This is a genomic window from Pedobacter sp. NJ-S-72, assembly GCF_053890575.1.
In genome coordinates, this window is sequence record NZ_CM132681.1 from 2,799,661 (window position 1) to 2,856,570 (window position 56,910).

At 38.0% G+C, this 56,910-nt stretch carries 64 protein-coding genes, 2 tRNA genes and 8 pseudogenes (1 of these 74 only partly in view); 26 read left to right on the top strand and 48 right to left on the bottom strand.

Annotation, left to right across the window (positions count from 1 at the left end; all coding sequences use genetic code 11):
• The first annotated feature begins 12 nt into the window (after window positions 1-12).
• Genes ACWYN3_RS18765 through ACWYN3_RS18790 form a run of 6 tightly spaced genes read left to right on the top strand, consistent with a single transcriptional unit; the run spans window position 13 to window position 3,913 of the window.
• Window positions 13-1,716 carry a SusC/RagA family TonB-linked outer membrane protein gene (locus ACWYN3_RS18765; protein WP_456223074.1) on the top strand — a complete coding sequence of 568 codons (1,704 nt, stop codon included), beginning with the start codon at window positions 13-15 and terminating at the stop codon, window positions 1,714-1,716.
• Between the two features lie 29 nt (window positions 1,717-1,745).
• Window positions 1,746-2,456, top strand: coding sequence for a hypothetical protein (locus tag ACWYN3_RS18770; RefSeq protein ID WP_456222488.1), 711 nt, complete (start codon window positions 1,746-1,748; stop codon window positions 2,454-2,456).
• 3 nt (window positions 2,457-2,459) lie between these two features.
• Window positions 2,460-3,200 (top strand): RagB/SusD family nutrient uptake outer membrane protein, encoded by a 741-nt coding sequence (locus ACWYN3_RS18775; protein WP_456222489.1) that lies wholly within the window; start codon window positions 2,460-2,462, stop codon window positions 3,198-3,200.
• Window positions 3,197-3,601 (top strand): hypothetical protein, encoded by a 405-nt coding sequence (locus tag ACWYN3_RS18780; protein ID WP_456222490.1) that lies wholly within the window; start codon window positions 3,197-3,199, stop codon window positions 3,599-3,601. Before ACWYN3_RS18775 ends, ACWYN3_RS18780 begins: the two co-directional genes overlap by 4 nt.
• Window positions 3,583-3,747 (top strand): RagB/SusD family nutrient uptake outer membrane protein, encoded by a 165-nt coding sequence (locus ACWYN3_RS18785; RefSeq protein WP_456222491.1) that lies wholly within the window; start codon window positions 3,583-3,585, stop codon window positions 3,745-3,747. Before ACWYN3_RS18780 ends, ACWYN3_RS18785 begins: the two co-directional genes overlap by 19 nt.
• Window positions 3,686-3,913: a RagB/SusD family nutrient uptake outer membrane protein gene (locus ACWYN3_RS18790; protein ID WP_456223075.1), complete on the top strand. Its 228-nt coding sequence runs from the start codon at window positions 3,686-3,688 to the stop codon at window positions 3,911-3,913. Before ACWYN3_RS18785 ends, ACWYN3_RS18790 begins: the two co-directional genes overlap by 62 nt.
• A gap of 208 nt (window positions 3,914-4,121) precedes the next feature.
• Here ACWYN3_RS18790 and ACWYN3_RS18795 read toward each other — a convergent pair whose 3' ends face one another.
• The 11 genes from ACWYN3_RS18795 to ACWYN3_RS18845 form a co-directional block, all read right to left on the bottom strand.
• Window positions 4,122-4,418 (bottom strand): hypothetical protein, encoded by a 297-nt coding sequence (locus ACWYN3_RS18795; RefSeq protein ID WP_456222492.1) that lies wholly within the window; start codon window positions 4,416-4,418, stop codon window positions 4,122-4,124.
• 59 nt (window positions 4,419-4,477) lie between these two features.
• Window positions 4,478-5,485, bottom strand: a complete 1,008-nt coding sequence (locus tag ACWYN3_RS18800) for a hypothetical protein (RefSeq protein WP_456222493.1) — start codon at window positions 5,483-5,485, stop codon at window positions 4,478-4,480.
• A gap of 91 nt (window positions 5,486-5,576) precedes the next feature.
• Window positions 5,577-6,299, bottom strand: coding sequence for an SMI1/KNR4 family protein (locus tag ACWYN3_RS18805; protein ID WP_456222494.1), 723 nt, complete (start codon window positions 6,297-6,299; stop codon window positions 5,577-5,579).
• 23 nt (window positions 6,300-6,322) lie between these two features.
• Complete coding sequence (locus tag ACWYN3_RS18810; protein WP_456222495.1) at window positions 6,323-7,915, bottom strand: ABC-F family ATP-binding cassette domain-containing protein; 1,593 nt, start codon at window positions 7,913-7,915, stop codon at window positions 6,323-6,325.
• Between the two features lie 127 nt (window positions 7,916-8,042).
• On the bottom strand, window positions 8,043-8,273 hold the full coding sequence (locus ACWYN3_RS18815; protein ID WP_456223076.1) for a gliding motility protein GldB-related protein: 231 nt from the start codon (window positions 8,271-8,273) through the stop codon (window positions 8,043-8,045).
• Window positions 8,164-8,796: a hypothetical protein gene (locus tag ACWYN3_RS18820; RefSeq protein ID WP_456223362.1), complete on the bottom strand. Its 633-nt coding sequence runs from the start codon at window positions 8,794-8,796 to the stop codon at window positions 8,164-8,166. The genes ACWYN3_RS18815 and ACWYN3_RS18820 overlap by 110 nt, the downstream gene beginning before the upstream one ends.
• 321 nt (window positions 8,797-9,117) lie before the next feature.
• Complete coding sequence (locus ACWYN3_RS18825) at window positions 9,118-10,035, bottom strand: carbohydrate kinase family protein (protein WP_456222496.1); 918 nt, start codon at window positions 10,033-10,035, stop codon at window positions 9,118-9,120.
• A 128-nt stretch (window positions 10,036-10,163) separates the two neighbouring features.
• Window positions 10,164-10,829: a hypothetical protein gene (locus ACWYN3_RS18830; protein WP_456222497.1), complete on the bottom strand. Its 666-nt coding sequence runs from the start codon at window positions 10,827-10,829 to the stop codon at window positions 10,164-10,166.
• A gap of 11 nt (window positions 10,830-10,840) precedes the next feature.
• On the bottom strand, window positions 10,841-11,017 hold the full coding sequence (locus tag ACWYN3_RS18835) for a hypothetical protein (protein ID WP_456222498.1): 177 nt from the start codon (window positions 11,015-11,017) through the stop codon (window positions 10,841-10,843).
• A gap of 52 nt (window positions 11,018-11,069) precedes the next feature.
• Entirely contained in the window at window positions 11,070-12,197 is a 1,128-nt protein-coding gene (locus ACWYN3_RS18840) for an MFS transporter (protein WP_456222499.1), read from the bottom strand.
• Window positions 12,198-12,228: 31 nt separating this feature from the next.
• Window positions 12,229-13,665, bottom strand: coding sequence for a mannitol dehydrogenase family protein (locus tag ACWYN3_RS18845; protein ID WP_456222500.1), 1,437 nt, complete (start codon window positions 13,663-13,665; stop codon window positions 12,229-12,231).
• A 150-nt stretch (window positions 13,666-13,815) separates the two neighbouring features.
• Here ACWYN3_RS18845 and ACWYN3_RS18850 point away from each other — a divergent pair, with 150 nt between their 5' ends.
• The 3 genes from ACWYN3_RS18850 (at window position 13,816) to ACWYN3_RS18860 (ending at window position 16,260) form a co-directional block, all read left to right on the top strand.
• The gene (locus tag ACWYN3_RS18850; protein WP_456222501.1) at window positions 13,816-14,736 is read left to right on the top strand and encodes a LacI family DNA-binding transcriptional regulator; all 921 of its coding nucleotides are present in this window, start codon (window positions 13,816-13,818) and stop codon (window positions 14,734-14,736) included.
• Between the two features lie 443 nt (window positions 14,737-15,179).
• On the top strand, window positions 15,180-15,740 hold the full coding sequence (locus tag ACWYN3_RS18855) for an alpha/beta hydrolase (protein ID WP_456222502.1): 561 nt from the start codon (window positions 15,180-15,182) through the stop codon (window positions 15,738-15,740).
• A gap of 16 nt (window positions 15,741-15,756) precedes the next feature.
• The gene (locus tag ACWYN3_RS18860) at window positions 15,757-16,260 is read left to right on the top strand and encodes a tetratricopeptide repeat protein (protein WP_456222503.1); all 504 of its coding nucleotides are present in this window, start codon (window positions 15,757-15,759) and stop codon (window positions 16,258-16,260) included.
• A gap of 70 nt (window positions 16,261-16,330) precedes the next feature.
• Here the strand turns inward: ACWYN3_RS18860 and ACWYN3_RS18865 are convergent.
• The 6 genes and pseudogenes from ACWYN3_RS18865 to pyrF form a co-directional block, all read right to left on the bottom strand.
• A tRNA-Leu gene (locus ACWYN3_RS18865) sits at window positions 16,331-16,414 on the bottom strand.
• A gap of 57 nt (window positions 16,415-16,471) precedes the next feature.
• Window positions 16,472-17,233, bottom strand: coding sequence for an MBL fold metallo-hydrolase (locus tag ACWYN3_RS18870; RefSeq protein WP_456222504.1), 762 nt, complete (start codon window positions 17,231-17,233; stop codon window positions 16,472-16,474).
• A gap of 115 nt (window positions 17,234-17,348) precedes the next feature.
• Window positions 17,349-17,999, bottom strand: a complete 651-nt coding sequence (locus ACWYN3_RS18875) for a LolA family protein (RefSeq protein WP_456222505.1) — start codon at window positions 17,997-17,999, stop codon at window positions 17,349-17,351.
• Window positions 18,000-18,011: 12 nt separating this feature from the next.
• A pseudogene (locus ACWYN3_RS18880) lies at window positions 18,012-20,640 on the bottom strand (DNA translocase FtsK 4TM domain-containing protein).
• 87 nt (window positions 20,641-20,727) lie between these two features.
• Window positions 20,728-20,949 (bottom strand): PspC domain-containing protein, encoded by a 222-nt coding sequence (locus tag ACWYN3_RS18885; RefSeq protein ID WP_111635784.1) that lies wholly within the window; start codon window positions 20,947-20,949, stop codon window positions 20,728-20,730.
• A gap of 137 nt (window positions 20,950-21,086) precedes the next feature.
• A complete protein-coding gene (pyrF, locus tag ACWYN3_RS18890; RefSeq protein ID WP_456222506.1) occupies window positions 21,087-21,926 on the bottom strand; it encodes an orotidine-5'-phosphate decarboxylase in 840 nt (279 codons plus the stop codon).
• 270 nt (window positions 21,927-22,196) lie between these two features.
• Between pyrF and rho the strand changes: the two are divergent.
• Window positions 22,197-23,952, top strand: a pseudogene (rho, locus tag ACWYN3_RS18895) (transcription termination factor Rho).
• Window positions 23,953-23,958: 6 nt separating this feature from the next.
• Complete coding sequence (gene pssA / locus ACWYN3_RS18900) at window positions 23,959-24,642, top strand: CDP-diacylglycerol--serine O-phosphatidyltransferase (RefSeq protein ID WP_456222507.1); 684 nt, start codon at window positions 23,959-23,961, stop codon at window positions 24,640-24,642.
• Window positions 24,643-24,804: 162 nt separating this feature from the next.
• On the opposite strand, the gene ACWYN3_RS18905 is transcribed toward pssA, so the two are convergent.
• Window positions 24,805-25,182: an Hpt domain-containing protein gene (locus ACWYN3_RS18905; protein WP_456222508.1), complete on the bottom strand. Its 378-nt coding sequence runs from the start codon at window positions 25,180-25,182 to the stop codon at window positions 24,805-24,807.
• 20 nt (window positions 25,183-25,202) lie between these two features.
• The gene (folK, locus tag ACWYN3_RS18910) at window positions 25,203-25,700 is read right to left on the bottom strand and encodes a 2-amino-4-hydroxy-6-hydroxymethyldihydropteridine diphosphokinase (RefSeq protein WP_456222509.1); all 498 of its coding nucleotides are present in this window, start codon (window positions 25,698-25,700) and stop codon (window positions 25,203-25,205) included.
• Between the two features lie 95 nt (window positions 25,701-25,795).
• Here folK and ACWYN3_RS18915 point away from each other — a divergent pair, with 95 nt between their 5' ends.
• Complete coding sequence (locus ACWYN3_RS18915; protein ID WP_456222510.1) at window positions 25,796-26,248, top strand: hypothetical protein; 453 nt, start codon at window positions 25,796-25,798, stop codon at window positions 26,246-26,248.
• 14 nt (window positions 26,249-26,262) lie between these two features.
• On the top strand, window positions 26,263-27,567 hold the full coding sequence (gene sppA / locus ACWYN3_RS18920) for a signal peptide peptidase SppA (protein WP_456223077.1): 1,305 nt from the start codon (window positions 26,263-26,265) through the stop codon (window positions 27,565-27,567).
• A gap of 92 nt (window positions 27,568-27,659) precedes the next feature.
• Here sppA and ACWYN3_RS18925 read toward each other — a convergent pair whose 3' ends face one another.
• Together ACWYN3_RS18925 and ACWYN3_RS18930 are read right to left on the bottom strand one after the other, a co-directional pair.
• Window positions 27,660-29,006, bottom strand: a complete 1,347-nt coding sequence (locus tag ACWYN3_RS18925; RefSeq protein WP_456222511.1) for a hypothetical protein — start codon at window positions 29,004-29,006, stop codon at window positions 27,660-27,662.
• A 170-nt stretch (window positions 29,007-29,176) separates the two neighbouring features.
• Window positions 29,177-29,473: a hypothetical protein gene (locus tag ACWYN3_RS18930; RefSeq protein WP_456222512.1), complete on the bottom strand. Its 297-nt coding sequence runs from the start codon at window positions 29,471-29,473 to the stop codon at window positions 29,177-29,179.
• 286 nt (window positions 29,474-29,759) lie between these two features.
• Between ACWYN3_RS18930 and ACWYN3_RS18935 the strand changes: the two are divergent.
• The 10 genes and pseudogenes from ACWYN3_RS18935 (at window position 29,760) to ACWYN3_RS18980 (ending at window position 35,038) form a co-directional block, all read left to right on the top strand.
• Window positions 29,760-31,428 (top strand): annotated as a pseudogene (locus ACWYN3_RS18935) (helix-hairpin-helix domain-containing protein).
• A gap of 50 nt (window positions 31,429-31,478) precedes the next feature.
• Complete coding sequence (locus ACWYN3_RS18940; RefSeq protein ID WP_456222513.1) at window positions 31,479-31,760, top strand: PfkB family carbohydrate kinase; 282 nt, start codon at window positions 31,479-31,481, stop codon at window positions 31,758-31,760.
• The gene (locus ACWYN3_RS18945; protein ID WP_456222514.1) at window positions 31,726-32,322 is read left to right on the top strand and encodes a bifunctional heptose 7-phosphate kinase/heptose 1-phosphate adenyltransferase; all 597 of its coding nucleotides are present in this window, start codon (window positions 31,726-31,728) and stop codon (window positions 32,320-32,322) included. Before ACWYN3_RS18940 ends, ACWYN3_RS18945 begins: the two co-directional genes overlap by 35 nt.
• A complete protein-coding gene (locus tag ACWYN3_RS18950; RefSeq protein ID WP_456222515.1) occupies window positions 32,265-32,462 on the top strand; it encodes a PfkB family carbohydrate kinase in 198 nt (65 codons plus the stop codon). The genes ACWYN3_RS18945 and ACWYN3_RS18950 overlap by 58 nt, the downstream gene beginning before the upstream one ends.
• Window positions 32,462-32,815 carry an SIS domain-containing protein gene (locus tag ACWYN3_RS18955; RefSeq protein WP_456222516.1) on the top strand — a complete coding sequence of 118 codons (354 nt, stop codon included), beginning with the start codon at window positions 32,462-32,464 and terminating at the stop codon, window positions 32,813-32,815. Before ACWYN3_RS18950 ends, ACWYN3_RS18955 begins: the two co-directional genes overlap by 1 nt.
• Entirely contained in the window at window positions 32,799-33,017 is a 219-nt protein-coding gene (locus ACWYN3_RS18960; protein ID WP_456223078.1) for a hypothetical protein, read from the top strand. The genes ACWYN3_RS18955 and ACWYN3_RS18960 overlap by 17 nt, the downstream gene beginning before the upstream one ends.
• 10 nt (window positions 33,018-33,027) lie before the next feature.
• The gene (locus ACWYN3_RS18965) at window positions 33,028-33,273 is read left to right on the top strand and encodes an adenylyltransferase/cytidyltransferase family protein (RefSeq protein ID WP_456222517.1); all 246 of its coding nucleotides are present in this window, start codon (window positions 33,028-33,030) and stop codon (window positions 33,271-33,273) included.
• 28 nt (window positions 33,274-33,301) lie between these two features.
• A complete protein-coding gene (locus ACWYN3_RS18970) occupies window positions 33,302-33,520 on the top strand; it encodes a hypothetical protein (RefSeq protein ID WP_456222518.1) in 219 nt (72 codons plus the stop codon).
• A gap of 17 nt (window positions 33,521-33,537) precedes the next feature.
• The gene (locus tag ACWYN3_RS18975; RefSeq protein ID WP_456222519.1) at window positions 33,538-34,368 is read left to right on the top strand and encodes a glycosyltransferase family 9 protein; all 831 of its coding nucleotides are present in this window, start codon (window positions 33,538-33,540) and stop codon (window positions 34,366-34,368) included.
• Between the two features lie 166 nt (window positions 34,369-34,534).
• A complete protein-coding gene (locus tag ACWYN3_RS18980) occupies window positions 34,535-35,038 on the top strand; it encodes a SixA phosphatase family protein (RefSeq protein ID WP_456222520.1) in 504 nt (167 codons plus the stop codon).
• Between the two features lie 21 nt (window positions 35,039-35,059).
• Here the strand turns inward: ACWYN3_RS18980 and ACWYN3_RS18985 are convergent.
• From ACWYN3_RS18985 to ACWYN3_RS19115, 27 genes and pseudogenes are all read right to left on the bottom strand, one after another.
• Window positions 35,060-35,925: pseudogene (locus tag ACWYN3_RS18985) on the bottom strand (AMP nucleosidase).
• Between the two features lie 128 nt (window positions 35,926-36,053).
• Window positions 36,054-37,296, bottom strand: a pseudogene (clpX, locus tag ACWYN3_RS18990) (ATP-dependent Clp protease ATP-binding subunit ClpX).
• 3 nt (window positions 37,297-37,299) lie between these two features.
• Window positions 37,300-37,991, bottom strand: a pseudogene (gene clpP, locus ACWYN3_RS18995) (ATP-dependent Clp endopeptidase proteolytic subunit ClpP).
• Between the two features lie 437 nt (window positions 37,992-38,428).
• Window positions 38,429-39,784 (bottom strand): trigger factor, encoded by a 1,356-nt coding sequence (tig, locus tag ACWYN3_RS19000; protein WP_456222521.1) that lies wholly within the window; start codon window positions 39,782-39,784, stop codon window positions 38,429-38,431.
• Window positions 39,785-40,260: 476 nt separating this feature from the next.
• A complete protein-coding gene (locus ACWYN3_RS19005; RefSeq protein WP_456223079.1) occupies window positions 40,261-40,758 on the bottom strand; it encodes a Fic family protein in 498 nt (165 codons plus the stop codon).
• A complete protein-coding gene (locus ACWYN3_RS19010; protein ID WP_456222522.1) occupies window positions 40,752-41,069 on the bottom strand; it encodes a hypothetical protein in 318 nt (105 codons plus the stop codon). The genes ACWYN3_RS19005 and ACWYN3_RS19010 overlap by 7 nt, the downstream gene beginning before the upstream one ends.
• Window positions 41,070-41,182: 113 nt before the next feature.
• Window positions 41,183-41,264: transfer RNA gene (locus ACWYN3_RS19015), tRNA-Leu, on the bottom strand.
• Window positions 41,265-41,380: 116 nt separating this feature from the next.
• Window positions 41,381-42,181: an ABC transporter substrate-binding protein gene (locus ACWYN3_RS19020; protein ID WP_456222523.1), complete on the bottom strand. Its 801-nt coding sequence runs from the start codon at window positions 42,179-42,181 to the stop codon at window positions 41,381-41,383.
• 76 nt (window positions 42,182-42,257) lie between these two features.
• Entirely contained in the window at window positions 42,258-42,914 is a 657-nt protein-coding gene (locus ACWYN3_RS19025; RefSeq protein ID WP_456222524.1) for an ABC transporter ATP-binding protein, read from the bottom strand.
• A 41-nt stretch (window positions 42,915-42,955) separates the two neighbouring features.
• Window positions 42,956-43,261, bottom strand: coding sequence for an ABC transporter permease (locus ACWYN3_RS19030; RefSeq protein WP_456222525.1), 306 nt, complete (start codon window positions 43,259-43,261; stop codon window positions 42,956-42,958).
• The gene (locus ACWYN3_RS19035) at window positions 43,242-44,759 is read right to left on the bottom strand and encodes an FtsX-like permease family protein (protein ID WP_456222526.1); all 1,518 of its coding nucleotides are present in this window, start codon (window positions 44,757-44,759) and stop codon (window positions 43,242-43,244) included. Before ACWYN3_RS19035 ends, ACWYN3_RS19030 begins: the two co-directional genes overlap by 20 nt.
• On the bottom strand, window positions 44,726-45,274 hold the full coding sequence (locus ACWYN3_RS19040; RefSeq protein ID WP_456222527.1) for an ABC transporter permease: 549 nt from the start codon (window positions 45,272-45,274) through the stop codon (window positions 44,726-44,728). Before ACWYN3_RS19040 ends, ACWYN3_RS19035 begins: the two co-directional genes overlap by 34 nt.
• A gap of 104 nt (window positions 45,275-45,378) precedes the next feature.
• Window positions 45,379-45,798, bottom strand: a complete 420-nt coding sequence (locus tag ACWYN3_RS19045) for an ABC transporter permease (RefSeq protein WP_456223080.1) — start codon at window positions 45,796-45,798, stop codon at window positions 45,379-45,381.
• 112 nt (window positions 45,799-45,910) lie between these two features.
• Window positions 45,911-46,570 (bottom strand): annotated as a pseudogene (locus tag ACWYN3_RS19050) (ABC transporter permease); the annotation flags it as partial.
• The gene (locus ACWYN3_RS19055) at window positions 46,567-46,773 is read right to left on the bottom strand and encodes a hypothetical protein (protein WP_456222528.1); all 207 of its coding nucleotides are present in this window, start codon (window positions 46,771-46,773) and stop codon (window positions 46,567-46,569) included. The gene ACWYN3_RS19055 and the pseudogene ACWYN3_RS19050, both read right to left, overlap by 4 nt.
• Window positions 46,770-47,225 carry an ABC transporter permease gene (locus ACWYN3_RS19060; RefSeq protein ID WP_456222529.1) on the bottom strand — a complete coding sequence of 152 codons (456 nt, stop codon included), beginning with the start codon at window positions 47,223-47,225 and terminating at the stop codon, window positions 46,770-46,772. Before ACWYN3_RS19060 ends, ACWYN3_RS19055 begins: the two co-directional genes overlap by 4 nt.
• Entirely contained in the window at window positions 47,222-47,773 is a 552-nt protein-coding gene (locus ACWYN3_RS19065; protein ID WP_456222530.1) for an ABC transporter permease, read from the bottom strand. The genes ACWYN3_RS19060 and ACWYN3_RS19065 overlap by 4 nt, the downstream gene beginning before the upstream one ends.
• Before the next feature lie 11 nt (window positions 47,774-47,784).
• Window positions 47,785-48,225 (bottom strand): ABC transporter permease, encoded by a 441-nt coding sequence (locus ACWYN3_RS19070; RefSeq protein ID WP_456222531.1) that lies wholly within the window; start codon window positions 48,223-48,225, stop codon window positions 47,785-47,787.
• Between the two features lie 38 nt (window positions 48,226-48,263).
• Complete coding sequence (locus tag ACWYN3_RS19075) at window positions 48,264-48,767, bottom strand: ABC transporter permease (RefSeq protein WP_456222532.1); 504 nt, start codon at window positions 48,765-48,767, stop codon at window positions 48,264-48,266.
• Window positions 48,725-49,252, bottom strand: a complete 528-nt coding sequence (locus ACWYN3_RS19080) for an ABC transporter permease (protein ID WP_456222533.1) — start codon at window positions 49,250-49,252, stop codon at window positions 48,725-48,727. The genes ACWYN3_RS19075 and ACWYN3_RS19080 overlap by 43 nt, the downstream gene beginning before the upstream one ends.
• Window positions 49,221-50,162 (bottom strand): ABC transporter permease, encoded by a 942-nt coding sequence (locus tag ACWYN3_RS19085; protein WP_456222534.1) that lies wholly within the window; start codon window positions 50,160-50,162, stop codon window positions 49,221-49,223. Before ACWYN3_RS19085 ends, ACWYN3_RS19080 begins: the two co-directional genes overlap by 32 nt.
• 31 nt (window positions 50,163-50,193) lie before the next feature.
• On the bottom strand, window positions 50,194-50,718 hold the full coding sequence (locus tag ACWYN3_RS19090; RefSeq protein ID WP_456222535.1) for an ABC transporter permease: 525 nt from the start codon (window positions 50,716-50,718) through the stop codon (window positions 50,194-50,196).
• Between the two features lie 38 nt (window positions 50,719-50,756).
• Window positions 50,757-51,725 (bottom strand): ABC transporter permease, encoded by a 969-nt coding sequence (locus ACWYN3_RS19095; protein ID WP_456222536.1) that lies wholly within the window; start codon window positions 51,723-51,725, stop codon window positions 50,757-50,759.
• Between the two features lie 74 nt (window positions 51,726-51,799).
• Entirely contained in the window at window positions 51,800-52,294 is a 495-nt protein-coding gene (locus tag ACWYN3_RS19100; RefSeq protein WP_456222537.1) for an ABC transporter permease, read from the bottom strand.
• Complete coding sequence (locus tag ACWYN3_RS19105; protein ID WP_456222538.1) at window positions 52,275-52,583, bottom strand: hypothetical protein; 309 nt, start codon at window positions 52,581-52,583, stop codon at window positions 52,275-52,277. The genes ACWYN3_RS19100 and ACWYN3_RS19105 overlap by 20 nt, the downstream gene beginning before the upstream one ends.
• 85 nt (window positions 52,584-52,668) lie before the next feature.
• Window positions 52,669-53,369 (bottom strand): annotated as a pseudogene (locus tag ACWYN3_RS19110) (ABC transporter ATP-binding protein).
• Between the two features lie 77 nt (window positions 53,370-53,446).
• The gene (locus ACWYN3_RS19115) at window positions 53,447-54,694 is read right to left on the bottom strand and encodes an efflux RND transporter periplasmic adaptor subunit (protein ID WP_456222539.1); all 1,248 of its coding nucleotides are present in this window, start codon (window positions 54,692-54,694) and stop codon (window positions 53,447-53,449) included.
• 226 nt (window positions 54,695-54,920) lie between these two features.
• On the opposite strand from ACWYN3_RS19115, the gene ACWYN3_RS19120 reads away from it, so the two are divergent.
• The 3 genes in view from ACWYN3_RS19120 to ACWYN3_RS19130 are tightly spaced (at most 52 nt apart) and all read left to right on the top strand, a layout consistent with a single transcriptional unit that may run on beyond the window.
• On the top strand, window positions 54,921-55,367 hold the full coding sequence (locus ACWYN3_RS19120; RefSeq protein WP_456222540.1) for a response regulator: 447 nt from the start codon (window positions 54,921-54,923) through the stop codon (window positions 55,365-55,367).
• Window positions 55,368-55,419: 52 nt separating this feature from the next.
• Entirely contained in the window at window positions 55,420-56,301 is an 882-nt protein-coding gene (locus ACWYN3_RS19125; RefSeq protein WP_456222541.1) for a sigma-54 interaction domain-containing protein, read from the top strand.
• A gap of 6 nt (window positions 56,302-56,307) precedes the next feature.
• Window positions 56,308-56,910, top strand: partial view of a sensor histidine kinase gene (locus ACWYN3_RS19130; protein WP_456222542.1) — the 5' end (the start) only. It continues 750 nt past the right edge of the window; the window shows 603 of its 1,353 coding nt (coding positions 1-603); its start codon is at window positions 56,308-56,310; its stop codon lies off the right edge, out of view.

Sequence of the window (56,910 nt, forward strand, 5' to 3'; positions counted from 1 at the left end):
GATATTGAATCCATTTCTGTATTAAAGGATGCCGCATCAACTGCAATCTATGGATCGAGAGGTGCAAATGGAGTTATTCTAATAAATACTAAACGGGCAAAGATCGGACAGTCACTAGTGACTATAAATACATTTACAGGAATTCAATCTAATCTGAAAAAAAGTACAATTCATATGATGAATGCTGCTGAATTTGCCCAGTTTAGAATTGAGGCAGCAGACGATCTTGCAAAATTTAATGGAAATGAATTTGATCCTTCAACTATTCCAAAAGAATACAAAAACCCTTCTTCGCTTGGTGAAGGTACCAATTGGTATAATGAAATTACCCATCCGGCATTGATGCAAAATTATAATCTAACAATTGCAAATGGTACTTCTAAGATGCGTTCACTATTTTCTATTGGTTTTTTTGATCAGAGAGGCATCATTTTAAACACTGGTTTTAAGCGCTATTCTGTAAGAGCTAACTTGGATTTTAGTATTACAAAGAACTTAACCTTCGGCTTAAATATTAGCCCATCCTATAGTTCCAGAGATAAACAGGAAACTGACGGTCACTTTGAAAATGGGATATTAACCCAGGCACTTCTAAATAGTCCAATTCCGCCAGTCAGATTACCAGACGGGTCATTTAATCCAAGAATTACATCTTCCGGAATGTTTATCAATAGTAATCCAATAAATGCCGTAACCAATACAATTAATAAACAAACCGACTTCCATACGCTGGCAAATATTTATGCAAACTGGGTTGTAGTAAAGGGTTTGAGCATTAAAACAAGTTTTGGAACAGATTACAGCCACAACAATGGAGACACTTTTAAGCCTTCCTTTGTTGGCGGTTTCCGTGCGGCTCCACCTCAGCTATCAACAGGTTCTACCTATTCAAGTAATTCTCTGAACTGGTTAAATGAAAACACTATCAATTATAATCATGATTGGGGTAATCACTCTTTATCGTTTTTAGGAGGTTTCACTGTTCAAAATGAAGTCAGTAATTATAGAGTTACTTATGGAACTGGATATGCTGATGATATTATCTATACAATAAATGGAGCAAACAGTGTTACTGCAGGTGCAGATAGAGGAGAATGGAAACTTTTATCAGTGATCAGCAGAGTGAATTATAGTTACAAGGACAGATACTTATTTGCAGGATCCCTTAGAAGGGATGGTTCATCCAGGTTTGCACCTGGCCATCAATGGGGTACTTTTCCGTCTATTTCAGCCGGATGGCGAATCTCCAATGAACCATTTTTCCCTAAAACTAAATTAATTGACCACCTTAAATTCACAATGAGCTATGGATTGGCAGGTAATAACAACATTGGTAATTATGCCTATATACCAATTATCGATAAAAGTAACTATGTTTTTGATGATGTTCTGTCCCCAGGTAACAACTTAAAAATGTTGGGAAACAAAAACCTTGGTTGGGAAACTACCAGGCAATTTAATGCTGGCATAGATCTTTCATCCTGGAACGGGCGTATTAATCTTATAGCTGAATATTATAATAGATATACGAAAGATATGCTTAGCGAGATTGACCTTCCTATTGCATCCGGGTTCAATTCTACTTTTACAAATGTCGGAAACGTGAGAAACAGAGGATGGGAGTTTACATTAACTACCAAAAATATCAATCAAAAGAATTTTAGCTGGACTTCTGATTTTAATATTTCATTAACAGGAATAAGGTACTCAGTTTAGGGAGTGCTAAAAGAATATTAGACGCCCCGATGTATGAAAATACAACAAGTATAACTCTTGTCGGCTCTCCATTGGGGATGTTTTATGGTTATGTCTTTGAAGGTATTTTTCAAAATCAACATGAAATTGATACAAGCCCACATTCTGAAGGGCAAGTTCCAGGAACCATAAAGTATAAAGATATCAACGGTGATGGTGTGATAGATGGCGCAGATAGGACAATAATTGGAAATCCACATCCGAATTTCACCTTTGGATTTAATAACAGAATTGTCTATAAAAAATTTGACCTTAATGTAGTAATGGCAGGATCAGAAGGAGGCCATGTGTTCGACCTGTATAAGCAGTTTACAACCAACCTCGATGGAGTTTTTAATGTAGAGAAGGAAGTGGCAAACCGGTGGAGGTCAGAGGCAAATCCAGGTGCCGGATTTTTACCAACAACTAATGCAAATACTAATCTCGCCCGAGACCTTTACCCCTCTTATTGGGTCAAAAGCAACTCTTACATTGCTTTCAAAGATATCACGCTGGGTTACACATTCAAGACTAGTTTCAGTCAGAATTTCAAAATCTATATAAGCGCACAAAATGCCCTGCTATTAACAGGGTATACAGGAGGCAATCCTGAGGTTTCCATGAATACGGAAAGAGAAAACCCCTCATTAGCCCCCGGTATTAACTTCACAGGCTATCCGGTTTCAGCAGTTTATACAATGGGTATTAATTTAACACTTTAAATAATGCGAAGATTCACTACTATAATATTAATTACTGTTTTAGGATTGGGAGGATGTACAAAAAACTATTTGGCTGTAGAACCTGAGACAAACCAAAATGGAGCAAACTATTTCAAAACTAAAGATCAGTTCATTAAAGGTCTAAATGGAGCTTATAGTCCTTTGCAAGAATTATTTAACGGACCGTTTTGGGCTATGGCAGAAATGCGATCAGATAATACTTCCTATCAATTAAATACTGATGACCGGTCTGGTAATCTCCGGGAAGAATTAGATGAGTTTAGAGAATTAAATCTTAATGATGAGGTGCAGAATTTTTTTCAACTAAGTTACATAGGAATTGGCCGGTGTAATGTTATTTTAAGTCGATTGGAAAAAGTGAATATCAATGATGGTATAGCAACTAAAGAAATAGCCGGACAAGCAAGTTTTCTACGTGCATATTATTATTTCAATCTGGTCAGGCTGTTTGGTGATGTTCCTCTGATATTAGAAGAAATCACTAATATTAATGACGCTTTTAAGGTAAACAGCAGAAAACCAGTAATAGATATTTATGCTTCAATTATTACAGATGCTACTTCTGCAATAAATAAATTGCCAGAGCAATATTCAGATAACTTGAAAGGCAGAGCGGGAAAAGGAGCAGCAAGAATACTCCTGGCTGATGTTTATTTGACTACAAAAAAATATGATCTGGCCATTCAGCAGTTGAGACCATTAGTCAATTCGATTATCAGTTGAATTCAAATTATGCAGATAATTTTGATGTCAAGAAAAAAAATGGGGCAGAGTCAATTTTTGAGATCCAATATATGGAAGGTCCAAATAACTTACACAGCCTTTTAGCAGATAGATTTGCCCCGTGGGATTCACCCGATGGATTGATAACTGGTTTTGAAATTGACCACGATGCTGGTAACGGCTGGAACATTCCTACTGATGATTTTATGTCATCCTATGAGAATGGTGACTTAAGAAGGGCCGCATCCGTGGGCGAAGATTATAAATCAGTTGTAACGGGCGAGACTGTTCCTTATGTAAAAAAAAATACAATAGTCCCCATGCGATACGAGGGATTTCAGGAAATAATTTCCCTGTTTATCGATATTCGAATGTTTTACTTATGCTTGCAGAGTGCCTGAATGAAATCGGATCGCATGGAGAATCACTGCAATTCCTTAACCAGGTACGCAGAAGGTCAGGCCTGAAAGACTATACCATTATTAATCAAGAGAACAGAACTAAGAAATGTGATTCAGCACGAAAGAAGGATCGAATTCGCTTTTGAAAATCAAAGATGGTTTGATCTTTTAAGAACAGGGACAGCTTTACAAGTTATGTCTACCCATGCTATCAGAGAAAGGTCAAATAAAAAACATCTGGGTTCCGGAGCATATTCCAATATTCATTTGCTGTTTAACTATCCTGAAAGAGAAATGAATCTGCAATTATAATACAAGACAATAGCATTAAGGCCCGGTTAGAGGAACGAGAATCAGGACTTTGCCAATTACACCGGATAAAATCCTGGGATAGATTAAGAGGTACTGATTTAGCTCCCTTAATCATAAACTAAAGATTAATTACCTGATAGTTCGCAACCCACTACGCCCTGAGTTTTACGAGGTGATACACCGTATGCATTTACAGCTTCAACGCCAATTAAACCATATGATCCGCAGTTAATTTGTATACCTGTGCGATTAATTGTTGTTGTATATAAGAACACCCCGTTAAATACCAATTATTATAGCTTGTTGTATTAGAATTTCCAGAAGCGCTAACCAGTGTAACGCCCTTTCCATTATAACCAAGTATGGTAAGAGAAGGAGTAGCCGGGACATCGAAATACGAGGCCAATGCTGTAGCATTTTGAGTTTCTTTAGATTTTCCTCCGAATGAAGATAATGTGCTTACAGCTACTATAGCCACTAAACAAATGAATAAATATTTTTTCATAAAATTTAATTAGTTCACATAAATGTACCAAAAAAAAATAATAAAGGTTAAAACAATTATTATCTATTTTTTTTCTTGAAGTATAAGTCTGCTCCCCACATTACAAGGCCATAAAAGAGCCAGAATATAGGTAATGTAAAAATGACCAGAAATATGTACCCATGATTACTTTGCCTGCCTGAACCAATTGTCCAGTCAATGAGCGGATAGGATGAGAAATAAACAACGTAGTAAAGAACTGGTACCAGGAACGTACCAATGGCAAGTTTCCAATTATAGCCTGAAGCAGCAGTTTGTCTGTGTTTACGGATAGCCACAAAATGTAAATAAGTAAATATCACCCAGGCAATAATAGCAAGTCCAAATGGTTCAATAAAAAGCAACACCTTTGAAACGTTAGATATTCCAGGTGACAATATAATTTTCAGGTCTTCTGCTGGCAGTTGGTTTAAAGTCCAGGAATAGGAATTTTCCTTCACCAAAACCGGGTTACCAATGGACGCGCTTTTAAACGTGAAATCCGGAAGGGTTTCAAGATCAATTTTAATCGGGCCAAATGACTTCCAGTATTTCGATGGGAATAAAGAATATTCCAGATCAAAATCACTGATAAAACCATATCTGCTATTTCCTAAACTACCAACATATTCAACAGTAATTACGTTATATCCCTTTTTTAAATTGCCATTAAAATAGACAAGATTCTCAATACGAACAGGTTTAGATACATCTTTTTCATAATAGACATCAAGGTTGACAGAATCACTTTGAGAGGGCTTAATGAAACCATATGCCTTTAGTTCTTCCGCAGTATTATTCTTAAGGCCCGATACTTTAATTGTTTCGCCATTAACCTTTACTACCGGATTATCATACAGGCCAAGAGCAATAAATAAAAGAGGTAAAGACATAGCTCTTTCGGTGTTTAACTCATATCTGATCTGATACCTGGCCGTATAACCATGATCATTGATGATTTTAATTCCAATATGTTCATTCAAAACATCGATAGATTTACTTGAGAACAAATTGGAAAGACTGCTTCCTGCTCTATAGGGCTGGGCCATATTAGCATAAGCAGGAACACAGCAGAAAAAAAGAAAAATGATAAACAGGTATTTCGTCATAAAGCAATGATAACATCTTAGAAAATTCAGATTAATCAGCTACAAATTCGGCTGTCGCCCCAAGCTCTTTTAAATAGTTAACTGAATCCTTAAGATGCACAAGGTAGCCTTTATAAACTTCAATATCCTTTTGCTTAACTACTGCTAAAGCCTCTCGGAGAGTTAGATTTAGCTCAGTTTTCAGAAAATGTACAATTTTCATTTTATGCTGACCAATATCCCTGACAACTACTTTTCCTTTAATCCATTCTGACATGTCCGTATCTCCCTCTTCACTATCATCATCCTGCTCTTCGTCAATTGATGCATATACTTCTTTCCACAGCTCTATAGTAAGGTCAAAATCAGTCTCTAACAGATTCTTAAATTTATCTGCATCCTGCTCAACCTTTTGTATACTTAAAAGCTTTGCCGCAAAATCGTTCAGATCCTCCGCCACTTTAACAGGTTCCCAGTTACCTGAACCATGCCATGAAAAATAGACAGGGAAATTTCGATCCTGCTCAGATAAATCCACATAAAAAGGGTCATTATAATCATTGGAACAGATTACATACCAGTTTTCTTTAAAGTGTCCAGGCTTTGTTCCGTCTAAAATTTCACCAGTCACTCCATTATATTTATAACCTTCCTGAAACTTCTCAAAAGTTTCAACTGCCGGATAGTTCTGTGGAATGAAAAGGCAAACAAGCGAAATTTGCTTCTCTATAAAATGTTTAATTTCCTGATGTAGCTCCATATCACAATCTAACATCTTTTTTTATTTATACAAAAAAATTATCCAACCTCGATTGAACGTTCAATGTTGATCTGTTTCAGAAAATATTCATCATGAGACACGACAAGGATTGTCCCCTTATATTCATTAATCGCAGCCGTTAAAATCTCAAGATTCTGAATATCAAGATTGTTCGTCGGTTCATCCAATATCATCATATCCGGTGACTGGCTGCCTATAGTTAAAGAACAAAGCATCAGCCTCATCTTCTCTCCCCCGCTAAGCGTCTCACAAGGTTTATCCCAATGTTCTTTGGTAAACAAAAACCGGTTTAAGCGAATCTTTATCTCATGCTCCAGCAATACACCCGAATTATACGCTTGAGCCTGCTCGTAAACGCTAAGTTTATTGTTAATCAATGAATAGTCCTGATCAATATAAATAAATTGAATAGTCGCTCTTTCAATGGTTCCTCTACGAGGTTCAAATCCAGCCAGAATCATTTTGATTAAGGTTGTCTTCCCAGAACCGTTTAGTCCTTTCACAACAATACGCTCGCCACTGCAAATTTGAAAATTCAGGTCCAGTTTCCAAATCAGTTGATCATCGTATCCAAAGTTAACATCCTTTGCAGTAATCAATACCTTACCTTTATGAAGCACAGAATTATCAAAATCAATCTTCATTTTATCTGTACCTGATAATCCCGTGCGCAATTGATTTAGCTCCTGTGAGATAATCCCCACTTTTTCAGCATGAATATCCTTTATCCGTGAAGTACTTTTCTCCGCGTTACTTCTCAATGTATTCATAAAAATGGTTGGAACTCCAGCCTTTTCCTGTTTCTTTTTTCCCCGGGCATCCAGTTTTTGCTGTCGTTCCAGGGACTCCTTTTCCGTTTCCTTTGCTTTACGCAACAACTTTTCCTTACTTTTTAAATCCTGTCTGTCTAAAGCATCCTTTTCAACTAGCTTTTGTTCTGCATAGAAATCATAATTACCACCGTAAACCGTTATACCACTTATGCTTAATTCATAAACTGAGTTCAACAGATTCAGTAAACCTCTATCGTGGCTTACCAGCACGAGGGTATTTTTAGTTGACCTGACATAATCATACAACATGTTTCTGCTAAGGGTATCCAGGTGATTGCTTGGTTCATCCAATAAAACTATTTCAGGACGGTGAATTTTTATTCCCGCAAGAAAAACCCTTGTTTTTTGTCCACCGCTAAGTGTTTCCATTTTTTGAGTCAGATCCAGTTCATCTAGTTTCCAATGGGCCATTGCCTCTTTGCAACGCTCCTCAATTGCCCAGTCATCATCAAGCAAAGTAAGGTTTTCTTCTGTCGCATTGCCTTCAAGGATTTCTCTGAGTGCAATTAGCTTATCCTCAACCTGAAGAGCCTGAGCAACACTATAGTCATTAAACTGACCGAATAACTGTGGCACATAATAAGGTTTTGAGTCTGTTTTTAAAATCCCTTTTGAAGGATGTAAAACTCCAGCAAGGATTTTTAAAATCGTAGATTTTCCTGTACCGTTATTGCCAATCAATGCAATTTTATCATGTTTATTTATAACGAGATTTATATCAGAAAATAATAAATCTCTATTGGGGTGCGTATAAGTAACGCCTTGAAGAATAATCATAATTCCTTTCTTTTAAAGAGTGAATAATTACAGCAGCCCATTATTCTGGCCCCGTTATTTTTCTGAAAGAAATTATATCCTACATAAATTTATGTTTTTGATTACAAAAGCAAAGATAAGAAAATGTTCAATTGAATTTTTCTTCATATTTACTCTTTTCTAAAAATGACTTGAAATCTTTCACATTCAAGATCTCATTAATGGCCTCTTTTTTATACTTACTATTTTGATAATAAGATTGAGTGATTTTAAACCCGATATAATAACCCAGATCTGCGGGACGTTCGTTCAGTAGTCGTCGCTTTATAATAAAACCACTTAAATACATCTTTGCTATATAGATCTTTCTTAAATTCATTCCATAGTGCCTTCTCGTGCTGTTCACCATATTTATGAAGTAATTCACTGGTACTGACGCCTGTTGTTAATTTACAGATAAAATCAGCACTTCCTTCTATAATAGCCCTGCTTAATACATTTTTGCTGCTATCGCTATAATTTTGCTGATAATGGACGAGCTCATGAGCAACCATCACCTGAATATTTGATAGCGTCATTGATTTTAAAACTTTAACAAACTGAGGACTAATATTTGTAAAATTGGAGCTTGAATCAGCACAGTTTACATCAGCACCAATAAATAGCCCTTCTTTAAGTGACCTTCCGCCAGACTTCAAATTTCCCATTTCAATATAAACATCGGGAAATACAGCTTTTGGATATAGCTGTTTTAACTTGATTAGCGAATTAAGCATCTCTGGTTTCAGCTGCTCTATTTTCAATGTATTTGCTCTGATAGATTCATAATATAATTTGTATTTTTCAATGATTTTAACGAAGTCTTCTGTACTTCCGATAACAGAAACTTTAAATATTTTCAAGCCTGGCGCCCCTTTACCGAAATATAGCCGGTTGTATATTTCCACACTATTTTCCGGGGATAATTTACAAGCATCATAAGCGGCCCAAAAGTTAGGTATATCACTGGTTACAAACTGAGCCTTGTTTGGATCTGTGTTTTTTGATAGTGGCTGCTGACCATAACAAGGAACTAAAGAAAATAAATAAAAAAAGTAAAATGATTATATTTTTCATAATCACAAGACATCTTATAAAATGAAACGTGGCAAAAACCACCAGATTATTTGCAAGTATTTAGCTGCTAATTAAATTAATTATCAAGGATTTAAAAGAAAAACAACCTATAAGGCAGCAACTTGATTGCTATTTCTAAATGTAATGAAGTCTTCAAATGAATACTCAGGACAGGCACCCTCACGTGCAGTAATGAAAGCACCCAATGAAATTGCCTGAAGCATAATTTGATGAGCAGAAGTTCCTTTTTCCAATCGTTTCGATAAAAATCCTGCTAGAAACGAATCGCCACTACCAACAGTATCTTTTACCTCAATGGGTATCGTAGGGTATAAATAAAACTTATCATTATGGGCATAAAGTGCTCCTTTACTACCTTTAGAAATAATGATTTCATGCATACCAAATGTATCTTGCAAATACCTGATGCTATCTTTTTCACTACTATATGTCTTGCCCAAAAAGTTTATTATCATTCGTAATTCTGCTTTATTAAACTTTGCTAATTGCGTTTTATGCAATAAATCTTTGATGATCCTTACATCATAATATGGTGCCCGTAAATTGATATCAAAGACATTGTAAACGCTGGCCTCAATTAATTCGAATAATGTATTTTTCGACTTTTCATTACGGGTAGCCAAACTTCCGAAAACCAGTGCATCAGATGTAGTCAGTATTTGTAGGTCTTGTGGGGTCACTTCGATGAAATCCCAGGCTACATTTTGCAAGATATCATAATGTGCTTCATTATTTTCGTCTATTGAAGCGACAACGGTACTGGTAGGTTCTGTATTGCTAACCTGAATACCATCAATTGAAATATTCCAGCTTTTAATCTTCTGCAATAATTCGCACCCAAGCTGATCATTACCGACTCTACTGATCATGTTCACATCAATTCCCATTTTGAAAAGGTGATAAGCAACGTTAAATGGTGCTCCTCCGGCCATCCTTTGCTCTCCAGGAAATATATCCCACAATACCTCTCCAAAACAGGCCACTTTAATTTTCTTTTCTTCCATTGTAATTTTAGTTATTAAATGAATTTTCAAATATTTAATCAAATTTATTTACTGCTAGAACGAGTATACTTGTACTGAAAACTGGAGGAATGCATGATTATCGATGGGATTCCACATGGCCCATAAGCCTAAAGGGATTGGATAACCTCCAATTTCCAAACGTTTTGAAAGTATAAGGCTAATCTCATCTCATTAAATCCTGCTTTGTGGGCAAAGAAATTACTTTTTTCCACTTCACTATTGTTTAGTATAAAGCTATACCCTACCCTTCCCCTTACTTCTAAATTTTCTTTCTTATAAAGAGGATATTCACCGAATACAAAACTAGAATATTTGTTTTGAGTATTACTGCTATTTCTATCTCTACCAAAAACGACTGTATTCCAGCTTAATTGTAAAGGAACATGATCACTGATGGTATAATAAGACCTGAAATCCCAAAAACGTCCGGTTTCTCTGGCTTTATAATTAAAATATTCATCATTGTTATAAGTCGCCTTTGGGGAAAAATTATAAATATCCCATAATTCTAAAATAAGGCGTTTATTTTTATATCCCGCATAATTATTAAATTCTTTATAAGAACCATCTGCTGTACCGCCCGCCCAAAAACCACCGTAAAAGTTTTTAAAATCCAGGTGCAGATCTCCGGTGTATACTAAACCGGCTGCTACTTCACTCCCTCTCCACAAATGGCTATTCCGAAGTTGCAGAGATGAATGTAATTCCTGACTATATAACAATGAGTTTCCAATAGTCATTAGGAAAAGCAGCAATAATTTAAGTTTAAGCATTGTTGATTGATCTATAACTTGAAATCAATATTGACATTGACGACCTTATTGATCAAATCTTTCTCTCTTATACGAGATCCAAATAAAGCATAGGATAGCATCAACAGCTCACAAACAACAGTGAGAGACCAGGTCCATCTCCATGACCCAAGAATATCTGCCAAACCTCCCTGAACAAGTGTAAACACAGCTCCGCCAAATACTGCAGAGATAAATACGCCAGAAGCTTTTGATGTATATTTATTTAACCCTTTTATAGAGAGGGAATAAATACAGCTCCACATCGTAGAATGTAAAAGTCCAATGGCAACTAGGAACCAGAGATTTTGTGTAATCATGGCTATAATAGCAAGTATTGCAGCCAGTATAGTTGTAGTAGCTAATTGTGTTTTTTGCAGAAATTTTACTAAAGAAACTTGAGATGCCTCTTCCTACGAGAAATCCTCCCCAGTACAAAGTGGATAACAGCGCATGTATTCCCAAATCCACTCCTCCAATAATGATATCTGTCTGACCAAAGAAGCTCATTGGATGGCCCGAATCCATCAGTTCAAAAGCATGCAGATTGATATTGGCGCCAATGGCTACTTCTGTTCCTACATAAAAGAAAATCGTCATGACCCCCAGAGCAAAATGCCTGAAAGACCAAATGCTTCTTTCCAGTTTTTCTCCGGCAACAGCTCTTGTATTGGCAATATCCGGTAAATGAAGTTTTCTAGTGATCAAAGTAACCACAACGACACAAGCAATCAATAAAATAAGTGGTAACAGCAGCTGTTTGATTTCTACCTTCTCTATTGAAATGCCGCTAAACATCACTACCGTTACAAAAAAGGGCGCTGAGGTAGTTCCTATTGAATTAATAGCCGTAGTAATATTTAAACGTTGTACTACTGGTTGCGTACCGGGCAATTCATAAGATGCCACGTATGGATTTACCACTACCTGGATCACAGCGGCAGAAGTTCCCATTAAATAAGATCCGAGGATAAAAATAATAAAACCATATGGTAGAACCACATTCCCAAAACGAAGCGCCAGGTGCGGATACTGATCACCAAACCAGGAAGAACATAAATACATCAGCAAGCCTGAGATCATAAATAGGAGGCCACGTATAATGGTGTTTTTATAACCAATGGCGTTTACCCATTTACTGGCTAAAGTACCGTTCAACAAGTAGCCTAAAAAGAAAAAGAAAGAGATTAAAGTGGTGAATGTATTTTTTAAATTCCCGGCTTCAGCCAAAAACGTAAATTTTAAAGGAGCCTGTAATTGTTCATTTACTGTAGTCAAAAAACCTACGATGAAGTAGATAAAAGTAACAATTGCAAATGGCAGTATGCCATTACGAAGTTTTGTTTCCATAATTTTACCGATTGATAATTAAGTAATAGCCTTAAGCCACAATAGATTGCAGTACAGTTTTGGCTCCTTTTTCCTTAATGAAGTTTACAAATAGCACATACAATTCGACAAAATCAGTAGCAGCTTTCAAGTCGGTACTTTTAAACGCAGATAAGCCTAAAAAATCAATAGGATCGTTGCTGGCAATATGTTTTTCATCATCTGGTGTTAGCCAGGGTTCGGATATCTCATAGGACAAACCATTATCATCCGCTTTATATTTTAAATAATGCCTGTAAGCTGCAATCAGAAATACCACACGCTTAAGATCCCGACCATCTTTGATCATTTTAGCCAGGTTTAGCATTATATATACCGGAAATTTTGAAACACCGTCAAAACATAACCTGCTGAGCTGATCACTGACTGAACGGTTCGCAAATCTTTCTATAAGCGTCTGTTTATATTCATCTAAATCTGTACCCTCAGGTGCCGGAACATAAGGTGAACTGTCGATATCCATAAAATCACGTACATATTTAACGATGTCCTCATCATGCATAGCCTGATCGACTTTACGGTAGCCGCTAAGAAAAGACGGGTAGGACAACAAGGTATGAGCAGCATTTAAAAGACTCAGCTTCATATTCTCAAAAGCAGTTACATCATTTGTAAATTCAACTCCAACTCTTTCCCAGGCTGGTCTTCCGGCAATAAAATTATCTTCTATTACCCATTGGATAAAATCTTCGCAATAGACAGGAGCAGCATCAGCTATTCCGCTTTTCTTGTTCAGTCTTTCTACGTCTTCAGCTGTTGTTGCCGGAGTAATCCGGTCTACCATACTATTGGGGAATGTAACATTCGTTTTAACCCATTCTGCCAGATCACTATCCTGAGCAGCTATAAACGTGGTAAAGGCATTTTTAGCAGTGTTCCCATTATGTTGCAGATTATCACAGGAAAGAATGGTAACTGGGCCATTCTCTTTTGTCCGGCGCCGGCGAAGTCCTTCGGCTATAAAACCAAACACAGTGACCGGATGGTTTGGATTTCCCAGGTCGTGCTTTATTTTTTCATCTTCCAGGATAAACCCGTTTGTTGCTTTATCTAAATTGTACCCGCCTTCTGTAATGGTCAGTGTAATGATTTTAATTGCAGTCTCCGCAATTTTATCCAGCACCGCCTGTGGACTCTCTACCGCCCATAGCAGTTCTTGTAACGAACCAATATGATAAATTTCGTCCCGACCATCTCTTCCGCATACTGTCAGGGTGTAATCCAGATTTTGCGCTCTTAAATTCCTGACGATCTTTTCATCGGATGGCAACAAACACACGCCACAAATGCCCCATTTGTTTTGGTCTTCATCGTTCAATAACTGGTCTGTATAAAATGCCTGGTGTGCGCGGTGAAAATTGCCCACTCCAATATGTAAAATCCCCGACTGGATAGTCTTACGTTCATAACCATAGCTCTTCATATTCATGATATTTGGTTAATCAAACTTATGTCAATAGGCTAGTGGTTATAGCATCTGTGTTAAGAATTAGTCATGGGAACGTTACCAAAATTCGGGGAACGTTCCCATTTGGGTTTGTTTTCCTTAGTTTTGATAAATACCTACCCTTCTGGTTCTATGAAACGTATCACCATTAAAGATCTGGCCAAACATTTATTACTATCAACCTCAACCATCTCCAGGGCTTTGGTGAATGATAAACATATCCATCCTGATACCAAACAGAAGGTATTAGATGCGGCTGAAAAACTGGGATACAAACCCAACCCTACAGCATTAAATTTGAAATATGGCCAATCAAAAAACATCGGCCTTGTAGTTCCAGAAATGATCACCCCTTTTACTTCCAAGGTACTTCGTGGCATCCAAAACATTTTATACCCGCTGGGGTATAGAATAATCATCACAGAATCAGACGAAGATCCATCGATAGAAAGAAAAAACCTCCTTCTTCTGGAAGAATTTAATGTGGATGGTATTATCATTAACTTATGTCATGAAACATATAATAAGGATTTATACCAGCAAATTATGGCTCGTGGAATTCCTCTTGTTTTTTTTGACAGGATTCCCGATAAATCGTTAGATGCATCAAAGGTAATTGTTAACGATAATATCAAAGCGTCCTTAATGATAGAACACTTAATTCATACCGGACGAAAAAGAATTGTCCACATTATGGGGCCATCAACGATCCGTAATTCTACTGAAAGAGCGATAGGATATAAGCGGATATTGACCAAGCATGGTATTTTTGATCCGGATTTGATGATACAAACCGAAGGCCTGACTTTTGAACACGGAAGAAATGCTACCATACAGCTATTGAACAAAAAAATAGAATTCGATAGTATTTTCGCCTTCACTGACACTCTGGCTATTGGTGCAATGAACTATCTTCATGAGCAACATATCAAAATACCTGAACAAGTAGCTATTGCGAGTTTCTCAGGAACAGAATTAGCAACCATTGTACATCCTCAACTAACCAGCGTAGAGCAGCCTCTGGTTCAAATGGGTGAAGTGCTGCAGGGTTGATTTTAGAAAAGATAAAAGACAGCACAGCTTTAAGCCGAACGGTTGTGATGGATTCAGAATTAATCTACAGGGCCTCTACCGGGTAATACATAAATACCAAAAGATCTATTGAGTATTTTCCCTTAAAATTACCTTGACCGGTTTAGAATTGAACTGAAAAACTCGACATTATCAGAAAACCAACTTTTCTTAATGATACTATTATAAAAATTAGCTCAACGGATATTTAAATTTAGTATGTTGTGCAACACTCCAGTTTAAAACCTGTCTTTTCGTAAGACACTAAATAAGCAAAATGAAGAAAATACTTTTATTATTATTTTTCCTGATACCGGTAATTACCTATTCGCAGAAAAATAATGACATTTCAATAGGTAAAACCTACACAACCTATTCAAAGATACTCGGCGAAGAAAGGCCATACTTTATATATCTTCCTAAAAGTGCATCCAGCACAATGTATAGCAAACAAAAATATCCGGTTCATTTGTGTGTTAGACGGCGAGGAACATTTTCAAGGACTTGCAGCAATGATGGAGAACATGGGCTCACTCAGGGTATTTCAAGAATCTATCATTGTAGCTATACCAAACGTCGACCGGATAAGAGACTTTACCCCTACACACATCACTTCGGGATTATATTTAGATAGTATTTCAGCCAAATCATCAGGTGGAGGGGAAAAGTTTACGCTTTTTCTGCAGAACGAACTGATTCCTGAAATTGAATCTAAATATCCAACTGCACCATACCGTATGTTAATAGGGCATTCTTTAGGCGGACTTTTTGTTATTAACACACTATTGAAGCATACCGAATTATTTAATTCGTATATTTCAATAGATCCTGCTTTATGGTACGATAATTCTAAGCTTTCAAAGGAAGCAGAGAATATACTATCAGATCATAAGTTTAATAATAAAACCCTATTTATCTCTGTTGCTAACGGCTTCAAAAAAAAGCTTGATACAGCAAAAGTGAGAAAAAACCATAACTCCTTTTAATGATGCTGCACTCGCTATGGACAGACTAAAGAGTGCCTTACAGCGGAATATTAATAAAACTTTGTTTTGGAAAATTAAATATTACGAGCTGGAGGGTCATAACATGGCCCCATTTATCAGTGAATACGATGGACTTCATTATATTTTTCGAGACTATAATTTCCTGTCTGTTGACAATTACGATTTATTTAACACTTCTGTTAACGACAAAACGATTCTGGATTCTCTCAAATCCGGATACAGGCAAATATCTAACTCAATGGGTTATGAAATACTTCCCCCGGAACAAATTATTAACAATTTGGGCTATGCTTTTTTGAGATCAAACAAATTTGAGTCTGCTTATCATTTCTTTGAGATGAATGAAAAAAATTACCCACTTAGTTTCAATGTGTACGATGCAATGGGCGATTATCATTCTGCTAAGGGAAGAAAAGAAGAGGCTAAAAAGTATTACATCAAGGCTTTATCGATTCTAGATTACCCTCCTACTGTTGATAAGCTCAAAACTTTGAAGTAACATAATTTGAAGAATCTTAAAGCTGGAAGTTCGTAAAAAAACCGGAATCGATATGTTCGATTCCGGTTAGTACCCGGAAGCAGATTCGAACTGCCACGCCTTTTCAAGCGCCACCCCCTCAAGGTGGTGCGTCTGCCAATTTCGCCACCCGGGTATTTTCTGAGCTGCAAATATATATTTATTCGCAACAATCAAGCACATATTTTAAAAATTATAGATTTAAAACCAGACCATCATATCCCAGCCTGATGTTAACAGGTAAATCCCGCTCCACATCCTCATGTTTTCCCATATTATGGCTGATATGCGTAAAGTAAGTCATCTCCGCACCAATATCCTGCGCAAAAGCAACTGCTTCCGCTACAGTAAAATGTGAAATATGATCTTCCATTTGTAAAGCATTAACCACCAAAACTTTAGCACCTCTTATTTTATCAATAGTAGACTGAGGTACAGTCTTCGCATCGGTTATATACGTAAAGTCATCAATCCTGAAACCAAGAATCGGTAACTTATAATGCATAATAGGTAAAGGGATCAACTCCGTTTTTCCAATATAAAAATTCTCAGTTGCAATGGTATGCACATTAATCTGTGGGATACCAGGATAAACTTTTTCTGCAAAAATATAAGAGAACTCTCTTTTTAAAGCATCCTGAACTCTTTCAGTTGCATAAATATCAATGTTCTTTTGCAGCAAATAATTAAATGGCCGGATATCGTCCAGTCCTGCAACATGATCCTTATGCTCATGTGTATATACAATGGCATCCAGATCCTTTACACCGGCACGTAACATCTGATACCTGAAATCAGGTCCACTGTCTATTACAATCGTCTTGTCCCCCGTTTCTATCAATACAGATACCCGCAGGCGATTATTTCTTGGATCGTCAGACTGGCAAACTTCACAATTGCAGCAAATCACAGGAATTCCCTGGGAAGTGCCAGTACCTAAAAATGTAACTTTCAAAAGCAGCTGGTTTATATGAGTCTGTTTAAACAGCCTCTATGGTTGAATCAAAAATAAAAAAAAAAAAAAAGGGTTTAGACAGCCTGTCTAAACCCCAGATTATATTTAAAATAAATTAGCGCAAATCAACTACTTCAACACCAGGATATTTCCTCGCATCAAAAGCAAATGTTGACTCCGGAATTTTAGCATTCGCTACAAATGATTTGATAGCATAAGTATACTTATTCCCGTTCTTATCAAAAATCAAAACACTGGCAACTTGTTTCGCTGCCTTATCAATGCTCAGTCTGATTTTAAAATAAGACTTCTTTGTATCGGTCGGTGATAAATCTATCAGCTGATAGACCTTCGCCCCTGCTTTCTGTTCACCTGTATAAAGGTATTTAAACCCCTTTTCATAAAGTGTAAATATTTTCGCAGGATTTAACGCATCACCACTATTATCTGCCGCAGAAACCTGTACTTCTTTATCCTTTTTAAGATAAGTCCACTGGCTTTTGCCATCACTGATCATATCCTGATCAGTCATCATCACTTTATATTTATTAGCCGCAGCTTTCGCGATTAATGTTCCCTGCTGAGTTTCCTTTGCCTTATTCTGAGGGCTCTCCAGCGTAAAACTAAAATCCGCCTTTACTACATCATATGACCTGTATTTTTTGCTTACATCTGCTAAAATAGCCTTTGCTTTAACATCCTGCTGAGCATAACTACCAAAACTTATTCCTGATAAAAACAGTAACACACTTAATATCTTCTTCATTTACTCCTCATGTTATTTCTTCAGGCTGCTCAATAACTGTTCCAACTCATGCTCATCAAGCACTAATACTTCTCTTGCCTTACTTCCCTCAAAAGGACCAACTATACCAAAAGCCTCCAGCTGATCAATAATTCTGCCCGCTCTGTTGTAACCCAGCTTCATTTTCCTTTGTATCAGAGAAGTAGACCCTTGCTGATGCATCACGATTAATCTGGCTGCATCCTACAAACATTGAATCACGGTCATTCGGATCGAAATCAGACTTAGCAGACTCAGCCGCCTCATCCAGGTATTCAGGTAACTGGTAAGCCTCAGCATAGCCCCTTTGATTACCAATAAATTCAGAGATACGATCAACTTCAGGTGTATCCACAAAAGCACACTGTAGCCTGATCAGATCATTTCCCGTAGATAATAACATATCCCCGCGACCAATCAGCTGATCTGCCCCCCCGCTATCAAGGATAGTTCTGGAGTCAATTTTAGATAATACCCTGAACGCAAGTCTTGCGGGGAAATTCGCCTTAATTGTACCCGTAATAATATTTACAGAGGGACGCTGTGTAGCCAGCACCAGGTGAATACCTACCGCACGGGCTAACTGAGCCAGACGGGCAATCGGCGTTTCCACCTCTTTACCAGCTGTCATCATTAAATCGGCAAACTCATCCACAATCAGTACGATATAAGGTAAGAAGCGATGTGAATTATTAGGATTTAACTTTCGTTTGATGAATTTCTCATTATACTCTTTCAAATTCCTCACCTGTGCATCTTTTAACAGATCATAACGCTGATCCATCTCAATACAAAGAGAATTTAAAGTATGGATTACCTTTTTAGTATCCGTAATAATAGCATCAGCCTCACCCGGAAGCTTCGCCAGGAAATGCCGCTCAATCTTATTAAATAACGTTAGCTCCACTTTCTTTGGATCCACCAGTACAAACTTAAGCTGTGAAGGGTGTTTCTTATAAAGCAGAGAAACAAGGATTGCATTAATACCAACAGACTTGCCCTGTCCGGTAGCTCCTGCTACAAGTAAATGGGGCATTTTAGCCAGATCGGCAATATATACCTCGTTCGAAATAGTTTTGCCCAGTGCAATCGGCAGATCCATATCCGTTTTCTGGAACTTCTCCGTATTCAGGATACTTCTCATAGAAACCATTTCAGGGTGCATATTCGGAACCTCAATACCGATTGTACCTTTCCCTGGCATTGTGCTATATAATACGAATACCCAGTGCCGCTAAACTCAATGCAATATCATCCTCCAGGTTCTTGATTTTAGAAATCCTTACTCCCGGGGCAGGAATAATCTCATAAAGCGTTACCGTTGGGCCAATCGTAGCCTTGATCTTATCGATCTCAATATTATAATGGTTAAGCGTCTCAACAATTTTATTCTTGTTCGCTTCCAATTCATCTGCATTTACAGAAATCTTATTCGATCCGTAGTTTTCTAACAGCTCCAGATGAGGGTAAACGTAACTAGCCAGATCAAGTGTAGGATCATAATTACCGAACTGTTCTACCAGATCATCAGATTTCTTTTCCTCTTCAGTTTTCTGAATCGTCAGTTGCGGTTCTACTTTAACCTCTTCAAAAATCAGTTCCTGAATTGGCTCTACTTTCGGAGAAAGAATGATCGGAGCATTCATCACATTCAATACTGGTGATTTTGGCAATAAAGCCTCTGGCTCTGCTTCCGTTTCTTCAAAACATTTGGTGTAAGCGTGATATTCTGCTGTTCTTTCTTACGTTCCGAAGCCAGCCTGTCATTCAAAGTGAATTCTACCTGATCAGGACGCTCTATATTTTCCTTAACAGCCACGGGCGATGGACGTTCTATAGGAGCAACTCTCTCTGGTGCCGCATTAAAGTCTGAAAAAGAATTACCCGTCTCCGGAATAATTTCCCCCTCTTCCTCTTCATGGCGTACCCTTTCCGGAAATTTAAAGTCAATATTATAAGCAATGATTAAAATCGTCAGTCCTAAAAAGGCAATCAGCCCGCCAACCCCAGTCACACCAATCTGCGCAACCAGTAATTTATTAGTCCAGTATCCTATTTCACCTTCCAGGTAATGCGGAGAATCCAGGAAGAAAGAATGTAAAAATCCAAAGGTAAAAGACACGAAAAGAAGGAAAAACAAACTGTAGCCCAGCGTTTTTTCCATTGCAAATATTTTCACTTTAAACAATAGACGGTAGCCTATCATCACAAAGAATACGAAAACGAATAAAAATGAAGCTACCCCAAACCATTCATAGATAAACTGGTGTGATAACAGCGCGCCAAATTTACCCAGCCAGTTTTGTACAGTGACAGGAATATTGTGCTGCTGTAACTCTTCCATCGTTTTGAAAAGATTACTCCAGCCACCATTCGCATCAATTACATAGCTATAATCTTCCTGCCATGTAAACAGGTAAGAGGTGAAAGCCACAAGGAAATAGATAGACAGAATCAGGAAAAATAAGCCTGCAATTTTCAAAACCCTTTCATCCTGAAAATTCAGTGAGGGCATCCGCTGAAATCTTGCTCTAGGCTCTTTGGACGATGCTCTTGAACCTGGCTTCTCCCCGTATTCGTTTTTGAATGAATTAGATTTAAATTGGTTTCCCCTTAACGACATTTTTCGTAACTGTATTAATAAACAACAAAATATAAAATATATAGTTGTATGAGTTCTGTTATTCTGATTTGTAACAGAACAATAAATTTATAAATCCCAAATCCGCTGTCTGATCCGTTTGATATAGTGGCGAACATCTAAAATAAGCACAGCCATAATATAAAATACAATAGGAAAACCTACTGCCAGAAAAGAAGAATAGATAAAGAATAACCTGATTTTACTGATCGACATGTCAAAACGGTCTGCGATATAAGTACAGACCCCAAAACTTTGCTTCTCGAAGTAGGTAACGATGCTCTGAAACATGCTTTTTATTTAATAACTGGCAGATGCAATAATCATACCCCAAATAGGAATATCTATTTACACCAATCCCAACACCAATTTAAACATTTTTTCTCAGAACAAAACGTCTTTTATCTGAAGACATTGTTTAAATAAAATTAAACAGCGTCCAGTAATCCCGATTTTTCCAGGATCACCTGCATTTCCTGCTGCAATTTCAAAGCTTCCTCTCTTGCTTTTTCAGCAAAGTCTTCGCCTTTACCCGCATAGATAATCCCTCTGGATGAATTAACCAGTAACCCACAAGTATCGTTTAGTCCGAATTCACATACATCAGCTAAACTTCCGCCCTGTGCACCAACACCAGGAACCAGTAAAAAGTTATCAGGAGCCAGTCTGCGGATATTAGCAAATTCAGCACCTCTTGTAGCACCAACAACATACATCAGCTGATCACTGTTTCCCCATTTCGAAGATACCCTGATTACCTCTTCATAAAGTTTTCCTTCCTTGTTTTCAAATAACTGGAAGTCGCTATGGCTTTCATTTGAAGTCAGTGCAAGCAAAATCACCCATTTATCCTCATATTTCAAAAAAGGGCCTACAGAATCTTTCCCCATATAAGGTGCAACAGTAATTGCGTCGAAACTCATCCCCGATTTCTCTTCGTTAAAAAAGGCATCCGCGTACATGGCCGAAGTATTTCCAATGTCCCCTCTTTTCGCGTCCGCAATCGTAAAAATATCTTCGGGAATATGAGCCCATGTTTTCAGTAAACTCTCCCAACCTTTCAAACCTCTTGATTCATAGAATGCTGTGTTTGGTTTATAAGCAACACAGAGATCTTTAGTCGCATCAATAATTTGTTTATTGAACTCAAATATCGGATCTTCAAAATTCAACAGGTGTTTTGGAAGATTTTCCAATACCGGATCGAGTCCTACACATAAAAATGATTTTTTCGATTGAATTTGTTCAAATAGTTGCTTCTTATTCATTTGGGCTTAGATTATGCGCAAATATGCCAAATTTTCTACAGCTATTTAAGGATGAGTTTTAAACATCTTAAGTAAAATATTTATAACAATTTTAAATTTTACTTGGAGATTAGGATACAATTACATACAATTGCAGCATAATTCTCAAAAGTTTATCTGATCATTCCAGAAAATCTCACAATAATTTGTTCTATTTTCAAATTCGTAATTGCATTTTTTTGCTTTGATCCAAGATAAATTCGTTTATAAAAATTTCTCTACACCCACATAATGTTTAACAAAACAGAATTAAATGAAAAACTCACTGCTGCAGAATTGCGGGAGTTAGCAAAATCTCAGGGGATCTTGAATGCTGATGATTTGCGTAAAGCTGAATTGGTTGAAGTTATTCATCAAATTAGTGAGCAACAACCTGAAGCTGAAGCAGCACCTGTCATTGATGTTCCAGCAACAGCAATCAGTGATGATGCTGTACCGGCAACTCCTGTTAAAGCAGCAGCAAAGCCTAAAGCTCCGAAAATCAATACAGCAGAAAAACCGCTTAGAAAAAGAACACGTATTCCTAAGGACGAAGCTGATCAGGCTCCGGCACCGGCAGGAAACAATACGAACTTTAACAGAGCATCTTTATTTGACGCACCAGAGCAAGAGCAACAGGCACAGCCAGAAGCTTCACCTGCAGCGCCAACAGATGGAAATGTTCAGTCAGCAAATGTTCCATCAGAAAACGTTGCTCCGGCACCCAGAACTGAAGAAAGACAAGCTGCTCAACAACCTGTTACAGCACATACCGAAATTAAAAAGGCAAAAAAACCTGTAAGAGAAGACAACAGGCCAAAAAACAATAACAACAACGGTAACAATAATAACAATCAGAAACAAAACGAAAACAGCTATTCAAACCTGGATTTCGATAATACCATCACCAACGAAGGCGTATTGGAAATTATGCCGGACGGATATGGCTTCCTGAGATCGGCAGATTACAACTACCTTTCTTCACCTGATGATATTTATGTTTCACAATCTCAAATCAAACTTTTCGGTTTAAAAACCGGAGATACAGTTAAAGGAAGTATCCGCCCTCCAAAAGAAGGTGAAAAATATTTCCCACTGGTAAGAGTGGAGACTATCAACGGCCGTTTACCTGCCGACGTAAGAGATAGAGTTCCTTTTGACTACCTGACTCCATTGTTCCCTACAGAAAGATTAAATCTTTTCACAGAAACAAATAACTACTCTACCCGTATCATTGACTTATTTACCCCAATTGGTAAAGGTCAGCGTGGTTTGATCGTTGCACAGCCCAAAACAGGGTAAAACAAACCTGTTGAAAGAAGTTGCCAATGCGATTGCTAAGAACCACCCGGAAGTTTACCTGATCATTTTATTGATCGATGAGCGTCCTGAAGAGGTAACAGATATGGCAAGAAGCGTACGTGCAGAAGTTATTGCATCTACATTTGATGAGCCAGCTGAACGTCACGTTAAAATTGCCAATATCGTATTGGAAAAAGCAAAACGCTTAGTCGAATGCGGACATGATGTAGTGATCCTGCTAGACTCGATTACACGTCTTGCACGTGCATACAATACAACAGCTCCTGCATCTGGTAAAATCTTATCCGGTGGTGTTGACGCAAATGCTTTACATAAACCAAAACGTTTCTTTGGTGCTGCGCGTAATATTGAAAGAGGAGGCTCGTTAACTATTTTAGCAACTGCTTTAACAGACACAGGATCTAAAATGGACGAGGTAATTTTCGAAGAATTCAAAGGAACAGGTAACATGGAATTACAATTAGATCGAAATTTATCTAACAAACGTATTTTCCCTGCTATTGACATCACAGCATCCAGTACGCGTAGAGATGACTTATTACATGACAGAGATACCTTACAAAGAGTTTGGATCTTGCGTAACCACCTTGCAGATATGAATGCACAGGAGGCTATGGAGTTTGTTCAGGCACAAATAAAGAACACAAAAACTAATGAAGAGTTCTTAATTTCTATGAACAGCTAGTCAGATATGAAGAGACACATTCCCAATGCATTAACTTGCGCCAATCTCTTTTCGGGGTGTATAGGTGTAGTTTTTGCATTTAAAGGTGATTTAAATATTGCAGCATATGCCGTGTTAATATCCGGCATATGTGATTTTTTCGACGGTTTTGTAGCCCGGTTACTGAATGTTAAATCCCCTATAGGTAAAGAACTTGATTCGTTAGCGGACATGGTAAGTTTCGGATTTTTACCAGGTGTGGTGATGTTCCAGTTACTTACACAGAGTGATTTCTCTTCTCCATATTTGCCTTATCTTGGGTTTTTGATTACCATATTTTCAGCATTGCGACTGGCTAAATTTAATATAGACACCAGGCAGACAGAAGACTTCATAGGTTTAAATACACCGATGAATACCTTGTTTATTGTGTCGCTGCCTTTTATCCAGAAAGATTATCCGGGATTAATTAATTCCTCTATCCTTTTGGTGGCCATCACAGTAGTTATGAGCTTTTTACTTACCAGTGAAATCAGGATCTTCTCTTTGAAGTTCGGTTCGCTGGAATGGAAGCAAAACAAAGTAAAGTTCATATTTCTAATCTTATCAGCAGTACTGATTGCTTTTCTGAAGTTCGCAGCAATTCCGTTTGTACTGGTACTTTACATTAGTTTATCAGTATTACACTTCAGGCGGGTGCCAAAATTATAACCCTATCAAACCATCATGTGCAGCAGACCCCAAATGAATAGGAACCAGGTAGCACATGATAGCTTCATTACCATTAAAAGACAATTATATTCCATGAAAATATAAACAAAGAAGCTGTAAATAGATTTAAAATTTACAGCTTCTTTGTTTATATATAATCCGTTAAAGTCTTTTTGCCAGCTCAGCTTTCGCTTCATCCAGTTGTCTGTACAGGATCTTCACAAAATCATTCAGTTCTTTTAATGCTTGTGGCATTGTTGAAAGATCTTTCAGATCACGTGCATTGTTTTCAATTAGCTGGAGATGTCCGCGGGCATCTTCCCTGCCCACGTATGATAGCGTGGGTTTTATTTTATGCGCATAACCTGCCATCTTTTCCCAGTCCTGAGCTTCATATGATTGTTCCAGATCGGCCACGTACAAAGGTGTTTGAACCTTAAACATGTCGATCATTTCAATCATAAACTCTGCACTGTCGCCAGACATATCCCGCAGGTAAGACAAATCAAGAGGTATGTTATTTTTTTCTTCGTCAATCATTTGAAACAAAACTAGTAAATTTATAATATTTTTGATACAGTTAAATTATCTTTTAATAAAGATAAAAACGTCGAAATATTCTGTTTAAATACAGGATGTTCAACATCACCCGCAATTTCTGCCAGTGGTTCCAGCACAAACTTTCTGTCCTGCATCCTTGGATGCGGAACCTGCAGCCGCTCACCATCATCAATTATTTCCTGTCCATATAAGATCACATCAATATCGATCAGTCTGGCGCCCCACTTCTCCAGTCTTACCCTTCCCAGTTCCTGTTCTATTGTTAATGCCAGGTCAAGCACCTCATGAGCCCCCCTGCTTGTTTCCACGCCAACCGCTACATTCAAAAATGACGGCTGATCTTCCTTTCCCCAGGCGGCAGTTTCATACATCGCTGATTTTGAGACAACTGTCCCAATGCGCCCTTCAATCATCAAAATCGCTTCATTAATCAGCTCTTTTCTTTCCCCTAAATTACTTCCCAGTAACAAATAAACGATTCTACACTCTAATCCCATATAAAAAGCCAATGTATTAAGAACCGGTTTAAAATTAGATGATAAATCTAAAACAGTTTCTTAATATATTTACAAATTAAATATTAAACATCCATATGAGAGAATTTTTTAAATATGTTTTTGCTACCATCGTAGGGATTATTATTTCTACAGTACTTATAGCCATAATTTTCATAGTTTCTGTAGTCGCAATAGTCTCTTCAATAGACAGTGATAAAACTGTGGATGTTGTCAGTAACTCTGTGCTTTATCTTAACCTTGATCAGACAATTAGAGAGCGTACTCCAAACAAAACCCTGGATAACCTGCCGATTATTGGCTCAAACACCGGAAAAAGCCTTGGCTTCAACGACCTGATGAGAGCCTTAAAAAAGGCGAAAACAGATGATAATATCAAATGTATCTATCTGAATGTAAGCTCACCAAGAGCAGGGAAAGCAACCTTAAAAGAAATCAGGGATGCCTTAATCGATTTTAAAACAAGCAAGAAAAAGATCATCGCCTATAGCGAAGTCTACACACAGGATGATGCTACCTTGCTTCTGTAGCTGATAAAGTTTATCTGAACCCACAAGGCGCTTTAGAGTTTAAAGGCTTTAGTTCTCAGCTTACCTTTTTCAAAGGCGCTATGGAGAAACTGGGCGTAGAAGCACAAATCATTCGTGTCGGCAATTATAAAAGCGCTGTAGAACCTTTCACCAATGATAAAATGAGTGATTATAACCGTAAGCAGGTTACCGCTTACCTTGGAGGTTTATATAATGTTTTCCTTGAAGGCATTTCAGTATCCAGAAACATCCCGAAAGATAGTCTGTATAAAATGGCTGATACCTATAGAATTCAATCACCAAAAGATGCTTTAACTTATAAAATGGTCGATGGCCTGAAGTACAAAGACGAAGTGATTGATGAATTGAAATCATTAAGCGGAACTGGTAAAAAAGAAACTATTGCTACAGTTAGTATCAATGACTATGCATTGAATCAGAAGCAGGATAATAGTGACAGCAAAAATAAAATAGCTATCATTTATGCCAACGGTGATATAACAGGCGGTGAGGGCAGTGACGAATCCATTGGTTCAGAACGCATTTCACGTGCGATTAGAAAAGCAAGACAGGACGACAAAATCAAAGCCATAGTTCTTCGTGTCAATTCAGGTGGAGGAAGTGCTTTAGCATCAGACGTAATCTGGAGAGAAATTATTCTAAGTAAAAAAGTAAAACCAGTAATTGCCTCATTTGGTGACGTAGCTGCTTCCGGCGGTTATTATATTGCCTGTGCCGCAGACTCTATCTTTGTACAGCCCAATACCATTACCGGTTCGATCGGTGTATTTGGAATTATCCCGAATTTCCAGAATCTGTTAACCAATAAAATAGGAATTACTTTCGATGGTGTAAAGACTGGCCAGTATGCTGATATTATGAGTACAAACCGTCCATTAACCCCAGGAGAAAGATTAATTATCCAAACCGATGTCAATCACGTTTACGATAGCTTCATCACAAGAGTAGCCGACGGCCGTAAGAAATCATCAAAAGCCTATATCGATTCAATCGGTGGCGGACACGTTTGGGTGGGTACAGACGCCGTTAAAAACGGTTTGGCCGATAAGATTGGGAGCTTCAACGATGCAATCGTTGCTGCCGGTAAAAAAGCTAAGTTAAAAGACTACAGAATTGTTGAATACCCTGAGAAAATGGATCCACTAAAATCTTTCCTTTCAGATGCAGGAGATAATGTAAGAATGTATTATGCAAAACAAGAATTTGGTGATAACTTCATGCTGTATCAGCAACTAAAGAAAGTAGTAATCAGCAGCGGTGTTCAGGCAAGAATGCCATTTGAGATAAAGATTCAGTAATCAGAAAAAACAAGCTGAAAAAATAATAAGAAAGGCCTTTTAGCTATTGTAATTATCAATAACCAAAAGGCCTTTCTTATTGAATAGCATGATCAGATAAAATCCAGACCATCCTGACTATTTTGCACCGGCAAATGAATAAACAGGAAACTTATAATTATTATAAGTGGCAAAAAAAAATCCTTCCCACAATGCTCAGGCAGCGTAGCCATTCCAAAAAGCATTGTTGAATAATCAATCCCCTGAACCTCATTCGCTCTCCAGGCAGGATCCTTAATACTATACCTCCATAAAATATCATATTGAGTTCCTGGAAGTTTATAAACACCTTTATTACTTCTATACAAGCTCATCAAATCATTCTTTGCCATAGGATTAACCGGAATAAAACCCCCTATAATATGCGGAGAAACGACCTTCCCGGCATTATCATTAATACGATTTGCGTGATAACCAGAAGGATCACTTCCTGCTCCCAGCCCCCATTCGTAACCTGCCGCCCCCGTGGCAGTAGAAAACCATTTTTGATCAGCAAGCATTGAGTTCTTCATATAATTCATGTAAACAGAACTTGCCGAATACGGCTGACACAGATAATAGCAAAATTGGGGAATAAAATCAGAAAGAAATGAGCCCGGGTAATCCGTCAGGACTTCATTATTGAAATACGTCGATTTAGGCAAATTAGCAGGGTTTCCATAATAATTAGTCCATAGGTTGGTTGCTGGCCCGCCTTTTCCATTCTCGGCTTTATAAGCCAGATGTGACAGCAGCATATATTCATTATAAACAGAAGTAATCCCTATCCCGTTGCCTTTTGCATCAAGTGTAAGGTACAGTTTACCAGTTGCCGGATCAGCAATCGCCTTAGACCAGTCAATAGATTGATATAAAGAATCAGCAAGACCGGCGATCGTAGTATTTCCACTAAAATAGCTCTTACAAAACAACGCACCCGATACCATAATAGCTGCATCAACCGTACTATATTCAGAGCCCCATTCCTGTGCCCCAGTTTCCATATTTACAAAATGGCGTGGAAAGCCTGCTGTATTCACATCCAGCTTAAAAACCTGATCATGTCCTAATAAAGTTCTTAAAGTAGTAATCGCTTGTCCACTTCCATCAGTGATCCATTTCATTCGGTCTGCGACACAAAGTGAAACAAGTCCGATCCCAATATTAGCCACAGAAGACGGATGATAATCAGTCCCGCTGAACAATTTCGAGTCCCTGTAAATCCCCTTAGTATTACGCTGCATTTCATACACCCGATAAGAATTCCGGAATAAAGCAGCTAATGTATCAGCTGCACCATCCTTTACTACAGGCAGCGTAGGAGAAACCGGTTCTCCTTTATCTTTTGAACAAGAGAAAATTCCCACAACGAATAACATGGGTAAAACATACAATCCGGCTTTTCTTAAATTTTTCATCATCCTGATAGAAATTACAACAATTATCTCATATTCAGCCCTTAGTTCAGGATTTATTCCATCCGGGATACATTGTTAAATAAACTTCATTAACAGACTTGTTTACAGGATGTATAGTAATTGCCATACAAGTATCTTTCTGTACATCAAAAGCAATCCCTTTCGACTCTGCATCATAGACAATAAGCTGTCCTTTTGTTTTTGCATTCGTATAAAACGCAGCTCTTTTGAGTGTCGGATAAATAAATAGCTTTTAATTTTGTCAGAGTGACACCAGTATGAATCCCTTCTGCTGTACTAAAGTCATTGGAGGCAACAGAAATTTGTTTAACGTCCTTGATCACCATATTGCTATCACGATATGAAGAAAAGATAATCGTAGGCTTTTTCTTATTCCAGATCCCCAACGCACTGCCCATAGCTGCATCACCGTCATCGGCCTTTCCCAATAATTTAAATACAGTTTTCATATCCTGACCCAGATAAATATTTCCAGCCTGTTTACCTGCAATAAGCAGCTTAGTACTGTCAACTTTTTTTTCTTCTTTCGCATATGCAACACTTTCAGTTGAAACTTTTTTTTTTTTTGTTGATCAGCGGAAGGATTACAGGCAGCGGCTACACCAATCAATAGCAGCCCCAGAGTGTTTATTTTTTTCATTTGAATTTTATTAAATTCATATACCATAGGTTAATAACATTATCATAAATACATTGTTCGGAAAAAACGCTTCTTTTTATTTATTTTTGCAACAAATGGAAAACAAAACCATAGCCCGCAGTCTCAGACTCCTTTCTCAATTAATGGAGCTTCACAATGAGAACCCGTTCAAAATAAAGTCGATAGCGAATGCCGCCTTTAAAGTAGATAAGCTACCCTATGCAATCAATACTAAAACCATGGCAGAGATCGAACAGATCGACGGTCTGGGTAAAAGCACCGCTGCAAAAGTTTGGGAACTCCTTCAGACAGGAACCATGACTGAACTGCAAAACATTCTTGCAGAGACACCAGAAGGAATAGTTGAAATGCTGGGGATCAAGGGTATTGGTCCAAAAAAGATTGTCGTAATCTGGAAGGACCTTGGTATTGAAAACGTTGGAGAACTCTATTACGCCTGTAATGAAAACCGCTTAATAGAAGCTAAAGGTTTCGGTTTAAAAACACAGGAAGAAATCAAGAAAGTCATTGAATTTAAAATGGCGGCTCAGGGCAAATTCCTGTATGCACAAGCAGAAAACTGGTTAACATCCTCACTCCAGAACTTGAATCCTGGTTAAACAAAACAGAGAAAGCAGCTCTGTTAAACATTGCAGGAGAATACCGCAGATATCTGGAAATCATAGAAGAACTTGATTTTATTATCGGAGCAGAGGATCCTTCAGTTGTTATAGCGAACCTTTCATCACTCAAAGACCTCACATTTGAAGCTCAAACAGAGAATCTGTTTACAGCAATGAGTCCTTTTGGTTTAAAAATACAGCTTCACATTTATCCAAAAGCAGATTTCTATCTGAACCTGTTTAAGCTAACCGGTAATGAAGCCCACGTACTCGAGGTATTAAAACTATCCGGAAACGGCCCATTCACAGACGAGCTGTCTATCTATACAAAAGCAGGATTAGCATTTGTAGAACCAGAGCTTAGAGAAGGGCTTGATGAAATAGAACTGGCAAAAAGCAATAACCTGCCACAGCTAATCACCTATACCGACCTTAAAGGCAGTCTTCACACAATCACTCTACATACATGGAGTGACGGTGTACACACTTTAGAGCAAATGGCCGTTTATTGCAAAGACACCCTTAACCTGGAGTATCTGGGAATGTGTGATCACTCTAAATCAGCATTTTACGCCAACGGATTAAACGAACAACGCATCTTCGCACAACACAAAGAAATTGATGCCCTGAACGAAAAACTGGCACCATTTAAAATATTTAAAGGAATTGAAAGTGATATCCTTAACGACGGATCACTCGATTACAGTGACGACGTATTAAAAACTTTCGATTTCGTCGTAGCTTCTGTCCATAGCAATCTAAGGATGGATGAAGAAAAAGCAACGGCAAGGCTGATCAAAGCAGTAGAAAACCCTTATACTACAATTCTGGGTCACCCTACAGGACGCTTATTGTTAAGCCGTAAAGGTTACCCTATAGACTATGCCAAAGTAATTGATGCCTGTGCCGCCAACCATGTAGTCATTGAAATCAATGCCAACCCACTGCGTTTAGATCTGGATGGAGATGGCACCGTTATGCACTGGAAAAAGGCGTACTACTATCAGTCAACCCCGATGCCCACCGTATGGAAGGCTTCCGCGATATGCATTATGGGATATATATAGGCAGAAAAGGTGGTTTACAAGCCAGACAATGTCTGAACGCATTTTCACTGGCTGAGATTACCGCTTTTTTTTAACACAGCAAAAACCGGCATATAAGCCTATCTTTGAAACCTAATACACTACCATGCTTGCAGAAAAATTATATAATGCACAACATCTGAGTCAAAAGCCTAAGATCCTTGTTATAGGTGACCTGATGCTCGATCATTATATCCTTGGCAATGCGTCCAGGCTTTCACCAGAAGCACCTGTTCCCATTGTCAATGTCAAAAAAGAAAATAAAATAATTGGTGGTGCAGCAAACGTTGCCAGTAACCTGATTGATTTAGGAGCCCGGGTATCACTGGCTGGTATTATTGGCCGTGACAGTTTTGGAGAAGAAATCAAAACTATCCCTGCAGACTAAAAACATTGAGACACAGCTTATTTTAACTGACGATTCACGTCCTACTACAGTAAAGACAAGGGTAATTGCATCTAATCATCAAATCGTAAGAATTGACCACGAGCAGACCCATGACATTTCAGCTGAGCTGGAAAAAGATTTCCTGAACGCACTTTACAAGCACATTGAAGCTAGTGATATTATTATTCTTTCTGACTATAACAAAGGCTTGCTGACCAAAAATCTGTGTCTGGATATCATTGAATACTGCAACAAACTGCAAAAAAGAATAATCGTTGATCCTAAAGGATTGGATTATACCAAATACAAAGGTTCGTTTATGATTAAACCGAACCGTAAAGAACTGGCAGAAGCAGCCAAGACTGAAAAAATAGGGACTCCGGAAGAACTTGTAAAAGCTGCTGAAGTTATTTTCGATACAACCGATGCAGCCTATTTAATTGTGACCCTTTCGGAAGGCGGAATAGCAATTATCACTCCTGAGAACCACAGATCTTACCAGTTATGGCAACCGAGGTTTATGATGTTACCGGAGCCGGGGATACAGTCATTGCAACATTAGCCTATTGCTTAACGTTAGGACTTACAGTAGAAGAAGCCTGTCATATTGCTAACTATGCTGCTTCAATTGTCATTAAACACATTGGCAGTGCCACTACAACGGTTGATGAGATCATAGCCGCAATAAAAACAAATAACTAATGGTATTAGAAGAACTTAACCATCATAAAAACACAATAAACCAGGTCATTGCCCTGCTGGTTCCTGCGATAGAGAACGGATGTAAATTAGTTACAGATACAGTTCTCGTGGGAGGAAAAATATTAGTTGCCGGGAATGGCGGCAGCGCAGCTGATGCACAGCATATTGCCGCAGAACTAACCGGAAGATACGTTAAAGACCGTAAAGCTTTACCAGCAATTGCCTTAACAGTAGATACCTCAGCCTTAACAGCGATCAGTAATGATTATGGTTTTGAAAGAGTAGTATGCCAGACAACTGGAAGCTTTTGCTACCCCCAACGATCTGTTTATAGCCATATCAACCAGCGGTAACAGTCCTAACATTATACGGGCATTAGAAAAAGCCAGAGAATTAGGCTGCAAAACTATTGGATTATCCGGCAGAGATGGCGGTCAGATGAATAATTTATGCGATCTTAATCTTATTGTGCCGGATGACGTTACAGCCCGCATTCAGGAAATGCATATTCTGATAGGCCATATCTTTTGTAAAGCAGTAGATAATTTATTCTAAACCCAGAAACATGAGCATAAACCATTCATTAAGCCATAAAATCGTTTCTTTAACTGAATTAACCCCGCTTGTCAATCACTGGAAGAGCGAAGGCAAGAAAATTGTATTTACTAACGGCTGCTTTGATTTATTACATGCAGGCCATATTACCTACCTGACTGAAGCTGCAAGCCTGGGAGATATCCTGATTATCGGACTTAATTCTGATGATTCTGTAAGCCGGATAAAGGGCCCTTTCAAGACCTGTCAACAATGAAACCACCAGATCAGTTGTATTAGGTGCAATGTCTTTTATTGATGCTGTTGTATTTTTCAATGAAGACACCCCTTTAGAGCTTATTAAACAAGTCCTGCCAGATGTATTGGTTAAAGGAGGTGATTATCAGATCGAAAACATTGCAGGAGCAAAAGAAACTATCCAAAATGGTGGTACTGTACAAGTACTTAGCTTTTTACCAGGATATTCCTCTACTGCTATTATTGATAAAATAAAAAATTCCTAAGCGGATCATTAACCATCATGCCATTGAAAATACCTAAAAAGATACTGGTAATCAGATTCAGTTCAATGGGTGATATTATTTATACCACTCCCGTTATCCGTTGTTTAAAATTACAAATACCGGGCTGTGAAGTTCATTTCCTTACCAAGGAACAGTTTAAATACATCTATCAGCAAACCCCATATTTAACTAAACTACACTTCTTAAAACCAACCTTATCAGAAACGATTAAGGATATTAAAGTGGAAAAATTTGATCTGATTATTGACCTGCATAATAACCTGCGGACTACACTGATCAAATTAGCCACAGGCATCCCCTCTTCTACCTATAAAAAAGACACGATCAGTAAATGGTTAGCCCTTAAATTCAGGTGGACTAAACTTTTTTCTAAAGAGCATCTGGTAGACAGATATCTGGAAACAGTGAAATTTCTTGGCGTACAAAATGATAATAAACCAATTGATTATTACGTCGCTAAAGAATATCACTTAGCAGACCTCCTTCCTGAGTCTCACAAGGATAAATTTATTGCCTTCGTAATTGGTGCGACACATTTCACTAAACGGTTACCCAACCACAAGATTATAGAGATCTGTAAAGACATAAATCTACCAATCGTACTGTTAGGTGGTAATGATGTAAAAGCTAACGCAGAAGAGATTAAACTGGCTTTAGGTGACAAAATATATTCGACCTGCGGTTTAACCAACTTAGATCAGTCAGTATTTATCGTTTCCCAGGCACATAAAGTGATCGGGTTTGATACCGGGCTGACCCATATTGCCGAAGCATTCGACAAACCAATAGCCTCTGTATGGGGGGTGGTACAACTCCAGAATTATTAGGTGTTTACCCTTATAAAATTAAAAACTCACTAATTGCAGGCATTGATTTATCATGCAGACCATGTTCTAAATTCGGGCTGGAAAAGTGTCCGCTTGGACATTTCAACTGCATGGAAAAACTTCCGGGCGAGATAATTGTTAATTTCTCAAACGAATAACAGAAAATATGGCTAAACAACTGGTATTAGTAAGACATGGTAAATCTGACTGGGCAGCAGGCGGAACGCCTGATTTCGACAGACCTTTAAACCATAGAGGTAACAAAAATGCCCCTGAAATGGCGGAGCGTATGGGTAAAAAGAATCTTATCCCTGATTTATTAGTTAGCAGTCCGGCTAAAAGAGCCATTACTACTGCAAAACATTTCTCGGAAACCTGGAATATACCTAAGGAGGACATCCTTAAAGAACCCTCAATTTACGAAGCAAATACAACAGCCTTATTAGCAATTGTCAATAAATTTGATCCTCAATATAATCGGGTGGCACTTTTCGGGCATAATCCCGGATTGACAGATTTTGTAAACTATCTTGCTGATGCACACCTTTATAATATGCCAACAGCAAGTGTAGTATACATAGATTTCCCATTTGATGACTGGTCTCTGGTAAGCCATCATACAGGAAGTCTATTTTTATTTGATTATCCTAAAAACATGGATCCTGTTTAAAAAACCTGTTCAAACAGATTCTTAGAATTTAAGGTGTTTAACAGTTAATCCGTTATTGATCAATTGTTTCAATGAATCAATACCAATTTTCAAATGTGAATCTACATAATTTGTAGTCACGCTACTATCGCTTTCAGTAGTTTTCACACCTTCAGGAATCATTGGCTGATCAGAAACTAACAATAAAGCACCAGTAGGTATTTTGTTTGCAAAGCCTGTAGTGAAAAAATTGTAGCTGTTTCCATATCCACTGCCATTGCTCTCAAAGTCTTAAGATATTTTTTAAAATACTTATCATGCTCCCAAACCCTGCGGTTAGTTGTATAACAGGTACCTGTCCAGTAATCGCGTGAATGGTCACGGATCGTTGTAGAGATTGCTTTCTGCAAAGCAAACGCTGGTAGTGCAGGCACTTCGGCCGGCAGGTAATCATTTGATGTACCTTCTCCCCTGATTGCAGCAATCGGAAGGATTAAGTCTCCTAATTGATTTTTCTTTTTCAAGCCCCCACATTTCCCTAAAAACAATACTGCTTTAGGCATAATTGCAGTTAATAAATCCATCATGGTTGCCGCCATTGGGCTCCCCATACCAAAATTGATAATGGTAATGCCGTTGGCGGTAACACTTTGCATTGGCTTATCCAATCCCATGATTGGTGCATTATCATTCCATTCCGAGAACATTTGTACATATTTACTGAAATTTGTCAGTAAGATATATTCTCCAAATTCTTCCAGCGGACGGCCAGTATATCTTGGTAACCAATTCTTAACTATATCTCCTTTAGATTTCAATCCCGGTTTTAATGGTGAATCTACTTCTTTGTTCTTTTTTGATTTTTCTACAATAGCCTCGTCTTTTTTTACTTCTTTTTCTTCGTTCATATCTTTAATAATTATTGACTGCACCATAGCAGTCAGAGCGGACATTCTTTTTTCAGGACAAACCTCCTGATACTGGTAAAATAACAAGTTAAAAAAAAATCCCCGTTAAAACGGGGATTTTAAATTCTTTAGGCAGCTTTTAACTTCTTAAAGTCTGCCTTTTCAAATTTCTCCACCGCATATTCGAGCGAGATAACAAGCTCCTTAATACTTGGATCGGACGGGATGTCAAACATCGCGTCCAGCATAATAGCCTCACAAATAGATCTTAATCCCCTTGCTCCCAGCTTATATTCCATTGCCTTGTCTACAATAAAGTCTAAAACTTCATCTTCTTCGAATACCAGGTTTACACCTTCGAATTCAAACAACTTAACATACTGACGGAATAAAGAATTCTTAGGTTCCGTTAATATATTACGTAAAGCTTGTTTATCAAGAGGGTTCAGGTGAGTCAGTACCGGAACACGGCCAATCAGTTCAGGAATCAGACCAAAGGATTTTAGATCCGCTGGGGTGATATACTTATACAAATTGTCCAGATCAAGTTCAGTCTCATCCTTTTTCACTTTATAACCTACTGCTTGTGTGCGTAATCTGTTGGCAATTTTACGTTCAATACCATCAAATGCACCACCGCAGATAAACAGGATATTATTCGTGTTTACCGGAATCATTTTCTGATCAGGATGTTTACGTCCCCCCTGAGGCGGAACATTCACGATTGTACCTTCCAGAATCTTTAACAAAGCCTGTTGTACACCTTCTCCTGATACATCTCGGGTAATGGAAGGGTTATCGCTTTTACGCGCAACCTTATCTACCTCATCGATAAAACAATTCCGCGTTCTGCAGAAGCAACATCATAATCCGCAGCCTGAAGCAAACGGGTAAGGATACTTTCTACATCTTCACCTACATAACCTGCTTCTGTTAATACCGTAGCATCACAGATACAGAAAGGTACATGAAGGATTTTAGCGATTGTTTTCGCCAGTAAAGTTTTTCCTGTACCAGTTTCACCAACCAGCATAATGTTAGATTTCTCAATCTCCACTTCATCCACTGTATCTATCTTCTGTCCTAACCGCTTATAGTGGTTATATACAGCTACAGAAAGCACTTTCTTAGCATCATCCTGTCCAATAACGTATTGGTCAATATGAGCTTTAATCTCCATTGGCTTTAAGAGGGGGCCGAAAGCATCCAGTGATTTAGCTTGTTTATTGCCAAATTCCTGGAGCACCAGCTGGTGAGCCTGTGTCACGCATTTATCGCAAATGTATGCATCAAGCCCTTCAATAAGCATTAAAGTATCCTGCTTACTTGAACGCAAAAAGAGCAACGGGATTCTTTAGTTTGTTTAGCCATTATCTATTTTTTATTCGAACCTAATACTTCATCAATCATTCCGAAGCTTTTAGCTTCATCAGCTTTCATCCAGTAATCACGATCAGATGCTTTTTCAACCCATTCGTAAGTCTGTCCTGAATGGTCAGAAATGATATCATATAATTCTTTTTTCAATTTAAGCATTTCTCTCAAATTGATCTCCATATCTGAAGCCACGCCTTGTGAACCTCCAGAAGGCTGGTGGATCATCACACGTGAGTGTGTTAATGCCGCACGTTTACCTTTAGCACCTGCTACTAATAAAACCGCACCCATTGATGCTGCCATACCAGTACAGATTGTAGCTACATCAGGAGTGATGTACTGCATCGTATCATAAATACCTAAACCAGCGTAAACAGATCCACCTGGTGAGTTGATATAAATCTGGATATCTCTGTTATTATCAGTTGACTGCAAGAACAGTAACTGTGCCTGCCTGTGATATTTGCATTACCGTCATGGATAGCATCACCTAAAAAGATAATCCTGTCCATCATTAAGCGTGAGAACACATCCATCTGAGCAACGTTCAACTGACGTTCTTCAATGATGTACGGTGTCATGCTTTTTGGGGAACTATTTGTATGACCAATATAACGATCAACATTTAAGCCGTTTATACGGTGATGTTTAACTGCGTATTTTCTAAATTCGTCTTTATCTATATTCATCTGTATATATTTTACTTTTTTAGTTGTCAGATGGAGCTCGCGAAGAGCTCGGTTCATCTGTATATATTTTACTTTTTTAGTTGTCAGATGGAGCTCGCGAAGAGCTCGGTTCATCTGTATATATTTTACTTTTTTAGTTGTCAGATGGAGCTCGCGAAGGGCTCGGTTCATCTGTATATATTTTATCGGGTTTCTTTTTTTTATTTATCCGGGGTTCTTTTGATGAAAGATTTCCCCTTTATCAAATCCAAAGTAATCAAACTAAGTTGACAAAATTATTTGGCTATTGTAAAATTAAGAGTCAGTTTAAATTTAGATAGTGAAATTGTTTCAGTTTTATTAGATAAATTTCAAACGACTCCAGATAGATCATATATAAATAAGGCGGCTTTAATAAAGCCGCCTTACGATAAGATTAAAGAAATTTGAAGAACCTGTTATACAGTTTCAACTAACTCCTGAAATTTATTATAAGCTATATCTTTTTGGTCTAAAGTTGCAACCGATTGAATATATTCAAACACTTTGATTGCTTTCACTTCTTCGAAGATACGGTTTGCATTGTCTTTTTCCTGCAAGAAAGTAGCTGTGTATTGAGACAACTGATCTTCCGGCATAGGAGCTGGACTGTACATTCTGAATTGTGCATCTAAACGTTGTTTAGCCGTTTGGAACACATCTTCGTATTTAATTTCGATACTGTTGTCTTTAATGATTTTGTTCTCAATTAAAGTCCATTTCAGGTTTTTCGCGAAATCATTGTAACCTTCAGCCAGTTCTGCATCAGATAATTTTTCGTTCGTAGCTTTTAACCACTTACGTAAAAATTCATCAGGCAAATCCATCTTCACGTTTTCAGTTAACTGAGTGTACATATCGTTTTGCAGTTTGCGATCCGCGTCCTGTTTGAACATACCTTCAATTTCTTCTGTGATTTTAGCAGTGAAACCAGCTTCGTCAGTAACGATACCTTCACCAAATATTTTATCAAAGAACTCCTGGTTCAAATCCGATTCTTCTAAACGGTTGATATTTTTAACCGTCACCTTGAATTTAGATTGTAAATCTTTAGCTTCTTCTTCACCAATGTTCAACAATTTAGCAATAACTGCTGCATTGTTGCCTAATGTTTTCTGAATATCTAATTCAAGTACAGCATCTTTTTTAAGACCGATTAAAGATTTTAAAATTGCTTTGTCTTTAACCTGATCTAAACGGATAGAACCTGTATTGGTTATTCCACCTTCAAAAACTGAACCATCAGGAGAAAGTTGTGCTAATTCGGCATAAAGTACATCATCATCTGCCGAAACTTCCGGGTTTGTCATTTTGCCATAGCTGCGACGGATGTTTTTGATACGTGAAGCTAAAGTTTCATCGTCAGCTTTTACGTTGTATTGCGTAAATTTATCTTTAGCAGTGATGTTAACTTCAACAGCCGGAGCTAAACCAATTTCATAGTCAAACTCAAAAGCATCAGTACCATCCCATTTAAAATCTTTTGTGTTATCTACAACCGGAACTGGCTGACCAAGGATTTCAACTTTATTTTCTGTTAAGAATTTATTCAGGTTTTCGCTTAATAAAGCGTTTATAGTTTCAACAAGGATACTTCTACCATTTTTTTTTTTGATGTGTGCTGCAGGAACCATTCCTTTACGGAAACCTGGAAGGGTAGATTTTTTCGCTTGTTCTTTAATAGTTTTATCGACCTTTTCAGTATAATCTTCAGGCGAAATTTTAATTTTTACAACTGCATTTAAGTTGTCAATCTTTTCCTGTGTAATATTCATCTTTCTAAATCAATGTGTTATAAGTGTCTTTTTCTTGAAATCCCCGCGGATTACCGGAGGACGATTAGTATGAAGAATATAAGCTCTCCGATACCCCTTCTTCAATAGAGGTGCCAAAAATATTAATTTTCTTGAATAACACCTACTTAATTATCAAATTGTGTCCTGAATGTTATTTTAAACCACATATTTCAAACAGAATTATGCACAGGTAATACTAAGGGAACCTGACAAATATTGAAAATAGTGCTATAAAGGGTTACCTGAGGCCCTCTTATAACAGAAGAAGGTTTAACATGCGTAAGACATCTATGTTGGGAAGGGGTTGGTAAGGCCAATGGCCTTACCAACCCCTTCCCAACATAGATGTCAACACGACCACAAACACTAGTTCCACGAAAGTGACAACGTTTACCTAACTGCTTTTAAATTTTTGTGCGGATGAAGGGACCCGAACCCCGTGCATTGGATTGTATTTATAATCTTTTACCTTTTTTCCCCGGCTTAAAACTCATGGTGAAGTTCTGAGTCAGGTTTTTTTTCTTTTGATCCATTTCCTTTTGCATTCTGTTTATAGCTGTTTCTGCAAAAAAAACAGTTAAAATATCTGTATCCTGATGTCTGGCAGACTGTTTTAAGGCTTCAATATAGGCAGCTTTTTCAACTGTACCAATAATCACATGGGGCTGATTGAACTTGGCCAGTATAAAGTTTGAAATCAATCGCCCGGTTCTTCCGTTCCCATCAGGAAAAGGATGTAAGTAGATAAAAAACTGGTGAAATCTTGTACTAATGTCCAGTGGATGAAGTTCAGCTTTTTCAATTGCATTTTGTGTAGAATTGATCAGCGAAGGCATACGGGCAATATTCATCTTGTAATCACCAAAAACTGTATCTCCAGCCGCCATTTGGGTATCAGTATATTCACCCGGTTCGTAGCCCTTGGAGAACTTAATCGTGTTTTCAGTTAATATTTTTGGGTTTGTTTGATCAGTCCCTCCGTCAGCGGTTGTTCCAGATTGTTAAACAAAAACTCATAAGCTTTGAAATGGTCAAGAATTTCATAAGCTTCAAAGAGAGACCGGTTTTGCAACTTTAAATTGATTCCCTGTTCTCTTAATTCACGGGTTTCATCTACTGTAAAAGTATTACCTTCTACCGCACAGTTATGGGCTGAAAATAAAATCTCATTGTATTCTCTGAAATCTTCAATACTGAAACTTTCAACAATTGTTTTGTTGTAGTCCAGTACCAGTAAATCATATTTCTTAAGTAATTCCTCCATTTTTGTACTCCTATAATAGTACAAAAATAGCCTAATTTTCCAGACTAGTTGCAAGTAAAAAAAGCGCTTAAAGTAAAAGAGGTGATAGATAATTAAATCTATCACCTCAATTGTGCGGATGAAGGGACTCGAACCCCCACGCCGTGAAGCGCCAGATCCTAAGTCTGGTGCGGCTACCAATTACGCCACATCCGCAGTTAGTTAGGAATTGTTTTTGTTTGGACTGCAAAGATAGAGATAGTTATCAATTATCAAAAACCTTTTGCATTTATTTCACCTCTAAACAGCTAACACATTCATTCTAAGCCAATTTATTTTAATTCTTTTTGCAACTGAAACAAATACTGAACTGCTTTTACTAATCTGCTGCCATACCAGGAGAACATTTCTCCGTCCACGAGCATAACTTTAGCCTCAGGAATTGCATTTTTCAACTCCTCAATATGTTTTTCCCTGAAAGGATACGGTTCAGAAGACAATAAGATCAGTTCAGGCTTTAACGCAGCCAGTTCTTCAACCTCAATTTCAGGATAACGATCTGCTTTGATTACATTGGTAAGCCCGTTTTTTGCTAGTATATCATTAATGAAAGTATTTCTTCCGGCAAGCATATAAGGCCCCTTCCAGATCAGGTAAGCCACCTTTTTATCTATCCCCTGCTCTAAAGCCAAAGTTTGCAGATCTGTAAACCCCGCATTGATGATCAGATAATTCAGATAAGCTGCTTCGGGCTGCCTGTCTACCAATTCCGCAATCTGCGTAATTGTTCTCATGGCATCTTCGAGCGTAAAGATGTCACTCATCCATACCGGAAACTCCTTTTGCAGTTGTTCTATATCTTCTTTCGTATTTTCTTCCTTATTGCCAATAATCAAATCCGGTTTCAGACTTCGGATCAGCTCAAGGTTTAATTTCTTTGTCCCTCCTACCTTTGTTTTGGATTTGAACTGCTGCGCAGGATGAATACAAAATTTAGTAAGTCCTACAACTTCATCGTTCAAACCCAATTCAAACAGCAATTCAGTTTGTGAGGGTACGATAGAAATAATCCGCTTTGGCGGATAATTAATGGTAATGGTCTGATCAAGCTGATCGGTAAACTGACGAAACATAAAGCAAATATAATTATCTCAGAGCCATTTTAAACAGGTTCCTATACAACCACCTGAAGATCCTCGCTGATTACTCTCATACTCCATCAAGTAAATGTAAAATACGTGTTCCATAACCTGCGTTAATTTCAGAATGCGTAACCTGGATAATTGTTATATTTTCTTCTTCGTTCAGCTTTTTAAACAGCTCCATAATTTGAAGCGCCTGAGCAGACTGTAAATTTCCGGTTGGCTCATCTGCCAGGATAATCAGCGGTTGTGCAGCTAAAGCCCTTGCAATACCCACCAGTTGCTGCTGACCGCCGGATAGCTGGTTTGGAAACAGGTCTTTTTTAGCGACCATATTAAAGCGGTCAAGCATTTCTGCTACACGGCTTTTACGTTCAGCACTACCTACCTTCTTATACAATAATGGAGCTTCAATATTCTCAGCGACAGTCATTTCATCTATTAAATGATAAGCCTGAAAAACAAAACCAATATGATTTCTGTAAAGTTCTATTCTTTTACGCTCATTTAAAGAAACTACATTTTCACCCATAAATTCATAGGTACCATAAGTAGGCTCTTCCAGCATCCCTAAAATATTCAGCAAGGTAGATTTCCCGGCACCGGAAGGCCCCATAATAGAAACAAATTCACCTTGTTTGATTGTAGTACTTACATGTCTGAGAATATAACTTTTCAGCCCTTTGTTCGCATAGTATTTTTCTATATTCTGTAATTGTATCATCTTTTGATAAATATAAGGTTTACTCAATTAATTATATTGTTTTATTCGTCTTTCAGCGCATCAACCGGATTTGTTCTTGCGGCTTTGAAAGAGCGAAAACTTACTGTTACAAGTGTTATTCCCATAGAAAGGAACATGGCAATAGCAAATGGCCAGATACTGAGTTCTATACGGTAAGTATAACGTCCCAGCCACTTCTCAATAAAGATATAGGCGACAGGCCAGGCAACAAGGTTCGCTATAAGCACCATGATCATAAAAGAAGAATTCAGCATATTGACCAATTCCAGCGTACTTGCACCCAGAACTTTACGGATAGCCATTTCTTTAGTTCTTTGCGTAGCCACAAAAGAAATCAAACCGAACACAACAGACCAGACCAATAAAAGAGATAAAGATAATTACTGCAGCAAAAACCTTAAACAAGGTTCCCATGATTCGCTCACTTTCGTAATATCTATTGATATCATCTTCCATAAAAGCCAAACCAAATACATGTTCAGGATAAACAGAGTTCCAGATTGCTTCTATATTTCTCATAGTTTCGGGAATACTTTTAGCATCCATTTTTACTGCAATACTTGTGGACATATTTTTTCTCTTAACGACTATTATAGGAGGAATAGCATCTCTGAGACTTGTACTATTAAAGTCTTTTACCACCCCAACAATCGGCACACTAACAGGGTCACCTCCTAAATGGATTCTTTTCCCAATCATATCTTCAGGTCGCAGAATATTCAATTTTTTCATCAAAGTCTCATTGACAACATATTCTTTCAGGCTATCATTTTCAGAGAATCCTCTGCCAGCTATCAGTTTTAAATCAAAAGTCCTGAAATAATCCTGGTCCGCAGATTTACTGTTTACCTGGAAGTCTGCATCTTTTGTCCCCTCAAAAGAAAAATTACCAAAAGTATTATTACGGGAAGAGGGGGCTTCACTAGAAAAACTAGCATCCGTTACCCCAGGTTCACTCCTTATTCTGGATTTTAGTATCCCATATTTCAACTGACTCAAACTATCACTGGGAATATCTACCAAAGCGATTGCAGAAGGATTAAATCCCAATGGCTTCTCTCTGATATATTTCATCTGCTTCAGGATCACAAGCGTTCCCGTAATCAGAATAATAGTAATTGCAAATTGCATGACAACCAACACTTTTCGTAAAACACCGGATCCGCTATTGCCAATGCTCACCTTATTTTTAATAGCCATTATAGGATCAAAACCAGACATCACCAATGCAGGATAAAAACCTGCAGCTATACCAACAAACATAACCAGTACTGCCATGAAGACAAAAATAACCGGATAGGTAAACAGGCTAAAAGAGGTTTTTTCCCTGAACAATGCTGTCATACTGGGCAATGCAGCCTCTGTTAATATGCAGGCAATCAATAGCGCAAACAGCGTAATCGTAAAAGTCTCTGTTAGAAACTGTATCATCAGTTGTTTACGCCTGCTCCCCATTACTTTACGAACCCCTATCTCTTTAGAACGACTTACGGCCTGGGCAGTGGCCAGGTTGATAAAGTTAATACAGGCGGTAATCAGTAAAAACACACCGATTACGATTAAGCCTATAAGTTCATTTTTAGTGGTAATTTTACGCGCGAAATTACCATAACGTTCATCCTGGTGGACCTCACTTAAAGGCTGGAAAAAATGATCTGATTTTCCAACACCCTTCTCTGTATAATATTTTTTCACGAAGGCATTCTTTGGTCCCTCAAGATCTTTTACATCTGCTCCTTTTTTCAATAAAATATAACATTGAGAGTCGGAAGAAACTGCTCCCCAACTCTTCAATTTCGCATTCTCATAACCTGCATAAGCCATAGCAATTTGTATCGGGTTACTATTACTCTGTGCGTCATACCCTCAAACACACCGGTTACTTTAAGTATTGTTTTGTTCTTATATTCTAAAGTCTGTCCGACTGCCTTATGCCAGTCACCAAAAAATTTCACAGCCATTTCTTTTGACAGGGCCACGGTATTTGGTTCTTTCAACGCCTTTTGCGAATCTCCCTCTAACCATTGGTAATCAAATATTTTGAAGAAAGCGGGCTCAACAAAAAATGCGTCTTCAGCCGTTTTAAGCTTCACCTTTCCAGACTCATCTTTTACTTTAAAAATCCCCCCGCTGCTTTGTATGGCTGCAACTTCTTCCAGCATCCCAAAGTCATTGCGCATTGCGGGTGCCAAAGGTCTGGGCACTCCGCTTTGAAACTCTTCACCCTGAGCATATTTCCAATAAGAAACGACTCTGTAAATCCTGTCTTTATTGACAAATTGCTGATCAAAACTGAGCTGATATCTGATAAAGATAAAAATGAGGATACAACTGGCCATCCCGATAGATAGTCCGCCACATTAATAAAAGTATAACCTTTATTTTTCCAGAGATTTCTTAGTGCGATTTTGAGATTAAGTCTAAACATCTGTTTGTCTTTTAATTATTCGTATTTCAATGCATCTATAGGATTAGTTTTCGCAGCCTTATAAGAGCGGAAACTTACTGTAATCAGGGTAATACCCAGAGAAATCAACATCGCAAGAGCAAAAGGCCAGACACTCAATTCTATACGGTATGTATATCCTGACAACCATTTTTTGATAAAAATATAGGCTACAGGCCAGGCGATCAGATTTGCTAAAAAGATCATCAGGACAAAAGAAGTATTTAACATAGTGACTAGTTCCAAAACACTTGCACCCAAAACTTTGCGGATAGCCATTTCCTTTGTTCTTTGCGTAGCAACAAAAGAAATCAGACCAAATAAACCGATAAATGAAATAAAGATGATGACAAGGGCAAATACTTTGAATAGCGTGCCCATTACCTGTTCGGTCGCATAGTAATTGCATCCTTTCATCCATAAAACCAGCCGAATACACCTGCTCAAAATAATATTCGTTCCAGATTTTCTCTATATTTTTCATGACCGCCGGGATTTGCTGTGCGTTCATTTTCACCGCCATAGTCTCAAAACGATCATTACGGGTTATCATAATTATTGGTGAAATTGATGCTCTCAGATTCAGGTTATTAAAATCTTTCACCACGCCAACAACCGGCCCGCTGATCCCTCCAAACAAGATCTTTTTCCCAATTGCATCCTGAGGATTGACAATGCTTAATTTTTTCAATAAAGTTTCATTCACCACGTATTCACGGGCAGTATCACTTTTACTTTTAGCCAGGTACCTGCCCGCCAGAAGCTTTAAGTCAAAGGTTTTAAGATAATCGTCATCTACGACTTTAGTATTCGCCTGAAAATCTGCATCAGTTGTACTATCAAAAGCAAAAGCATTATTTGTGTTATCACCAGAACTAGGTGCATCACTACAAAAACTAACAGCTAACACCGGGGGCTCTGCCTTAATTCTGGTTTTTAAAATCTCATATTTCTGTCTGCTCAGGCTATCTGATGGAATATTGACAAGGGCAATTGCAGACGATGTAAATCCTAGAGATTTTTCTCTCATAAATTTCATTTGCATCAGAATAACAAGCGTACCAGTAACCAATACAATAGTTATCGCAAATTGAATTACAACCAATACCTTACGAATCATACCTCCACCAGTACCGATATTGATTTTATTTTTAATCGCCAGAGCCGGACTAAATCCTGACATGATCATTGCGGGATAAAATCCAGAAAAAACCCAACAAACAAGACCATGCAAAGGATAAAGACAAAGATGACAGGCTGCTCCAGCAGGTTAAAGGTTATCCTTTCTTTAAACAAAGCAGACATACCTGGCAAAGCAATTTCTGTAAGCACGCAAGCCAGCAGTAGTGCGATAAAGGTCAGGATCATTGTTTCTGTTAAAAACTGGATCATGAGTTGTTTTTTTCCACACTTCCCATTACCTTGCGTACACCAACTTCTTTAGACCTGCCTACTGCTTGTGCAGTAGCCAGATTCACGAAATTGATGCACGCGGTAATTAGCAGCAACACACCTATCACTGTAAGGCCAAGCAGTTCACTTTTACTGGTTTTCTTACCAGAAAAACTACCAAAACGATCATCCATATGTATATCCTTAAGCGGCTGAAAAAGATGATCTGGTTTTCCAATAGTCTTTTCTACATAATATTTTTTCAGGAATGCATTTTTAGGCCCTTCCAGATCGGCTACTTTTACACCTTCTTTCAGTAAAATATAACATTCAGAACCGGAAGAAACAGAACCCCATCTTTTTTGATTTCTGTCTTTAAAGCTTGCATAAGAAATTGCAATGTTGATCACATTACTATTATTCTCAGGAACATCAGCAAATACCCCCGTCACTGTAAGATCTTTGTTATTCTGGAAATTGATCGCCCTGCCAACAGCCTGCGCGCCAGTCTCCAAAAAATTTTCTCCGCAGTTTTTTGTGAAAGCGCAACTGTATTTGGCAGCATTAGAGCTTTCTCCGGATTACCTTGCAGCCATTTGTAATCAAATATTTTAAAGAATTGCGGCTCAACATAAAATGCGCTTTCCTGAGTCTTTATTTTTATATTTCCTTTGGAATCTTTCACCTTAATCATCCCAAAAATCCCCTCTAATGCTGCCACCTGTTCCAGCATGCCAAAGTCATTTCTCATCGCAGGGACCAGAGGCATCGGCACACCACGACCAAAATCTTCTCCACCTGCATAGTAGACATGGCTGACAACCCTGTATATTCTGTCTTTGTTTTTATATTGCTGGTCAAAACTCAATTGATAACTGATAAATAAATAGATCAGGATACAGCCAGCCATTCCAATAGCTAATCCGGCTATATTGATAAAAGTATAACCTTTATTTTTCCAAAGATTCCTGAAGGCGATTTTAAGATTGAGTTTAAACATGACTAATTCTATTATTCAGATTTTAATGCTTGAACCGGATTTGCCTTAGCTGCTTTATAAGTTTGAAAACTTACTGTAATCAAAGCTATACCTAAAGTGCTCATTGCTGCCAGTGAAATCACCAGCCAATTGACCGTGGTATGAAATTCAAAACTTTTCAACCAGCCGGACATAATATAATTTGCAGTTGGCACGCCAATAATTATAGCCACCATAACCATTTTCAGAAAACTTAAAGAAAGGAGCTGCATCAGATTACTTACAGATGCACCCAGTACCTTTCTAATCCCTATTTCTTTTGTTCTCTGTTCAGCACTATATGCTGCCAGGCCAAATAAACCAAGGCAGGAAATGAAAATTGCCAGCCCACCAAACAGGTTGGATAAAACACCTAATATTCTTTGCGTATTTAATTTTTGTGCGTACAATCGATCCACATAATTGATTTCCACAGGATATGCCGGATTAATTTCTTTAGCAATTTTTGCTATTAAGACCAGGTTAGCTGCTGGTGGGTAGCCGGATTTAAACGCATGGTTACCGTTCCTCCCCAACCTTTATAGAATGCGATGACCATTGGGCGATTAGTTTGAGTAGCCGAACCCCAGATAAAATCATCAAAAACGCCCACAATAGTCCGCTTCTCTCCTTGATAGAGTACCGTTTGGCCTACAGGATTAGCCAGGTTCATCCGTTTCACAGCCGAACGGCTCACCATAACCGCAGCACTGTCAGAAGCAAAGTAAGGAGAGAATTCTCTTCCTTCCAGTAATTTAACCCCCGTAGTTTTAATAAAATCATAAGCTGTAGCAATCTGATCAAAAGTGAACAACTTATCGCCGAGATTAGACCCCGGCCATTCCATACCCGAAAAACTTGAGCCATCCCTGGATATCGTACCTGAGGTCTGTGCCAGAGCTGTTACAGCTCCGGATTGCAGCAGCTTTGCTTTTAACAGATCAAACTTATTATATAAATCACCGTCCTGCTCCATCTCTCAACCAATTCACCCTTATAACCAACTGGCCTGTCTTTAATAAACTGGATCTGCTGATAAATGACTGTAGCTGCAATGATCAGAATAACTGCAAAACTGAATTGTCCAATCACTAATATCTGCCGGAGACTGATGAATTGCCCTCGGTTTTTAGTTCCTTTCTTCTTAAGGATTTGCACCGGATTAAAAGACGACAAATAGAATGCCGGGTAACTTCCGGCAATTAAACCTGTTAACAGAACAACTGAAATCAATCCCGCCCATATGTAGAAATTTGAATAGCTGACCCCCAGCTTGATATTCAACAGGTTATTAAATAACGGCAAAGCTAATTCGATGATCATAATTGCCATGATCGCACTGCAAAAAGTCAAAACCAGAGATTCCATCAAAAACTGGCTGATCAGGCTTGCACGAGTTGCACCAATAGTTTTTTTAATCCCAACTTCTTTAGCCCTGCGTTCTGATTTTGCCGTAGCCATATTCATAAAATTGACACAGGCAATCAATCAATAAAATCCCTATGGCCAGCCCCATAATAAATAAACGAACCTGTTCAATGTTCCCTCCTATACTTTTTCCGTTAACAAACTTATCGTAGAGATGTAACTTGCTTAATGGAAAAACAGAAGCGTAATACCTTGAACCAGGGTGATATTTATCCATTATCCCTTTAATATCTTTATTGAAAGCTTCAATGTCCGTTGACGGATCCAGTCTGACTACTGTTGTCCAGTTGAAATTAGTCCATTGTAAATTTTTCACCCAATCAAATTGAGTCTCATAAAGAGACCAGGGCATCAGAAAATCAAAATAAACAGAAGTATTACCTGGAAGATCCTTAATCACCCCTGTGATTTTAAGATCCATTTTGTTCTCGAAACGAACTGCTTTATTTAATACATCGGTTGTTCCAAATAATATTTTAGCAGTAGACTCTGTAATAATTACATTGTTTGGTGCACTGAGTGCAGTTTTCCGGTCACCTGAGATAAAAGTATAATCAAAAACATTAAGAATATCAGCGTCAGCAAAACGTCCGCTTTTTTTAAAACTTTTGGTTCCGTTCGCTATTAATTTCGGCCCTCCCCACTCAAAACGACTCATGGCTTTAACAGCAGGATAGTTCTCTTTCAGAGTTGGCCCGATTACATTTCCAGTATTTGCTCCTGTGTTTTCAACTTTTTTATTGATATCCAGCGCATTAGTCATCACTTTATAAACATGAGCATCATTACCTCCATGATTATCATAGCTCCATTCGTAGGATACATACAGGAGCAACAACAAGCAGGAAGCTAGTCCAATGGCCAGACCACTGATATTTATAAATGAAGAAGTTTTATTTCTCCAGAGGTTCCGTAAGGCTATTTTCAGATTAAGTTTAAACATGTATGGTTAGGATATTAATTCAACAAATTAGTTATTCGTATTTCAATGCCTGTACCGGGTTTGTCTTCGCAGCCTTAAGGGTCTGAAAACTGACCGTAAATAAAGCAATCCCTAAAGTCCCGGCAGCTGCCAGTATCATGACCAGCCAACTAACATGAGTATGAAATTCAAAACCTTTTAACCAGTCTGTCATAATATAATTGGCTATTGGTACGGCAATGAAAATAGCCACGATAACCATTTTCAGAAAACTTAAAGAAAGGAGTTGCATCAAGCTAAACACAGAAGCACCAAGGACTTTTCTTACGCCAATCTCTTTTGTTCTTTGTTCGGCACTATAAGATGCTAAGCCAAATAAACCAAGGCAGGAAATAAAAACGGCAAGACCACCAAAAAGATTAGCTAGTATACCTAAGATTCTTTGTGACTTTAATCTCTCACTGTATAGCTCATCCACGAAACTAATAGCTACCGGATAAGCAGGGTTAATCTCCTTTAAAACCTTCTCAATTATCCCAATGTTTACCGATGAGGCATTAACCGGGTTTAAACGCATACTTATAATTTCATTTTCTCTTTTACTAAATGCAACAATCAGGGGTGAACTGGTTTTAAAAGGAGAATCCCAGATAAAATCATCAAATCATCAAAGATCCCAACTACCATACGTTTTTGATCCTGATAGAGAACCGTCTCTCCTAACGGATTTTTTAAATTCATTCTTTTAGCCAATGACTGGCTCAGCATAACTGCTGAACTATCAGAAGCAAACTGACGGGAGAAATCCCTGCCAGCAATCAACCTGACCCCTGTAGTTTTAATAAAATCGTAAGTAGTAGTCAATTGATTAAATACCTGATGCCTGTCAGCTTCGGTCGAACCTCTCCATTCCAGTCCCCAAAAATTTGAATTGGAATCAGACATACTTCCCGACATTTGCGATAAGGAAGTTACAGCTCCAGACTGCAATAGTTTTTGTTTCAGCAGATCAAACTTCCCGACCAGATTCCCTTCCTGTGGTACTTCCACCAATTCATTTGGCTGATACCCCAGAGGCCTGTTTTTGATGAACTGGATCTGCATATAGATGATACAGGTTGATATAATCAGAATGATTGCAAAGCTGAACTGTACAACAACCAGTATATGACGACGCATATTTATAGCCAGCATCCCCCTTTTCAGCCCTTTCTTTTTCAGAATTTGTATTGGATTAAATGAGGATAGATAAAAAGCCGGATAACTTCCAGCAATTAATCCGGTGAGGAGTACAACAGCTAAAATGCTTAACCAGATATATTGATTTGAATAAACAATATTCAAATCAATATCAAGCAGGTTATTAAATAAGGGTAAGCATAATTCTATGAATGCTACCGCCACTACCGCACTGCAAAAGGTAAGGATCAGTGACTCCAATAAAAACTGGCCGATCAAGCTTCCTTTTGTAGCCCCTATAGTTTTCTTAATACCAACTTCCTTTGCCCTTCTTTCTGATTTGGCAGTAGCCATGTTCATAAAATTCACACAGGCAATCAGCAAAATACCAATTGCAAGTCCCATAAACAGACGCAACTGTTCGATCCTCCCCCCTGTACTTACACCGTTGGTAAAAGTGTCATACAGGTGCAGTTTACTTAATGGGAAAAGAAAAAGGCCGAAGATCTTGAATCAGCCTCATTTTTTTTTATTAGTTCTCTGACCGAAAGATTAATGGTTTCAACATTTGCAGAAGGATCAATTTTCACAAGTGTATTCCAGTTATTATTAGTCCACATAGGGCGTTTAACCCATTCAAACATATTCTCAAACAAAGACCATGGTAACAAATAATCAAAATTAAAAGACGTATTTCCTGGCAAATCCTGGATGACACCAGTAATTTTCAGGTCATATTTATTCTCAAAACGGACTGATTTGTTCAGTACGTCAGTTGTTCCGAAAAGAACCCTTGCTGTAGATTCAGTTACGATTACATTACCCGGGCTGTTAAGGGCCGTTTTCGAATTGCCAGCAATAAAATTATAATCAAATATGTTCAGGATATCAGCATCTGCAAAACGGCCTTTTCTTTTATACCCTTTTGTTTCATTTGCAATTAACATTGTTTGTTCATTGACTACTCTGCTCATGGCAACATACTATACCTGCATAATCCTGTTTCAACACCGGCCCTATGACACCCGGAGTATGTGTACCAGTACCTCTGATTTTTCCGTCAGTTCCTATAAAATTTATGAGTACCTGGTAAACATCTGCTGAATCTTTTCCCTGTTTATCATACCCCCATTCGTAAGACACGTACAGAAGTAATAAAAGACAGGAAGCTAGTCCAATAGCCAGTCCGCCAATATTAATAAATGAAGAGGTTTTATTTCTCCAGAGGTTCCGTAAGGCTATTTTCAGGTTGAGTTTAAACATTGTTGTGGTTTTATTTAATTGCAGGTGATTCTATTTTAAAAAATTAACCTTTTACAGATTGACACTTTAAAAATGAAAACGTTGCTTAAATAAGTTCTTCGGTACGTGTTTTATTCACTTTCTCAGAAATTACATGTCCATCTTTCAGGTTAATGATCCGGTTGGAGAAACTTGCATCATGCGAAGAGTGAGTAACCATCACGATTGTTGTACCCTGTTCATTCAATTCACAAAGTAATTCCATCACTTCGTTACCATGAGAACTATCCAGATTTCCTGTAGGCTCATCTGCCAGCACAAGTTTCGGCTTAGTCACCAATGCTCTTGCAACAGCAACACGCTGCTGCTGACCACCCGATAACTGCTGAGGAAAGTGACCGCTCCGGTTGACAATATTCATTCTTTCAATCATTTCATTAACCAGACGTTTACGTTCAGGGGCAGCAACCTTATTATAAATCAGAGGTAATTCAATATTTTCAAATACGGTCAGTTCATCAATCAGGTTGAAATTCTGGAATACAAAACCCATATTTCTTTTACGGAAGTTTGAACGTTCTTTATCATTCATGGTCAGCAGTTCTGTTTCCATAAATTTGTAGCTGCCGCTTTCAGGCTTATCCAAAAGTCCCATTACATTCAATAACGTTGATTTTCCGCAACCTGACGGTCCCATAATAGAGACAAACTCTCCTGCTTTCACATACATGTTGATTCCGTTTAGGGCAGTAGTTTTTACTTCTTCTTTGTTTTGTATACTTTTTCCAGGTTCTCAATTTTTATCATGATATTATGATTTATATTTTTTTTATAATTCTATGTCTTATTACTAGTACCTCTCTTGTTATCTGATTGGCTCTCGATTATTTACTCACCTCTACAACATCGTATTGATTGAACTGATCGTAAGATGAGGTGATTACTTCTTCATTTTTCTGTAACCCTTCCATGATCTCATAATACAGATAGTTTTTACGTCCTATTTTCACATTTCTTTTTTGTGCTTTCCCATCCTTCAGGACAAAAACCCAGGATCCTCCGGTGCTTTGGAAAAATTGTCCCTGAGCCAATAAAAGCGATTTACTATTATCTGAAAGCGTAAGTTTTACTTGTAAAGATAATCCTCTTCTCAACTCATCTGGTGATTTCCCTTCAAAAACTAATTCTACCTGGAATTGTCCCGCAGTTACCTCTGGAATCACTTTTCTAACCGTAAGACGATAGGTTTTCCCATTAAACTCACAGTTAGCCGTTTGTCCTTCTTTGACCCTGTTGATATAATATTCATCCACGCCAGCCTGCAATTTATACCCCTGCATCACATCTATCTTTCCAAGCATTTCATTTGCCGTATAAGATTTACCAATAACCGGATCATAAGAAGATAACCTGCCTGAAACCGGGGCTTTGATAGTCATATTCTCAATATTCTTTCTGATTGTCTCCAAACTTTCATTCATTCTGGTTACAGAAACATCAATTTGCTGCAATTGCATCGTTCTGCTCTGGTTTTCCTGTTTAACAGCTTGTCTTAAGATCTCTTTTCTTCCTTTATTATATTCATAATCCTGGCTTGAGTTATTAAACTCTTCCCTTGTAATTACTTTGTTGAGGAATAAAGCACTGTCAATTTTATATTTCCGGCTTGCTGTTCTCAATGTATTTTCGATCACCATCATATCCTGAGCCATTACGCGTTGATTTTGTTCCAGATCCAGGCGTACTTTACGCAACTGACTGATTAATCTCTCTATGATGCTCGTTTCGCTCGAAGTATAATTAGATAGTGCATTCGGATTCGCTATTCTTAACAGTGGTGTTCCTTTAACTACACTAGCACCATTCTCCGTAAAAATTTCAGCTACTGTTCCTCCTTCCGAAGAACTTACAATCACAGAAGTCAATGGTACTACACTTGCGTTCAATAAGACCACATCTTCAAAATCACCATATTGCACTTTACTGATCGTCAGTTTATCAGCATCAGCTTTATAAACCTTACTCAATGATAATTTATATCCATATGCAACCAGTCCAACTAACAATAAGCCGCCTGTAAGCATTAAAATCTTTTTTGTACTGAATCTCTTTTTTGCGATGATCTTATCCATGATAATAATGTAATATATCTATCTGGCCATAAGCTAAGGATATGCCAAACCGAAAAAAAACATAATTAATCACCTATATAACAGCAATTTAACACTTTTGCAAAGAAAAACACCGTTCATTATCCGGACACCCGTTGTACAGCAACGGACAATTCCATTATTTTTGTTCATCAGCTATTTAAATTATCCATTGGTAATGACAGAAGCCGTTTAAAATCTTTATAAAATGACAGAAGCAAACGTTTTAGTAATAGACGACGATGATGACATCCTTTTAAGTGCAAAACTCTTTTTAAAACAGCATTTCAACCAGGTTGTCACCTGTAAGTCGCCTAAAGAGATTAATGTATTACTGAGCCATAACGAGATAGATATTATCCTGCTGGATATGAATTATCAGAAGGGTGCAAGTAATGGTCGTGAGGGACTCTATTGGTTAGAGCATATTTTATCCATTGATAAAGACTATGTAGTCATTCTGATGACTGCCTATGGAAATGTAGAACTGGCAGTGCAGGCCATAAAAAAAGGAGCCACAGATTTTATTTTGAAGCCCTGGGAGAACGAAAAACTCTATGCTACCCTTTCAGCTGCCTCTAAACTAAGACAATCAACCAAAAAAATCAACCAAAAAAAAAAAGCTAAAAAAAATAAGCGCCTCCATACAAACTGATCAGGCCAGGAAATTTGAGAACATCATTGGTACATCCGGTCCTATCAAACATTTGCAGAATACCCTGATCAAAGTTGCCCCTACAGATGCCAACGTGTTAATTCTAGGAGAAAATGGTACAGGAAAGCAAGTATTTGCCTACGAGCTGCATAAACACTCCTTAAGAAAAAACCATATTTTTATGCATGTCGATCTTGGTTCTTTGAATGAGAACCTCTTTGAAAGCGAGCTTTTCGGCTATGCAAAAGGAGCATTCACAGATGCCCGTGATGATAGACCCGGACGATTTGAGCTCGCTGACAATGGCACCATCTTTCTGGATGAGATCGGGAACCTCTCTTTGCCTTTACAAGGTAAATTACTAACCGTATTACAAAACCGGACAGTCACCCGTCTGGGAGAAAGCAAAGACCGTAAAGTAAACGTAAGGCTGATTACCGCTACCAATATGCCTTTGAATGAAATGGTAGCAAAAGGTACTTTCCGTCAGGATTTACTTTTCCGGATTAACACCGTAGAATTAGAGCTTCCCCCATTAAACCAGCGTGCAGAAGACATCCTGCAACTTGCCAATCATTTTTTGCATACTTTTAGTACTAAGTATCATAAAAGCATCAATCATATTACAGAAAAAGCGGGGAACACCTTACTGTCTTATCACTGGCCCGGTAATGTTCGTGAATTGCAGCATGTAATTGAAAGAGCAATTATCATGGCAGACGGTAGTGAGATTACCGAGCATGATTTACAATTAAGTCCGCAAAGATTTGGAGGAGCAGCGCCCCTTCCTGCCACCCTTGATCTCGAAGAAATGGAAAAAATGATGGTACAAAAGGCTATAGAAAGCCACAAAGGTAACATTTCACGGGCAGCCGCCGAACTTGGCCTGACCCGTGCAGCCTTATACCGCAGGATAGAAAAATTTGGACTATAGAAAACTATGTTTTATCAACGTTTCACTTTCAGGCTCTTAATTAAGATACTATTAATCAATACCCTCTCGGTATTACTCGGTTACCTGATCCTAAAAACTCAGCTATGGTTTACCATAGCCGGTACTTCGTGTATCCTGCTCATTAGTATCTTTTCACTATACAATTATATAAACCAGATCAGAGCTGACATTAAACGTTTCATTCTTGCGGTTAAGACCCGGGATCATACCTTAAATTTCAGGAATAAAAGTACCAAAGGCAGCTTTCCCGATTTATATGAATCATTTGATGACATTATCAAAACCCACAAAGACATCCAGCTGGAGCAGGACGCTATGTTTCAGCTGATCAAAACTATCTTACAACAAGTTCCCGTAGGCGTAATAGTTCTCAAAGACAACAACGACTCCGAACAAGAAGAAATCTCCTTTTTTAATGAAGCCGCAGCCAACCTCTTAAAAGTGCCAGCCTATAAATACTGGCACCGTTTGAAAGAACATTTACCGGTTTTCACCGCACAGATTGAAAGCATACAAAAAGGCGGTAAGCGATTCCTTGAACTTAAAATTCAGGAAAAGCTCATTCAATTATCCACCGAGGTCATCCCA

What these genes read in the sequence shown, in the direction of transcription:
- ACWYN3_RS18805 (WP_456222494.1), bottom strand. Translation starts at nt 6,299, where the DNA reads ATGTTAGATTGTGATATGGAGCTACATCAGGAAATTAAACATTTTATA.
- ACWYN3_RS18850 (WP_456222501.1), top strand. Translation starts at nt 13,816, where the DNA reads ATGAAACGTATCACCATTAAAGATCTGGCCAAACATTTATTACTATCA.
- ACWYN3_RS18885 (WP_111635784.1), bottom strand. Translation starts at nt 20,949, where the DNA reads ATGTTTCAGAGCATCGTTACCTACTTCGAGAAGCAAAGTTTTGGGGTC.
- ACWYN3_RS18905 (WP_456222508.1), bottom strand. Translation starts at nt 25,182, where the DNA reads ATGATTGACGAAGAAAAAAATAACATACCTCTTGATTTGTCTTACCTG.
- ACWYN3_RS19035 (WP_456222526.1), bottom strand. Translation starts at nt 44,759, where the DNA reads ATGGCTTATGCAGGTTATGAGAATGCGAAATTGAAGAGTTGGGGAGCA.
- ACWYN3_RS19095 (WP_456222536.1), bottom strand. Translation starts at nt 51,725, where the DNA reads ATGGGACTTGCAATTGGTATTTTGCTGATTGCCTGTGTGAATTTTATG.
- ACWYN3_RS19040 (WP_456222527.1), bottom strand. Translation starts at nt 45,274, where the DNA reads ATGGCCAGTTGTATCCTCATTTTTATCTTTATCAGATATCAGCTCAGT.
- ACWYN3_RS18800 (WP_456222493.1), bottom strand. Translation starts at nt 5,485, where the DNA reads ATGGCCCAGCCCTATAGAGCAGGAAGCAGTCTTTCCAATTTGTTCTCA.
- ACWYN3_RS19080 (WP_456222533.1), bottom strand. Translation starts at nt 49,252, where the DNA reads ATGGCTACGGCAAAATCAGAACGCAGGGCTAAAGAAGTTGGGATTAAA.
- ACWYN3_RS19120 (WP_456222540.1), top strand. Translation starts at nt 54,921, where the DNA reads ATGACAGAAGCAAACGTTTTAGTAATAGACGACGATGATGACATCCTT.
- ACWYN3_RS18925 (WP_456222511.1), bottom strand. Translation starts at nt 29,006, where the DNA reads ATGATGAAAAATTTAAGAAAAGCCGGATTGTATGTTTTACCCATGTTA.
- ACWYN3_RS19025 (WP_456222524.1), bottom strand. Translation starts at nt 42,914, where the DNA reads ATGATACAATTACAGAATATAGAAAAATACTATGCGAACAAAGGGCTG.
- ACWYN3_RS18940 (WP_456222513.1), top strand. Translation starts at nt 31,479, where the DNA reads ATGCTTGCAGAAAAATTATATAATGCACAACATCTGAGTCAAAAGCCT.
- ACWYN3_RS19085 (WP_456222534.1), bottom strand. Translation starts at nt 50,162, where the DNA reads ATGTTTAAACTTAATCTGAAAATAGCCTTACGGAACCTCTGGAGAAAT.
- ACWYN3_RS19100 (WP_456222537.1), bottom strand. Translation starts at nt 52,294, where the DNA reads ATGAGCAGAGTAGTCAATGAACAAACAATGTTAATTGCAAATGAAACA.
- ACWYN3_RS19055 (WP_456222528.1), bottom strand. Translation starts at nt 46,773, where the DNA reads ATGATCCAGTTTTTAACAGAAACAATGATCCTGACCTTTATCGCACTA.
- ACWYN3_RS18980 (WP_456222520.1), top strand. Translation starts at nt 34,535, where the DNA reads ATGGCTAAACAACTGGTATTAGTAAGACATGGTAAATCTGACTGGGCA.
- ACWYN3_RS18965 (WP_456222517.1), top strand. Translation starts at nt 33,028, where the DNA reads ATGAGCATAAACCATTCATTAAGCCATAAAATCGTTTCTTTAACTGAA.
- ACWYN3_RS18815 (WP_456223076.1), bottom strand. Translation starts at nt 8,273, where the DNA reads ATGAATTTAAGAAAGATCTATATAGCAAAGATGTATTTAAGTGGTTTT.
- ACWYN3_RS19075 (WP_456222532.1), bottom strand. Translation starts at nt 48,767, where the DNA reads ATGGAGCAGGACGGTGATTTATATAATAAGTTTGATCTGTTAAAAGCA.
- ACWYN3_RS18770 (WP_456222488.1), top strand. Translation starts at nt 1,746, where the DNA reads ATGTATGAAAATACAACAAGTATAACTCTTGTCGGCTCTCCATTGGGG.
- ACWYN3_RS18825 (WP_456222496.1), bottom strand. Translation starts at nt 10,035, where the DNA reads ATGGAAGAAAAGAAAATTAAAGTGGCCTGTTTTGGAGAGGTATTGTGG.
- ACWYN3_RS18970 (WP_456222518.1), top strand. Translation starts at nt 33,302, where the DNA reads ATGTCTTTTATTGATGCTGTTGTATTTTTCAATGAAGACACCCCTTTA.
- ACWYN3_RS18930 (WP_456222512.1), bottom strand. Translation starts at nt 29,473, where the DNA reads ATGAAAACTGTATTTAAATTATTGGGAAAGGCCGATGACGGTGATGCA.
- ACWYN3_RS18955 (WP_456222516.1), top strand. Translation starts at nt 32,462, where the DNA reads ATGGTATTAGAAGAACTTAACCATCATAAAAACACAATAAACCAGGTC.
- ACWYN3_RS19115 (WP_456222539.1), bottom strand. Translation starts at nt 54,694, where the DNA reads ATGGATAAGATCATCGCAAAAAAGAGATTCAGTACAAAAAAGATTTTA.
- ACWYN3_RS18810 (WP_456222495.1), bottom strand. Translation starts at nt 7,915, where the DNA reads ATGATTATTCTTCAAGGCGTTACTTATACGCACCCCAATAGAGATTTA.
- ACWYN3_RS18830 (WP_456222497.1), bottom strand. Translation starts at nt 10,829, where the DNA reads ATGCTTAAACTTAAATTATTGCTGCTTTTCCTAATGACTATTGGAAAC.
- folK (WP_456222509.1), bottom strand. Translation starts at nt 25,700, where the DNA reads ATGGGATTAGAGTGTAGAATCGTTTATTTGTTACTGGGAAGTAATTTA.
- ACWYN3_RS19105 (WP_456222538.1), bottom strand. Translation starts at nt 52,583, where the DNA reads ATGTTTAAACTCAACCTGAAAATAGCCTTACGGAACCTCTGGAGAAAT.
- ACWYN3_RS19065 (WP_456222530.1), bottom strand. Translation starts at nt 47,773, where the DNA reads ATGTTTAAACTCAATCTTAAAATCGCCTTCAGGAATCTTTGGAAAAAT.
- ACWYN3_RS18785 (WP_456222491.1), top strand. Translation starts at nt 3,583, where the DNA reads ATGCTTGCAGAGTGCCTGAATGAAATCGGATCGCATGGAGAATCACTG.
- pyrF (WP_456222506.1), bottom strand. Translation starts at nt 21,926, where the DNA reads ATGAATAAGAAGCAACTATTTGAACAAATTCAATCGAAAAAATCATTT.
- ACWYN3_RS18975 (WP_456222519.1), top strand. Translation starts at nt 33,538, where the DNA reads ATGCCATTGAAAATACCTAAAAAGATACTGGTAATCAGATTCAGTTCA.
- ACWYN3_RS18775 (WP_456222489.1), top strand. Translation starts at nt 2,460, where the DNA reads ATGCGAAGATTCACTACTATAATATTAATTACTGTTTTAGGATTGGGA.
- ACWYN3_RS18950 (WP_456222515.1), top strand. Translation starts at nt 32,265, where the DNA reads ATGGCAACCGAGGTTTATGATGTTACCGGAGCCGGGGATACAGTCATT.
- ACWYN3_RS19090 (WP_456222535.1), bottom strand. Translation starts at nt 50,718, where the DNA reads ATGCGTTTAAACCCGGTTAATGCCTCATCGGTAAACATTGGGATAATT.
- tig (WP_456222521.1), bottom strand. Translation starts at nt 39,784, where the DNA reads ATGAATATTACACAGGAAAAGATTGACAACTTAAATGCAGTTGTAAAA.
- ACWYN3_RS18795 (WP_456222492.1), bottom strand. Translation starts at nt 4,418, where the DNA reads ATGAAAAAATATTTATTCATTTGTTTAGTGGCTATAGTAGCTGTAAGC.
- ACWYN3_RS18860 (WP_456222503.1), top strand. Translation starts at nt 15,757, where the DNA reads ATGGACAGACTAAAGAGTGCCTTACAGCGGAATATTAATAAAACTTTG.
- ACWYN3_RS19045 (WP_456223080.1), bottom strand. Translation starts at nt 45,798, where the DNA reads ATGAAAGGATGCAATTACTATGCGACCGAACAGGTAATGGGCACGCTA.
- ACWYN3_RS18875 (WP_456222505.1), bottom strand. Translation starts at nt 17,999, where the DNA reads ATGAAGAAGATATTAAGTGTGTTACTGTTTTTATCAGGAATAAGTTTT.
- ACWYN3_RS19010 (WP_456222522.1), bottom strand. Translation starts at nt 41,069, where the DNA reads ATGGAGGAATTACTTAAGAAATATGATTTACTGGTACTGGACTACAAC.
- ACWYN3_RS19020 (WP_456222523.1), bottom strand. Translation starts at nt 42,181, where the DNA reads ATGTTTCGTCAGTTTACCGATCAGCTTGATCAGACCATTACCATTAAT.
- pssA (WP_456222507.1), top strand. Translation starts at nt 23,959, where the DNA reads ATGAAGAGACACATTCCCAATGCATTAACTTGCGCCAATCTCTTTTCG.
- ACWYN3_RS18840 (WP_456222499.1), bottom strand. Translation starts at nt 12,197, where the DNA reads ATGGAAACAAAACTTCGTAATGGCATACTGCCATTTGCAATTGTTACT.
- ACWYN3_RS18845 (WP_456222500.1), bottom strand. Translation starts at nt 13,665, where the DNA reads ATGAATATGAAGAGCTATGGTTATGAACGTAAGACTATCCAGTCGGGG.
- ACWYN3_RS18915 (WP_456222510.1), top strand. Translation starts at nt 25,796, where the DNA reads ATGAGAGAATTTTTTAAATATGTTTTTGCTACCATCGTAGGGATTATT.